General features: G+C 57.9%; 48 protein-coding genes and 2 pseudogenes. 19 read left to right on the plus strand and 31 right to left on the minus strand.

Annotation, left to right across the window (positions count from 1 at the left end; translation table 11 throughout):
- Positions 1–39: 39 nt before the first annotated feature.
- The 6 genes from OKB77_RS15770 to OKB77_RS15795 form a co-directional block, all read right to left on the minus strand.
- Positions 40–492 carry an Rrf2 family transcriptional regulator gene (locus OKB77_RS15770; RefSeq protein ID WP_005339654.1) on the minus strand — a complete coding sequence of 151 codons (453 nt, stop codon included), beginning with the start codon at positions 490–492 and terminating at the stop codon, positions 40–42.
- Positions 493–836: 344 nt separating this feature from the next.
- Positions 837–1,676 (minus strand): PfkB family carbohydrate kinase, encoded by an 840-nt coding sequence (locus tag OKB77_RS15775; protein ID WP_042062429.1) that lies wholly within the window; start codon positions 1,674–1,676, stop codon positions 837–839.
- A gap of 106 nt (positions 1,677–1,782) precedes the next feature.
- Entirely contained in the window at positions 1,783–2,754 is a 972-nt protein-coding gene (locus tag OKB77_RS15780) for a LysR substrate-binding domain-containing protein (RefSeq protein WP_005339651.1), read from the minus strand.
- 183 nt (positions 2,755–2,937) lie between these two features.
- On the minus strand, positions 2,938–3,666 hold the full coding sequence (locus OKB77_RS15785; RefSeq protein WP_144715811.1) for a glutamine amidotransferase-related protein: 729 nt from the start codon (positions 3,664–3,666) through the stop codon (positions 2,938–2,940).
- Positions 3,667–3,749: 83 nt separating this feature from the next.
- Positions 3,750–5,246 (minus strand): CoA-acylating methylmalonate-semialdehyde dehydrogenase, encoded by a 1,497-nt coding sequence (locus OKB77_RS15790; RefSeq protein WP_265776086.1) that lies wholly within the window; start codon positions 5,244–5,246, stop codon positions 3,750–3,752.
- 81 nt (positions 5,247–5,327) lie between these two features.
- The gene (locus OKB77_RS15795; protein WP_265776085.1) at positions 5,328–6,659 is read right to left on the minus strand and encodes an aspartate aminotransferase family protein; all 1,332 of its coding nucleotides are present in this window, start codon (positions 6,657–6,659) and stop codon (positions 5,328–5,330) included.
- Positions 6,660–6,845: 186 nt separating this feature from the next.
- Here OKB77_RS15795 and OKB77_RS15800 point away from each other — a divergent pair, with 186 nt between their 5' ends.
- The 6 genes from OKB77_RS15800 to OKB77_RS15825 all read left to right on the plus strand — a co-directional run bounded on the left by OKB77_RS15800 (position 6,846) and on the right by OKB77_RS15825 (position 13,361).
- The gene (locus OKB77_RS15800; RefSeq protein ID WP_005339643.1) at positions 6,846–7,388 is read left to right on the plus strand and encodes a cupin domain-containing protein; all 543 of its coding nucleotides are present in this window, start codon (positions 6,846–6,848) and stop codon (positions 7,386–7,388) included.
- A gap of 124 nt (positions 7,389–7,512) precedes the next feature.
- Positions 7,513–9,009 (plus strand): aldehyde dehydrogenase, encoded by a 1,497-nt coding sequence (locus OKB77_RS15805; RefSeq protein ID WP_257686833.1) that lies wholly within the window; start codon positions 7,513–7,515, stop codon positions 9,007–9,009.
- A 126-nt stretch (positions 9,010–9,135) separates the two neighbouring features.
- Positions 9,136–9,306: a hypothetical protein gene (locus OKB77_RS15810; RefSeq protein ID WP_005341999.1), complete on the plus strand. Its 171-nt coding sequence runs from the start codon at positions 9,136–9,138 to the stop codon at positions 9,304–9,306.
- 125 nt (positions 9,307–9,431) lie between these two features.
- Positions 9,432–10,328 carry an EamA family transporter RarD gene (rarD, locus tag OKB77_RS15815; RefSeq protein WP_005356175.1) on the plus strand — a complete coding sequence of 299 codons (897 nt, stop codon included), beginning with the start codon at positions 9,432–9,434 and terminating at the stop codon, positions 10,326–10,328.
- A gap of 181 nt (positions 10,329–10,509) precedes the next feature.
- On the plus strand, positions 10,510–12,129 hold the full coding sequence (locus OKB77_RS15820; RefSeq protein ID WP_270817950.1) for a methyl-accepting chemotaxis protein: 1,620 nt from the start codon (positions 10,510–10,512) through the stop codon (positions 12,127–12,129).
- Between the two features lie 122 nt (positions 12,130–12,251).
- Complete coding sequence (locus OKB77_RS15825; RefSeq protein WP_270817951.1) at positions 12,252–13,361, plus strand: YeeE/YedE thiosulfate transporter family protein; 1,110 nt, start codon at positions 12,252–12,254, stop codon at positions 13,359–13,361.
- Between the two features lie 79 nt (positions 13,362–13,440).
- On the opposite strand, the gene ompA is transcribed toward OKB77_RS15825, so the two are convergent.
- The 6 genes from ompA to ilvG all read right to left on the minus strand — a co-directional run bounded on the left by ompA (position 13,441) and on the right by ilvG (position 21,213).
- On the minus strand, positions 13,441–14,535 hold the full coding sequence (ompA, locus tag OKB77_RS15830) for a porin OmpA (RefSeq protein WP_270817952.1): 1,095 nt from the start codon (positions 14,533–14,535) through the stop codon (positions 13,441–13,443).
- Positions 14,536–14,824: 289 nt separating this feature from the next.
- Positions 14,825–16,345, minus strand: a complete 1,521-nt coding sequence (gene ilvA, locus OKB77_RS15835; protein ID WP_042055330.1) for a threonine ammonia-lyase, biosynthetic — start codon at positions 16,343–16,345, stop codon at positions 14,825–14,827.
- Positions 16,346–16,348: 3 nt separating this feature from the next.
- Positions 16,349–18,190: a dihydroxy-acid dehydratase gene (gene ilvD, locus OKB77_RS15840; RefSeq protein WP_270817953.1), complete on the minus strand. Its 1,842-nt coding sequence runs from the start codon at positions 18,188–18,190 to the stop codon at positions 16,349–16,351.
- A gap of 144 nt (positions 18,191–18,334) precedes the next feature.
- The gene (locus OKB77_RS15845; protein ID WP_270817954.1) at positions 18,335–19,279 is read right to left on the minus strand and encodes a branched-chain amino acid transaminase; all 945 of its coding nucleotides are present in this window, start codon (positions 19,277–19,279) and stop codon (positions 18,335–18,337) included.
- Positions 19,280–19,291: 12 nt separating this feature from the next.
- Positions 19,292–19,570: an acetolactate synthase 2 small subunit gene (gene ilvM, locus OKB77_RS15850; protein WP_005342011.1), complete on the minus strand. Its 279-nt coding sequence runs from the start codon at positions 19,568–19,570 to the stop codon at positions 19,292–19,294.
- Complete coding sequence (ilvG, locus tag OKB77_RS15855) at positions 19,567–21,213, minus strand: acetolactate synthase 2 catalytic subunit (protein ID WP_127007181.1); 1,647 nt, start codon at positions 21,211–21,213, stop codon at positions 19,567–19,569. The genes ilvM and ilvG overlap by 4 nt, the downstream gene beginning before the upstream one ends.
- 384 nt (positions 21,214–21,597) lie before the next feature.
- On the opposite strand from ilvG, the pseudogene OKB77_RS15860 reads away from it, so the two are divergent.
- From OKB77_RS15860 to OKB77_RS15885, 6 genes and pseudogenes are all read left to right on the plus strand, one after another.
- A pseudogene (locus OKB77_RS15860) lies at positions 21,598–21,804 on the plus strand (magnesium chelatase domain-containing protein); the annotation flags it as partial.
- A 588-nt stretch (positions 21,805–22,392) separates the two neighbouring features.
- Positions 22,393–24,255 (plus strand): helicase-related protein, encoded by a 1,863-nt coding sequence (locus tag OKB77_RS15865; RefSeq protein ID WP_270817955.1) that lies wholly within the window; start codon positions 22,393–22,395, stop codon positions 24,253–24,255.
- A 140-nt stretch (positions 24,256–24,395) separates the two neighbouring features.
- A complete protein-coding gene (locus OKB77_RS15870; protein ID WP_270817956.1) occupies positions 24,396–25,394 on the plus strand; it encodes a BT4734/BF3469 family protein in 999 nt (332 codons plus the stop codon).
- A 421-nt stretch (positions 25,395–25,815) separates the two neighbouring features.
- Positions 25,816–26,451 (plus strand): recombinase family protein, encoded by a 636-nt coding sequence (locus tag OKB77_RS15875; protein WP_270817957.1) that lies wholly within the window; start codon positions 25,816–25,818, stop codon positions 26,449–26,451.
- Between the two features lie 138 nt (positions 26,452–26,589).
- The gene (locus OKB77_RS15880) at positions 26,590–27,009 is read left to right on the plus strand and encodes a hypothetical protein (RefSeq protein ID WP_270817958.1); all 420 of its coding nucleotides are present in this window, start codon (positions 26,590–26,592) and stop codon (positions 27,007–27,009) included.
- Between the two features lie 13 nt (positions 27,010–27,022).
- Positions 27,023–27,298 (plus strand): hypothetical protein, encoded by a 276-nt coding sequence (locus tag OKB77_RS15885; protein ID WP_270817959.1) that lies wholly within the window; start codon positions 27,023–27,025, stop codon positions 27,296–27,298.
- A 121-nt stretch (positions 27,299–27,419) separates the two neighbouring features.
- Here the strand turns inward: OKB77_RS15885 and OKB77_RS15890 are convergent, their stop codons facing one another.
- Positions 27,420–28,928, minus strand: a complete 1,509-nt coding sequence (locus tag OKB77_RS15890) for a recombinase family protein (RefSeq protein ID WP_270817960.1) — start codon at positions 28,926–28,928, stop codon at positions 27,420–27,422.
- Between the two features lie 34 nt (positions 28,929–28,962).
- Here OKB77_RS15890 and OKB77_RS15895 point away from each other — a divergent pair.
- From OKB77_RS15895 to OKB77_RS15905, 3 genes and pseudogenes are all read left to right on the plus strand, one after another.
- A pseudogene (locus OKB77_RS15895) lies at positions 28,963–30,285 on the plus strand (YifB family Mg chelatase-like AAA ATPase); the annotation flags it as partial.
- 126 nt (positions 30,286–30,411) lie between these two features.
- Positions 30,412–31,311, plus strand: a complete 900-nt coding sequence (locus OKB77_RS15900) for an acyltransferase (RefSeq protein ID WP_005356150.1) — start codon at positions 30,412–30,414, stop codon at positions 31,309–31,311.
- 6 nt (positions 31,312–31,317) lie between these two features.
- Positions 31,318–32,283, plus strand: coding sequence for an acyltransferase (locus tag OKB77_RS15905; protein WP_265776079.1), 966 nt, complete (start codon positions 31,318–31,320; stop codon positions 32,281–32,283).
- Here OKB77_RS15905 and OKB77_RS15910 read toward each other — a convergent pair.
- The gene (locus OKB77_RS15910) at positions 32,208–32,714 is read right to left on the minus strand and encodes a DUF523 domain-containing protein (RefSeq protein WP_265776078.1); all 507 of its coding nucleotides are present in this window, start codon (positions 32,712–32,714) and stop codon (positions 32,208–32,210) included. The two genes, OKB77_RS15905 and OKB77_RS15910, sit on opposite strands and share 76 nt — an antisense overlap.
- Positions 32,711–33,361, minus strand: a complete 651-nt coding sequence (locus OKB77_RS15915) for an NUDIX hydrolase (protein WP_201973365.1) — start codon at positions 33,359–33,361, stop codon at positions 32,711–32,713. Before OKB77_RS15915 ends, OKB77_RS15910 begins: the two co-directional genes overlap by 4 nt.
- Positions 33,362–33,435: 74 nt before the next feature.
- Here OKB77_RS15915 and OKB77_RS15920 point away from each other — a divergent pair, with 74 nt between their 5' ends.
- Positions 33,436–34,071 carry a nicotinamidase gene (locus OKB77_RS15920; protein ID WP_270817961.1) on the plus strand — a complete coding sequence of 212 codons (636 nt, stop codon included), beginning with the start codon at positions 33,436–33,438 and terminating at the stop codon, positions 34,069–34,071.
- A 101-nt stretch (positions 34,072–34,172) separates the two neighbouring features.
- Complete coding sequence (gene pncB / locus OKB77_RS15925) at positions 34,173–35,351, plus strand: nicotinate phosphoribosyltransferase (RefSeq protein ID WP_005339605.1); 1,179 nt, start codon at positions 34,173–34,175, stop codon at positions 35,349–35,351.
- A gap of 71 nt (positions 35,352–35,422) precedes the next feature.
- On the opposite strand, the gene OKB77_RS15930 is transcribed toward pncB, so the two are convergent.
- The 9 genes from OKB77_RS15930 to rph form a co-directional block, all read right to left on the minus strand.
- Positions 35,423–36,031 carry a thiol:disulfide interchange protein DsbA/DsbL gene (locus OKB77_RS15930; protein WP_005339604.1) on the minus strand — a complete coding sequence of 203 codons (609 nt, stop codon included), beginning with the start codon at positions 36,029–36,031 and terminating at the stop codon, positions 35,423–35,425.
- Between the two features lie 137 nt (positions 36,032–36,168).
- Positions 36,169–37,158: a serine/threonine protein kinase gene (locus tag OKB77_RS15935; RefSeq protein ID WP_265776106.1), complete on the minus strand. Its 990-nt coding sequence runs from the start codon at positions 37,156–37,158 to the stop codon at positions 36,169–36,171.
- A 104-nt stretch (positions 37,159–37,262) separates the two neighbouring features.
- Positions 37,263–38,714, minus strand: a complete 1,452-nt coding sequence (ccoG, locus tag OKB77_RS15940) for a cytochrome c oxidase accessory protein CcoG (protein ID WP_164537365.1) — start codon at positions 38,712–38,714, stop codon at positions 37,263–37,265.
- Between the two features lie 155 nt (positions 38,715–38,869).
- Positions 38,870–39,133: a YihD family protein gene (locus tag OKB77_RS15945; protein WP_005339598.1), complete on the minus strand. Its 264-nt coding sequence runs from the start codon at positions 39,131–39,133 to the stop codon at positions 38,870–38,872.
- Between the two features lie 30 nt (positions 39,134–39,163).
- Complete coding sequence (locus tag OKB77_RS15950; RefSeq protein ID WP_265776077.1) at positions 39,164–40,318, minus strand: GGDEF domain-containing protein; 1,155 nt, start codon at positions 40,316–40,318, stop codon at positions 39,164–39,166.
- A 127-nt stretch (positions 40,319–40,445) separates the two neighbouring features.
- Positions 40,446–40,835, minus strand: coding sequence for a Cu(I)-responsive transcriptional regulator (gene cueR / locus OKB77_RS15955; protein WP_005356117.1), 390 nt, complete (start codon positions 40,833–40,835; stop codon positions 40,446–40,448).
- Positions 40,836–43,265, minus strand: a complete 2,430-nt coding sequence (locus OKB77_RS15960) for a heavy metal translocating P-type ATPase (protein ID WP_270817962.1) — start codon at positions 43,263–43,265, stop codon at positions 40,836–40,838. It abuts the gene before it with no gap.
- A gap of 179 nt (positions 43,266–43,444) precedes the next feature.
- The gene (gene pyrE, locus OKB77_RS15965) at positions 43,445–44,098 is read right to left on the minus strand and encodes an orotate phosphoribosyltransferase (protein ID WP_010676102.1); all 654 of its coding nucleotides are present in this window, start codon (positions 44,096–44,098) and stop codon (positions 43,445–43,447) included.
- Between the two features lie 341 nt (positions 44,099–44,439).
- A complete protein-coding gene (gene rph / locus OKB77_RS15970; protein ID WP_005339589.1) occupies positions 44,440–45,156 on the minus strand; it encodes a ribonuclease PH in 717 nt (238 codons plus the stop codon).
- Positions 45,157–45,303: 147 nt separating this feature from the next.
- Here rph and OKB77_RS15975 point away from each other — a divergent pair, with 147 nt between their 5' ends.
- Both OKB77_RS15975 and OKB77_RS15980 read left to right on the plus strand, forming a co-directional pair.
- On the plus strand, positions 45,304–46,167 hold the full coding sequence (locus OKB77_RS15975; protein ID WP_005357447.1) for a YicC/YloC family endoribonuclease: 864 nt from the start codon (positions 45,304–45,306) through the stop codon (positions 46,165–46,167).
- A gap of 184 nt (positions 46,168–46,351) precedes the next feature.
- Positions 46,352–47,614, plus strand: a complete 1,263-nt coding sequence (locus OKB77_RS15980; protein WP_202043286.1) for a tyrosine-type recombinase/integrase — start codon at positions 46,352–46,354, stop codon at positions 47,612–47,614.
- 35 nt (positions 47,615–47,649) lie between these two features.
- On the opposite strand, the gene OKB77_RS15985 is transcribed toward OKB77_RS15980, so the two are convergent.
- The 7 genes from OKB77_RS15985 to OKB77_RS16015 all read right to left on the minus strand — a co-directional run bounded on the left by OKB77_RS15985 (position 47,650) and on the right by OKB77_RS16015 (position 54,457).
- Positions 47,650–47,949 carry a helix-turn-helix transcriptional regulator gene (locus OKB77_RS15985; RefSeq protein ID WP_323581515.1) on the minus strand — a complete coding sequence of 100 codons (300 nt, stop codon included), beginning with the start codon at positions 47,947–47,949 and terminating at the stop codon, positions 47,650–47,652.
- Complete coding sequence (locus OKB77_RS15990) at positions 47,946–49,607, minus strand: DUF927 domain-containing protein (RefSeq protein ID WP_202043287.1); 1,662 nt, start codon at positions 49,605–49,607, stop codon at positions 47,946–47,948. Before OKB77_RS15990 ends, OKB77_RS15985 begins: the two co-directional genes overlap by 4 nt.
- A gap of 12 nt (positions 49,608–49,619) precedes the next feature.
- The gene (locus OKB77_RS15995; RefSeq protein WP_322112437.1) at positions 49,620–49,847 is read right to left on the minus strand and encodes a helix-turn-helix transcriptional regulator; all 228 of its coding nucleotides are present in this window, start codon (positions 49,845–49,847) and stop codon (positions 49,620–49,622) included.
- Positions 49,848–50,070: 223 nt separating this feature from the next.
- On the minus strand, positions 50,071–50,673 hold the full coding sequence (locus OKB77_RS16000) for a hypothetical protein (RefSeq protein ID WP_270817963.1): 603 nt from the start codon (positions 50,671–50,673) through the stop codon (positions 50,071–50,073).
- A gap of 20 nt (positions 50,674–50,693) precedes the next feature.
- A complete protein-coding gene (locus OKB77_RS16005) occupies positions 50,694–51,476 on the minus strand; it encodes a hypothetical protein (RefSeq protein ID WP_270817964.1) in 783 nt (260 codons plus the stop codon).
- Between the two features lie 311 nt (positions 51,477–51,787).
- Positions 51,788–52,774 (minus strand): hypothetical protein, encoded by a 987-nt coding sequence (locus tag OKB77_RS16010; RefSeq protein ID WP_270817965.1) that lies wholly within the window; start codon positions 52,772–52,774, stop codon positions 51,788–51,790.
- 90 nt (positions 52,775–52,864) lie between these two features.
- On the minus strand, positions 52,865–54,457 hold the full coding sequence (locus OKB77_RS16015) for a restriction endonuclease subunit S (protein ID WP_270817966.1): 1,593 nt from the start codon (positions 54,455–54,457) through the stop codon (positions 52,865–52,867).
- Positions 54,458–54,542: the final 85 nt, after the last annotated feature.

Raw genomic sequence — 54,542 nt, forward strand, 5'->3', positions numbered from 1 at the left:
CAGGCCCCTTTCACATCTTGTTCGATATTCCACGCACCGTCAGGCCATGGTCACAATAGTCTCTTGCTCGATACCCAGCAGGTGGCAAAGACGGTTGGGATCGCGCACCGCATCAGCCAGGGTGTACTCACCCAGCACTTCGAGGAAAGCGTTCATGGCGCGGCGCAGAATGCCCTGAATGCGGCAACCACCGGAGAGACGGCAGTTTTCGCGCTTGCAGTCGACCGGACAGAGCACATGCTCCATGTCCATCACCACATCCCGCAAATTGATGGAGACCGCCGATCGACCGAGGCGGATACCGCCATGTTTGCCGCGTACCGTCTCGATGTACCCCTTGATGCCAAGCTGGTGCACAATTTTGACCACGTGGTTGCGAGAGATGCCAAAGGTATCGGCCACTTCGGTAATGGTCGACAGACGATCCCCCGGCTGAACCGCCAGGAAGGTCAGGGTACGCAGGGCGTAGTCGGTAAATCGTGTCAGTTGCATGGTCGCACTTGCCTCTTACTACAAGCCAGGAATCAGGACGACAACGTTGAGCTAAGAGGCAGGAGACAACCGGTTCGCCTCTGTTTGCCAATTGGTTCGCCAGAGGGGGCCTGTCTCTTAATCTGAGTTGCGGAGTGACAGGTTAAGAGCAGCACAACCGGGTGTCGATGAAGATGCACATAAATCGACACTTTCTTTGATTGATCGCAAACTTGCCGGGTTAGCCCGGCGTTTACCCGCTTTATGGCGGGTAAATCTCCCGAACCATCCCCCTCACCAAGCCCATTCGACCAGCAGCCAGATGGCCTGCGAACCGCCCCTCAATCGACAGTCAAGGAGGTGGTTCAGTGGGGCTGTTTCAGCCAATTTTTCAGCGCGACCGAGGGAATGGAGCTCTCTGAGGCGACGGCAAACGCCCCCCAGTCCACCGCGCACTGCAACGCATCCTTGATCGCCATGCCCCGCGCCAGACCGTGGATCAATCCACCAGCGAAAGCATCCCCCGCCCCCGTGGTATCGACCACAGATACTGGCCGGGCGGCAACCCGGATCTGCTCCTCGCCATGAATGGCCACCGCCCCCGCCTTCCCTTCGGTCAATACCAGCCACTCCAACTGCTCCCCCGCCAGCTGGCGGGCATGTTGCCAAGGGTCGCTCACCTCGCCAAGATCGGAGCGGGAGGCCACCAGCACATGGCAGGGACGGCGCGCTTGGCCGCCCTTGGGATACTGGGCCACCACGAAGCTCTTGCCGAGCATCTGGCGCATGTAGCTGATGATGGCGGTGCCGGGATAGTTCACATAGAGGCAATCCACCCCCTCCAGCGGCAGATCGCCGGGCAGATCGGGGCGCCGTGGGCGGCGCAGTATGGTGCGCTCGCCAGTGGAGTCCACCAGGATCAGCAGCTCGCCGGTCTCGCCGCCAAAGCGCTCCACATGGCTGCAATCCAGCCCGTAACCGGCCGCCTGCTCCAGCAGCCAGTCGCCGGTCTCGTCCAGCCCGATACGGGAAGCAATGGTCACCTCGTGACCTGCCCACACCAGCCCGATGCCGGTATTGGCGGCGCCACCGCCGAGCCTGCGCCCCTGATCCACATATTGCAGCCGGGCCCCCGCCACCAGCGGTTCGGAGAGGGAGAGCACATGATCACAGTTGAGATTGGCAAGCAGCAGAATGCGGGACATAGAGACCTCGGACGATGGAGATAGCCCAAAAGAGACAGGCTGAACCCCGAGTAGAGCCCAGCCTGACAGAAGAGACAACCGGCAGCGATCGGGAATCCGATCGGGATCAATAGATGGGCAGTTCCACCCCGGCCAGCAGCTCGTCGATGCGCGCCTGACTCGGCTGCTGCATCACGCTCTGGATCACCTCCTTGGTGAGGTGGGGCGAGAAGGAGCTGATGAAGTCATACATGTAGTTCTGCAGCAAGATGCTCTTGCTGAAACAGATCTGCGCCGGACAGGGCTTGAACAGGTGCTCCAGATTGATGGAGACCAGCCCGGGGCTGTCGGTGTCGTTGGCCACCAGCGAGGAGATGATGCCGATGCCAAAGCCCAGCTCCACGTAGCGTTTGATCACTCCGGCATCCATTACCGTCATGTAGTAACTCGGGGTCAGCCCCGCCGCCTGAAACACCTCGTCCTGCACCTGACGACCGGTGGCGCCGCTCTCGTAACTGAGGATCGGGTAGTGGCAGAGCTGCTCCAACGTCGGCTTCTTCACCTTGGCCAACGGGTGATCCTGCGGCACCACCAGCGAGAGAGTCCAGAGGTAGGCGGGCAGCGCGATCAGCTCCTTGTCGAAGCCAATCTCGTGGGCAACGATGGAAAAATCGGAGTAACCCTTGCTGATCTGCTCCTTGCTCGCCGACATCACCGGATGGAGGTGGAACGAGATCTTGGGGTACTTCTTGGTGAAGTAGGTAACCGATTTGGGCAGCAGATAGCGGGCAATGGTGTGGGTGGTGTGAATATTGAGGGTGCCCACGGTCGGATCCAGATACTCGCGGGATATCGCCTTGATCTTGCTCTCGATGTTGAGCATCGCCTCGGCACACTTGATGATCTCTTCCCCCACCGGCGTAATGCGGTGCAGGTGCTTGCCACGGCGCTCGAAAATCCGCACCCCCAGCTCGCTCTCCAGCAGGCCAATCTGTTTGCTGACCCCCGGCTGACTGGTGAAGAGCGCATCGGAAGCCACCGAGACGTTGAGGTTGTGGTCCCGGATCGCGATCAAATACTTCAATTGCTGTAGTTTCAAGGCGTCACACTCTCACACTGGTTTGGCTCAGACAGGTTTGGCTCAGGCCGGGACGGCAATCAAGCCAGACAAACAGGCCGCCACATGGGCGGCCAGTGTACCATCCGATCCCGACATCTCAGCGCTTGATCCTTCATTTTGCTACAAAATCTAGCATCCGAAGGGGTGGCTGACAAACCGGGTTCAGGCCGCGCCAGCCCGCAGCGGCAGGATCCCCAGAAACTGCAGCAGCCATTGCATCATGGTCGCCGAATCCACCTCCCCCTCCAGCGAGGAGAGGCTGCTCTGGTAGCGCTCGTCGGGCAACAGGCCGCGGCGCCGCTCGATCAGCGCCCGGTTGTACTCCACCGAGAACTCCGGATGCCCCTGAATGGCGACGATGTGATCCCCCTGCAAAAACATGAAGTTGGGACAAAAATCGTTACCCGCCAGTCGGGTTGCCCCCGGCGGCAGCAGGGCCACCTGATCCTGATGGCTGGCCAGAATGCGGATCTGATCCCGCGCCGGCGCCATCCAGGGCTCATCTGCCAACATGGGGTGCACCGCCACCCCCAGCCCCCATCCCTTGGTGGACTTCACCACTTCGCCACCGAGCGCCTGGGCGATCACCTGATGACCGAAGCAGACACCGGCCAGCTTGACGTCGGCATCGTGCGCCTGGCGGATCCATGCCCGCAGAGCCTGAATCCAGGGGATATCGCTATAGGCGTCGTGGCGCGAACCTGTGATGAGCCAGGCATCGCACTCGTGCAGATCCTCCGGCAATTCCCCATCAAGGGCAGACCAGACCCGAAATTCCAGTTCGGGGGCCAGGGCCGCAAAGCCCCTGATAAACATCTCGGAGTAAACGGGGCCAAAACGATCCGCCAGATCGGGATCGAGCCGGTCACAATCGAGAATTCCCAATCGCATCTGTTGTTCCTTTACAGAGTTCGCCCCCGCCAATCATCGACCGGCGAGGGCAAGAGGTTAGGCCATGAGCACGCGCCAGCGCGTCACTTCATGGTCGGCATGGAGAACTCGGCACCACTGCGCAGGCTCTGGGGCCAGCGCGCCGTCACCGTCTTCATCCGGGTATAAAAGCGAACCCCGTCCGGCCCGTGCATGTTGAGCGGCCCGAAGATGGAGCGCTTCCAACCGCCAAAGCTGTGAAACGCCATCGGCACCGGAATGGGAACGTTCACCCCTACCATACCGACCTGCACCCGCGCCGTGAAGTCCCGCGCGGTGTCGCCATCGCAGGTAAAGATGGCGGTGCCGTTGCCGTACTCGTGCTCGTTGATGAGGCGCAGCGCCGTCTCGTAGTCCGGCACCCGTACGATGGAGAGCACAGGGCCGAAGATCTCCTCGCGGTAGATGCGCATCTCGGGGGTTACCTGGTCAAACAGGCAGCCACCGATAAAGTAGCCCTCATCGTGGCTCAGCGTACGACCATCGACCCGCAACGCGGCTCCTTCGGCCACCCCCTGATCCACGTAGCCGCGTACCTTGGCCAGATGCTCCTTGCTGATGAGCGGCCCCATTTCGTTCTCCGGGCTCTGGCCCAGCCCCGGGCCCACCCGCAGTTTTTCCACCAACGGCGTCAGCTTGGCCACCAACGCATCAGCGGTCTCGTCACCCACTACCACGGCTACCGAGATCGCCATGCAGCGCTCGCCCGCTGCCCCATAAGCAGCCCCCATCAGGGCGGAGACCGCCTGATCGAGATCCGCATCCGGCATCACCACCATGTGGTTCTTGGCGCCGCCCAGCGCCTGTACCCGTTTGCCGTGGGCCGAAGCGGTAGCATAGATGTACTGGGCGATGGGGGTGGAGCCGACAAACGACACGGCTCCGACCCGCGGATCGGTCAGCAGCACTTCCACCACCTCCTTGTCACCGTTCACCACGTTGAGCACGCCGTCCGGCAGGCCGGCCTCCTTAAGCAGCTCGGCCATCCGCAGCGAGAGGGAGGGATCCTTCTCGGAGGGTTTGAGGATAAAGGTGTTACCGCAGGCGATGGCGACCGGAAACATCCAGAGTGGCACCATGGCCGGGAAGTTGAACGGGGTGATACCGGCGCAAACCCCCACCGGCTGCATCATGGAGTAGCTGTCTACCCCGCGACCGACGTTGAGGGAGTGCTCCCCCTTGAGCAGATGGGGAATGCCGCAGGCAAACTCCACCACCTCCAGCCCGCGGGTCAACTCGCCCTGCGCATCGGAGAAGACCTTGCCATGCTCGCGGCTGATGAGCTGGGCCAACTCGTCCCTGTGCTGCTCCATCAACTCCTTGAAGCGGAAAAAGACCCGGGCCCGCACCAGCGGCGGGGTTTGTGACCAGTCGGCAAAGGCGCGCTCGGCGATGGCGATCGCCTCCTGACACTCGGCGGCGCTGGACAGCCCGACGCTCCCCTGCTGCTTGCCGCAGGCGGGATTGAAGATGGCCCCCTGGCGCTCGCTGCGACTCTCCTGCGGCTGGCCGTTGATGAAGTTGCTGACCCTGTATGTCATGTATCCTCCGTGATAACTGATGCGGTAAATGCGCTGAGCAAATCAACGCAAGGCCCCGCCAGTGCGGGGCCATCAAATCGGTTAAGGTTGTGCCTGCAGGGCATCCTGCAGCAGGGTGAAGAGATCGTCGATCTGGCTGCGCTCGATGATGAGGGGCGGCGACAGGGCGATGATGTCGCCAGTCACCCGGATCAGTGCCCCCTTCTCGAAGCAGCGCACGAACACCTCATAGGCGCGCTTGCCCGGTGCATCCGGCATCGATTCCAGCTCGATACCCGCCACCAGCCCGTAGTTGCGTACATCCTTCACATGCTTGCAGCCCTTCAGCGAATGGGCCGCCTCCTCCCAGTAGCCCGCCAGATCGGCGGCGCGGCTGAGCAGGTTCTCGTTGCGATAGATCTCGAGGGTCGCGAGACCCGCAGCAGCAGCCACCGGATGGCCGGAGTAGGTGTAGCCGTGGAACAGCTCGATAGCCCCCTTGCTTGCCGCCATCATGTCGTCATAAATGTGCTTCTGCACCAGCACCGCGCCCATGGGGATAGCGCCGTTGGTGAGCCCCTTGGCGCAAGTGATCATGTCGGGGATGACGTCGAACTCCTGTGCTGCGAAGGGGGAGCCGAGGCGACCGAAACCGGTGATCACCTCGTCAAAAATCAGCAGGATGCCGTGCTTGGTGCAGATCTCCCGCAGCCGCTTGAGGTAGCCTTTGGGGGGCATCAGCACGCCGGTACTGCCAGCGATGGGCTCGACGATCACCGCCGCGATATTGCTGGCATCGTGCAGGAAGACGATCTTCTCCAGCTCGTCGGCCAGCGCTACATCCTCCTCGGGCAGCCCTTTGGTGAAGGCATTCTTGGCGATGTTGAGGGTATGGGGCAGATGATCCACCCCGGTCAGCAAGGAGCCGAACCACTTGCGGTTACCGGGGATCCCCCCCACCGAGATGCCGCCAAAGCCGACCCCGTGATAGCCACGCTCGCGGCCAATCAGCCGGGTGCGGGTGCCCTGACCGCGAGCCCGCTGCCAGGCCAGCGCGATTTTGAGCGCGGTATCGACCGACTCGGAACCCGAGTTGGTGTAGAAGACATGGCCAAAGCCCTTGGGAGCGATCTCCACCAGCTTGTTGGCCAGCTCGAACGGCAGGGGGTGGCCCATCTGGAATGTGGGAGCAAAATCGAGGTGGGAAATCTGCTGGGAAACCGCCTCGGCAATCTCGCGCCGACCATGGCCCGCGTTGCAACACCAGAGTCCGGCTGTGCCATCCAGTATCTTGCGGCCATCCTCTGAGTGATAATACATCCCCTCTGCCGACTTCAGGATGCGCGGCGCCGCCTTGAACTGCTGGTTGGCGGTGAACGGCATCCAGAAGGCGGACATGTCGGAGGGCGTATTGATGTCGCTGATCGGTTTCATGGTCACCTCATCCTTAAGGTGTTTAGCAACTGTCGGCCAATGCCTATTAAATTAAACACCTGAATCCATAAAAAAGGGCCCGTTATCGCCCTGTCTGGTGCCACCCCTAGCTAGACGCATCAGCAGGGTGGTATAAGATATTTAACACAATTTTAATAATAGTAAACAGTCAAGGAGTGTCTATAGATGGATATCGGTCACCGCCTCAAGGCGGTTCGCACCAAGGCAGCCCTCTCCCAGCGCGAGCTGGCCAAGCGCTCCGGTGTGACCAACGGATTTATCTCCCAGATCGAGAAAAATCAGGTGAGCCCCTCTGTCGCCTCCCTGCGCAAGGTGCTGGAAGGGATCCCCATGTCGCTGGCCAGCTTCTTCACCGAAGAGACTGAAATGGGCACCGAAGTGATCTTCCGCGCCGCCGATATGCCGGATCTCGGCACCCATCCCATCAGCTACCGGCTGGTCGGGCACAGCCGCGCCAACCGCGCCATCGGCATGTTGCAGGAGGTGCTGCCACCGGGCGCCGACACCGGCGACGACATGCTGAGTCACGAGGGTGAAGAGTGCGGCATCGTCATCAAGGGCGAAGTTGAAGTGACCGTGGGCGAGCAGATCTACCTGCTGGGCGCCGGGGATGGCTACTACTTCGACAGCCGCACCCCCCACCGTTTTCGCAATAGCGGCGAGCAGGAGTGCGTGCTGATCTCGGCCAACACCCCCGCCAGTTTCTGACATTCAGACGCGCATCGGCAGGGGCGCAATGTTTAATGAATTGTTACAAGATGGATTTACAAGCGGCAGGATGTTTAGCATATTGATACGCGGAAACTGACTTTTGCCGGTTCAAGGAGTGAACATGAGTGACCTGACCCTGGCCCAGTGGCAACACAAGGCCGCCCACCTGACCCTGCCCTCGCAAGCCTTTATCAACGGCAGCTATCGGGATGCCGTCAATGGCGCCACCTTCGATTGCATCAACCCGGCCAACGGCAAGCTGCTGACCAAGGTGGCAGCCTGCGATGCCGCCGATGCCGAACTGGCGGTACAGGCTGCCCGTGACGCCTTCAACGACAAGCGTTGGAGCGGCCTGCCGCCGAAACAGCGCAAACAGATCATGCAGCGTTTCGCCGAGCTGATGCGCCTCAACAAGGTGGAGCTGGCGCTGCTGGAGTCGCTGGATATGGGCAAACCCATCGGCGATGCCATGGGCTATGACGCCCCCGCCGCCGCCAACTGCATCGCCTGGAACGCCGAAGCGATCGACAAGATCTACGACCAGGTCGCCCCGGTCGAGGAGTCCGCCCTGGCACTGGTGACCCGCGAAGCGCTCGGAGTGGTTGCCGCCATCGTGCCCTGGAACTTCCCGCTGGTGATGGCCTGCTGGAAGCTGGGCCCGGCGCTCGCTACCGGCAACTCGGTCATTCTCAAGCCTTCCGAGAAATCCCCCCTGACCGCCCTGCGTATCGCCGGTCTGGCCAAGGAGGCGGGTATTCCGGACGGCGTGTTCAATGTGCTGCCGGGCTTTGGCCATACCGTGGGTGAGGCGCTGGCCATGCATATGGATGTGGATTGCATCACCTTCACTGGCTCCACCAAGATCGGCAAACATCTGGTGCAGTGCTCCGGCAAGTCCAACCTCAAGCGCGCCTTTATGGAGTGCGGCGGCAAGAGCCCCAACATCATACTGGCGGATGCGCCGGATCTGGACGCAGCGGCCAAGAGCGCCGCTGGCGCCATCTTCTACAACCAGGGCGAGGTATGTACCGCCGCCTCTCGGCTGCTGGTGCAAAACAGCATCAAACCGCAATTTATGGAGCGACTGCTGGCCCATGCCCGCGAGTGGATCTCGGCCAACCCGCTCGACCCTGCGACCCGCATCGGCGCCATGGTGGATCACATCCAGATGGAGCAGGTGCTGCGCTATATCGAGATTGGCAAGCAGGAGGGGGCCAAGCTGCTGCTGGGCGGCAACCGCACCAATATGGAGAGTGGCGGCTTCTATATCGAACCCACTATTTTCGACGACGTGACCCCGCAGATGCGCATCTTCCGCGAGGAGATCTTCGGCCCTGTGCTGGCGGTGACCGGCTTCGATACGCTGGAAGAGGCCATTGCGCTCGGCAACGACACCGACTATGGGCTGGCGGCGGCGATCTGGACGGCGGATCTCAACAAGGCGGTGAAAGGCTCCCGCGCCCTGCGCGCCGGTACAGTGTTCGTCAACAACTGGGACGGTGGTGACATGACCATGCCGTTTGGCGGCTTCAAACAGTCCGGCAACGGTCGCGACAAGTCACTTCATGCGCTGGAGAAGTACACCGAGCTGAAAAGCACCTGGATTCAGCTGGAATAACACGACAAAGCAGCACTATCAGATCAAAAAGGGGGAGAAATCCCCCTTTTGCATTTTTGGCCTTCCATCACCGGGCTCAATCCTTATAATGATAAAAAAGCCAACATGTTAAATATAAAGACAAAAATGCTATTTTTTCTGGGAAGCGTACTTTTTCTGGTGATCGGTTTGCCCCTGCTGTTCTTCGTGCTGGGGCACGGCGAGGCCTACGTGACCTGGGGCCCCTGGATCTCCGCCATCGCCCTGATGTTGTGGCTGTTGATGGACGTCGACAAGATCCGCCGTGGTAAAGGCTGACCGGCCAGCCACACTCCTCCTTTCCCTCAAACGTCGTTTATTCGCTTCTTTCCCCGCAAAAGGATCGCTACACTGATTTTTTGCGATGTTTTCCCGCATCCAACACTTCAGTAAAGGTCATCCGCATGCCGCAACAGATCCAGCGTCAGGGCGTCATCTACGCCCTGTGCGCCTATACCCTTTGGGGCATAGCCCCTATCTATTTCAAGACCATCTCTGCCGTCCCGGCCGCCGAGATCCTGACCCACCGGATGATCTGGTCCTGCGTGCTGCTGATGGTACTCACCCTGGCAGGCCGTCAGTGGCACAAGGTGCAGGCGGTGCTGCGCCAGCCAAAAGTGTTGCTCACCCTGGCGTTTACCTCGGTCACCGTCGGCGGCAACTGGCTGCTGTTTATCTGGGCCATCAACAACGGTCACATGCTGGATGCCAGCCTCGGCTACTACATCAACCCGCTGTTCAACGTGCTGTTGGGAATGGTGTTTCTGAGCGAGAAGCTGCGCCGCCTGCAGTGGTGGGCGGTGGCGCTGGCCTTTGCCGGGGTGGCGATCCAGCTTATCGCCTTTGGCTCCTTGCCCTGGATTGCGCTGGTGCTGGCGTCGAGCTTTGCCATCTATGGGCTGGTGCGCAAAAAACTGGCCCTCGATGCCCTCACCGGTCTGCTGATCGAAACCATGATCATGCTGCCGCCAGCGGCCATCTATCTGTGGGGCTTTGCCGACAGCCCCACCAGCCATCTCACCCAGAACGACTGGCATCTCAACCTGCTGCTGATCGCCGCAGGCGCCGTCACCACGGCCCCCCTGCTCTGCTTCACTGCCGCCGCGACCAGGCTCAAGCTCTCCACCCTGGGCTTCTTCCAGTACATAGGCCCCAGCCTGATGTTCATCCTCGCCGTTACCCTCTATGGGGAAGCACTGGCGATGGACAAACTGCTCACCTTTGCCTGCATCTGGAGCGCGCTGGTGCTGTTCAGTCTGGATGGGCTGCGCAGCGGCAAAGCCGCGCCAAGCCGGACCTGACACCGCCTCACCACCAGCGACCCCGGCTCATCAGCCGGGGTTCTTTTTCATGGCACCAGAGGCCTTCAGACTGAGACTTCCCCTTCTCCAGAGCCGACTGACCATCAACAGACCACACTCGAGTCGCACCATCCCGCCAGAGAGCTATGCTATCCATGGAACGGAGCCGAATGGAGGCATCATGCTCAAGCACATTCACGACAGATCCCTGCTTTTTGGTCAGGTTCTGGGGATCATGGTCATTATCACGCTGATCTCCATCAGCTTTTTCGGGCTTTATTCGGTCCGGAGCGCAGCCGATCAGATGGGACAGGGGAAGGATGTGGTCGCCGATATCCTGCCACCTCCGCTCTACCTCATCGAATCCCAACTGCAGGTCTATACCCTGCTCCATGCCAAACCGGAGGAGCGGGAGGCCCTGCTGCAAACCCTCGCCCGACTGCAGCAAGAGTTCGAGAGCCGTAACCGCTTCTGGCAAGAGAGCAGCCTGAACGAGCCCCTCAGGGAGCTGCTGCTGGGGGAGCAAAAAGTGCAGGGGGAGCTGTTCTGGCAGTTGCTCAACGACAAGTTTGTCCCCGCCATCAAGGTGGGGGACCTGGCGCAGGCGGGCGCGATTGCGGCGCGCCTGCACACCCTCTATAACGCCCACCGGCTAGGGGTGGACGCCACCGTCATCCGCGGTAACGAGTATGCCGCCGAGCAAATGGCCCATCTCGCCAACACCACTCGACTCTGCTACGGCCTGCTGTTGTGCGCCGCACTGCTGGGGGCCGGGCTCATCTTCTGGCTGGGACGCCCCACCCAACAGCGACTGCTGGCCGCTGGCAAGGCCACCGCCGCCATCGCCGAAGGGGAGTTGAACCGCCCCATGCCAGAGCCGGGCCTCGATGCCATCGGCGAGCTGATCCGCCAGATCGGGGCCATGCGTGACCAGCTGGCAACCCTGGTGGAGTCGCTGCAGCGCAGCGCCAGTACGCTGGATGATCGCGCCACCAGCCTGACCGCCATGGCACAACGGCACACCGATGACAGTCAGGCACAGGTCGGGGCGGCCCACCATATCGAACAGGCCATCGAACAGCTCACCCACTCCATTGAACAGGCGGGTAGCCAGCTGCATCAGGTGGGGGAGCAAACCCTGCAGTCAGCAGAGCGGGCACAAGAGGCGACACTCGCCATCCACACCGTGGAACAGGTGATCGGGGAGCAAGTCACGGGCGTGAAGCAGGTCTCCCATACCATTTCGGATCTGGCTGGCCTCTCGCAGCAGATTGCCGGGCTGGCGGGCGCCATTCACGATATTGCGGAGCAGACCAATCTGCTGGCGCTGAACGCCGCCATTGAAGCGGCGCGGGCAGGCGAACAGGGACGCGGTTTTGCCGTGGTGGCCGATGAAGTACGCTCGCTGGCGACCCGCACCGGCAGCGCCACCACCGAGATCAACACCATCATCGGCAAGATCCAGGATGTCAGTCTGCGCGCCGCCAGCGAGATGGATACCGAGCTGGCCCGGGTCGAACAGGCGGTCACTCACACGATGACAGCGCGCCAGAGCGTCGCCCGGATCGCGCAGAGCTGCGAGGAGATCAACCAGCGCATCGCTCAGGTCGATCAGTTGATGAGCGATGAGAGCCGGCTGGTACAAGGGATCCACCATCAGGTCGGCGAGATGTCGCGGTTGGCGGCCGAGGCCAACCAGAGCGCCAGTCAGGCCGCCGAAGAGGCGACCATGGTCGCCCAGCACGCCCGCATCCTGACTAGGCAGACTCACCACTTCCATCTCGACACCACCCGCCATTGATCCCCGGCGCTGACGGGAGTCAGCGCTCCCCTTTTTCTCTGCACTGGTTAAATGGGTAGCATTAGACTCCATGAGGGAATAGGATCCGCCCCTCTGAAAACCAACTGCAAGGATCAACTGACATGACTCGAAAATGGTCGCTCCCCATCGTGGTAATCGCGGGGGGAGCGTTACTCTGGCTTGGCAACACCTTTGGTATGAAATGGGCTCTGATGGCCCTGATCGGATTCGGCTTCGGCTTCACCCTCTCCTTCAGTCGATTCGGCATCGTATTCGGTTGGCGCGAAATGCTGACCAAACGCAACAGCTACTACGTGCGGGTTCACCTGCTCACCATCGCCATCGAAATTCTGCTGTTCACCACCTTCCTCTCCTTTAGCCACGCCCTGTTTGGCGATGCCATGGTGGGTAACGTGATGGCTATCGGCATTCCCTTCATCGTCGGAGCCTTCCTGTTCGGCATCGGCATGCAGCTGGCAGGCGTCTGTGCCACCGGCACTCTTTACTGCTGCGGCGAGGGACAACCCCGCTTCTGGCTGGTGCTGATCTGCTACGGCATCGGCACCCTCATCAGCAACCAGTTCCGCCCCGAACTGGAGGCTACCTTCTCCAGCCATGTGGTGCTGGCCAAGGATTTGACCGGCAATATCTGGAGCGGCATGCTGCTCAATCTGGCGCTGGTCGCTGCGCTGTTCCTGCTGTTTCGCAACAGCGAACTCAAGCACACCGGGGAGCTCAAGCCCCTCTTCAGCGGTGGCAACCTGTTCTGGCGCGATGGCCGCTTCACCGTGCTGACCGGCGGCATCATCATAGCTCTGCTCAACTCGTCCGTGGTCGCTCTGCACGGCTCGGCCTGGACCATCACAGGCGCCGTCTATGACATGGCGCTGCGCGGTGCCTCCCTGTTTGGCCTGTTCGAGGGGAACCCCAAGCTGGCCCAGCCACTCTTTATCAACCCCATGGTCGGCATGTTCTGGCTCGGTATTCTGGGGGCAATGCTGGCGCGCAGCCTGAGCGGTGGCGGCAACTTCACCCCGATGCGGATCGGCAACAGTCTGGCCTCCATCATCGGCGGCCTGCTGATGGGGATGGGCGCCATGTACGCCGCCTGCAACCTCGGCGGCTTCTTCGACGGCACCGCCTCTGGCAGCCTGCACGGCTGGGTCTGGATGCTGATGGCCCTGGCGGGCAGCCTCATCGGCATTCGCCTGCGCCCGCTGTTCGGGCTCTGAGGCACGACATCGTAAACACCCCATAAGAAACGGGAGGCCAAGCCTCCCGTTTTTACATTTATTGCTCCCGTCGCTCTGCTTATTGGACAGGCTGGGAAACCCCTTCCAGATGGATTTCTACCCGGCGATCCGGTGCCAGACAGGCGATCAGCTCCTGTTTGGAGCGGCTGGCACAGCTGCTGCCAGTGACCGGATTGGCCTTGCCACGCCCCTCAACCCGTACCTTGTCGGCATACAAGCCTTTGGATACCAGATAGCTGGCCACACTCTGGGCCCGCTTCTCGGATAGTGCCAGGTTGTAGTTGTCGGAACCGATGCGGTCGGTATAACCGATGACAGTTGCGACGCCATCTTTCGGATTGGCCGCCACAATCTGGCTGAACAGGGCATCGAGCGCCTGATTGGCAGCCGGTTTCAGGGTCGCCTTGTTGAACTCGAACAGCACATCGGAACTCAGACTGAAGGTCTTGGGCTCAACCACGGCTACAGGTGCCGGTTCGGCGGCCGTAGCGGGAGCCGGTGCTACGACCTCGCCACCTTGCTGACCGAAGCGATAGAGCATCCCGAACGAGATCAGGCCGTTATCCATCTCGATGCCGGAGCGATCGAGAGAGGCATCTCCCAGCGGCGTGGTGTACTGGTACTCCAGACGGGCAGCCCAGTCACGATCGATGGCGTATTCGGCACCCAGCGCACCAACGAAGGCGGCGCCATGCTTTTTACCGGTCTCGCTGGTATTGGCGAAGCTGATCTCGCTATCCGTCCAGGCATAGGCGCCGCCCAGTCGACCATAAAGATCGAGCACATTTGTTGCCGGGAAGCTGATCTTCATGGTGGCCTGAATCATCTGGCTCTTGGCTTCGGTATTGAGGATATTGGCGCCAGTGCCCGAAGTGGTGTCGTATTTGCCAAGCCAGTCATAACCCAGCTCGAAACCCAGGTTGGGGTTGAGCTGGTAACCGGCGAACAGGCCCAGACCCAGATCATCCGTGTTCTCGCTGGTATTACCCAACGTCTGGGCAATCGACTCGGCATACTGGTTGTGGTCAACGCCATAGTAATTGGACCAACCGGCCTTGCCACCGACATACCAGGTATTGTCCTGAGCGGCGGCCTGCACGGCTCCGGCCGCCAGCAAGCCACTGACCAATACGGCAAGCATGGATTTATTCATATTTTCGCCTCTGCAATAAGTCGTTATGGGCGCCTGAGTGCGCACTTTCCCTGTGTGAAGCCGTCAGGCGGCCTCTCCGTTATTCAGGGTATCCCATCCGAACGCAGCCTCAAATGACCAAGCCATCAGGAGTGTGAGCTTGCCAGCAATATCAGGCGTAAAAATCACCTGTGTACCTATTCACACTGTTTTGCCAGTTAAACCATGACGTTGCGTCGTACGGAGTGGACCTATCCGCACGCAGCAATAGAAAAGGGAGGCATAACGCCTCCCTTGAAGCCTCCCTTGCTCAACTGGCCAGAAACAACCGGTAGGCGGGGTCGTCGCTCACCTCTTTCCAGCCGTAGCCAATCTCGCGCAGGTAGTCGTGGAAGGCGGCCACGTCCTCGTCCGGCAGCTCGAACGCACAGAGCACCCGGCCGTAGTCGGCACCGTGGTTGCGGTAGTGGAACAGGCTGATGTTCCAGCGACAGCCGAGGGTCTCGAGGAAGCGCATCAGGGCACCCGGCTGCTCCGGAAACTTGAAGCTGTAGAGACGTTCGCCGAGGGGGCGGGCCGGGCGGCCGCCAATCATGTAACGCACATGATTCTTGGCCAGCTCGCTCTCGGTCATGTTGACCACCGGGTAGCCGTTGCCGCCGAGCTGATCGATGATCTGGCCCAGCTCTTCGTCACCGCCAGTGAGGCGCACCGAGACGAACAGCGACGCCTGCTCGGCATCGGCGTAGCGGTAGTTGAACTCGGTCACCATACGGGGCCCGAGCTGACGGCAGAAGTCGAGGAAGGCCCCCTTGCGCTCGGGGATGGTCACCGCCAACATGCCCTCGCGCTTCTCGCCGATCTCGCAGCGCTCCGACACGTAGCGCAGGCTGTGGAAGTTGACGTTGGCGCCGGACAGAATGGCCGCCATCCGGCCACCCCTGACTTGCTCCCGCTCGCTGTAAGCCTTGAGTCCTGCCAACGACAGGGCGCCCGACGGCTCGGCAATGGCGCGGCAGTCGTCGAAAATGTCTTTCAGCGCGGCGCAGATCTGGTCGTTGGAGACGGTCACCACCTCGTCCAGATACTGGTTGCAGAGGCGGAAGGTCTCCTCGCCGATGCGCTTGACCGCCACCCCGTCCGCAAACAGCGAGACCCGCTCCAGATTGACCGGCTCGCCGGCCGCCAACGCGGCCTTGAGGCAGGCGGAGCCTTCAGCCTCCACCCCGATCACCTTCACATCCGGCAGCAGTTGCTTGATATAGACCGCCACCCCGGCGGCCAACCCGCCGCCCCCCACCGGCACGAACACGTGGGTGAGGTGGGTATCCTGCTCCAGCAGCTCCTTGCCGATGGTGCCCTGCCCCGCGATCACCTCGACGTCGTCAAACGGCGGGATCAGGGTGTACCCCTCCAGTTCCGCAAGGCGGCGACTCTCGCCATAGGCCTCGTCGAAACTGTTGCCGAACAGCATGACGTTGCCGCCCTGCCGGCGCACTGCGTCGATCTTGATATCCGGCGTGGTCTTGGGCATCACGATGATCGCCTTGATGCCGAGCTTGGCAGCAGACAGGGCGACCCCCTGGGCGTGGTTGCCCGCAGAGGCGGCGATAACGCCGCGCGCCTTCTGCTCCTCGGTGAGGGTGGCAATCTTGTGATAGGCGCCGCGCAGCTTGAAGGAGTGGACCGGTTGCAGATCCTCCCGCTTCAGGCTGACGTGGTTGCCAAGCCGCTCGGAGAGTTTCTTCAGGGTTTGCAAAGGGGTCACCCGCGCCGCCTCATAGACGGGGGAGAGCAACACCTTGCGTAGATAATCCGCCGCAGAGACCATGATTTATTCCCCCAGCATCGAGCGATCGCGCACCGCGCCTTTATCGGCGCTGGTGGCGAACATGGCATAGGCGCGCAGGGCAAAGGAGACCTGACGCTGACGATCGAGCGGCTTCCAGCCACGGGCTTCCACGGCGACGCGGCGGGTAGCAAGCACGCTGTCGGCCACCTCCAGCACCATGCTGCGGGCCGGGATGTTGATGCTGATGATGTCGCCATCCTCCACCAGACCTATGGTGCCGCCGGAAGCGGCCTCCGGCGAGACGTGGCCGATGGAGAGACCCGAAGTTCCGCCGGAGAAGCGACCATCGGTGATCAGGGCACACGCCTTGCCGAGCCCCATGGACTTGAGATAAGTGGTGGGGTAGAGCATCTCCTGCATGCCCGGGCCCCCTTTCGGCCCTTCGTAGCGGATCACCACTACCTCGCCCGCTTTCACGGTGCCATCGAGGATGCCGCTCACCGCGCTCTCCTGACTCTCGAACACCCGGGCCGGGCCACGGAAGGTGAGGTTCTCCTCATCCACCCCGGCAGTCTTGACGATGGCACCGTTGACCGCGAGGTTGCCGGAGAGCACGGCAAGGCCGCCCTCCTGGCTGTAGGCATTTTCCAGCGAGCGGATGCAGCCCTCGGCGCGGTCCAGATCCAGCTCCGGCCAGCGGCAATCCTGACTGAACGCCTTGGTGGTGCGGATCCCGGCCGGGCCAGCGCGGTAGAAGTCCACCACCTCCTGACTCGGCTGGCGGCTGACGTCATACTCATTGAGCTGTTCGACGAGGGAGCAACCCAGCACGGTACGGGTATCCCCATGCACCAGACCCGCTTTCTCCAGCTGGCCCAGAATGGCCACTACGCCACCGGCGCGGTGTACATCTTCCATGTGATATTTCTGGGTGGAGGGCGCCACCTTGCAGAGCTGAGGCACTTTGCGGGACATGCGGTCGATATCAGCCATGGTGAAGTCCACCCCGGCCTCCTGCGCCGCTGCCAGCAGGTGCAGCACGGTATTGGTAGAGCCGCCCATGGCGATATCGAGCGCCATGGCATTCTCGAACGCCGCCTTGGTGGCGATGTTGCGCGGCAGAGCGGTCTCGTCATCCTGCTCATACCAGCGCTTGGCCAAAGTCACGATGCGCTGGCCCGCCAGCTTGAACAGCTGCTCGCGATCGGCGTGGGTTGCCAGCATGGAGCCGTTGCCCGGCTGGGAGAGGCCGAGCGCCTCGGTCAGGCAGTTCATGGAGTTGGCGGTAAACATGCCGGAGCAGGAGCCACAGGTGGGGCAGGCACTGCGCTCCACCTGTTCGCTCTGGGCGTCCGACACCTTGGGATCGGCGCCCTGGATCATGGCATCCACCAGATCCAGCTTGATGATCTGGTCGGAAAGCTTGGTCTTGCCCGCTTCCATCGGGCCGCCGGAGACAAAAATGACCGGGATATTGATACGCAGGGCGGCCATCAGCATCCCCGGGGTGATCTTGTCGCAGTTGGAGATGCAGACCATGGCATCGGCGCAGTGGGCGTTGACCATGTACTCCACCGAATCGGCGATCAGCTCGCGCGATGGCAGGGAGTAGAGCATGCCGCCGTGGCCCATGGCGATGCCGTCATCCACGGCGATGGTGTTGAACTCCTTGGCAACACCACCCGCGGCTTCGATTTCGCGCGCCACCAGCTGGCCCAGATCCTTGAGGTGAACGTGGCCCGGCACGAACTGGGTGAAGGAGTTGACCACGGCGATGATGGGTTTGCCGAAATCCTGATCGGTCATTCCGGTGGCACGCCACAGGGCGCGGGCCCCGGCCATGTTACGTCCGTGGGTGGTGGTGGCGGATCTCAACTTCGGCATTGTCTCTACTCCCTGAATGCCCATATGGGCTCGATGCGTTATGCGGTGATGATACGAGTGGATCTGAATCGACCCTGGTGAAGGCTCCTCTGGGAAACTCTCACCGGAAGCGACTCGGGGAGGCACAGCGCCTCCCCTCTCTCATCAGTCGTTGACGGGCGTCAGCCAGCCCCACTTGTCTTCGGTCTGGCCATTGAACAGGCCGAAGAAGGCATTCTGCAGCTGCTCGGTCACCGGGCCACGGCTGCCAGCGCCCACCTTCATTCGATCGACGGAGCGCACCGGGGTCACCTCGGCGGCGGTGCCGGTCATAAAGATCTCGTCCGCCACATAGAGCGCCTCACGGGGCAGTGCCTGCTCGCGCACCTCGTAACCCAGATCACGGGCCAGCGTCATGATGGTGTCGCGGGTGATGCCGGGCAGGATGGCAGCGGTAGCGGGCGGGGTGAACAGCACGCCATTCTTCACCAGAAACAGGTTCTCCCCCGCCCCTTCACTCAGGTAACCGTTCACATCTAGCGCCAGCCCCTCGGCGAAGCCGTTGCGTTTGGCCTCGCGGCTGATCAGCTGGGATGACAAATAGTTGCCCCCGGCCTTGGCGCCGGTGGGAATGGTGTTGGGGGCGAGCCGGTTCCAGGAGGTGACGCAGACATCCACCCCGTTTTTCAGTCCCTCTTCCCCCAGATAGGCGCCCCACGGCAGGGCCGCCACCATCAGGTCGACCTTGGCATCCAGCGGCGGATGCAGCCCCAGCCCCACGTTGCCGACAAAGGCCAGCGGGCGCAGATAGCCGCTCTTCAGGCCGTTCTCGCGCACCACGGTGCGACAGGCTTCATTCACGTCGGACTCGCTGTAGGGGACGTCCATCCAGTAGATCTTGGCGGAGTCGAACAGGCGGCGGGTGTGCTCCTGCAGACGGAAAATGCAGGTGCCTTTGGGGGTATCGTAGGCACGCACCCCCTCGAACACCGAGGAGCCGTAGTGCAGGGCGTGGCTCATCACGTGCACCTGGGCATCCTGCCAGGGCACCAGTTTGCCGTTGAACCAGATGTATTGCGGGTGAGTGGCTGATTGGGAAGGCTGTGACATTGGCTTGGCTCCTTAAGCTCTGATCCGGGGTTGCTGTTCCAGTGCATCGACCCGGGAGACGTCCACCAGCTTCACCAGCTGGCTCCACAACTGCTGGATGGGACGCACCGACTCGACAGTAACCGTGATCCGCAGCTGTTGGCAATCCTGCTCCATATTAAGGGCGCAGAGATTGAAACCGCGGTGACGCACCACCCGCAGCACCCGCTCCATCACTTCGGGTCTGGGCTGGGCGTGGATATGCAGGGTGTGTTGTGCAAATGCGGGCTGGGCAAGGGTGTGCGGGTTCATGGGCGTTGCTCCATCATCTGGTGGTTGGCGACTCCCGGCGGAACCAGGGGCCAGACGTTTTCTTCCTCTGAAATAGCCACATGCAGCAGGTAGGCACTCTCGCTTGTCAGCAGGCGATCGAGGGCGCCGGCTATCTGCTCCTTGCATGTGATGGTCTCGCCCGGAATGCCGAAAGCGGCAGCCAGGGCGACGAAATCGGGGTTGTCGGAGAGGATGGTCTCGCTATAGCGGCCGTCGAAAAACAGCTCCTGCCACTGGCGCACCATGCCGAGACGCTGATTATCCAGCAGCACCATCTTCACCTTGAGCTGGGCGCGGCGGATGGTGCCAAGCTCCTGCACATTCATCATGAAAGAGCCGTCACCGCTCACCAGCACCACTTCATCCTCCGGGCGCGACATCTTGGCGCCGATGGCGGCGGGCAAACCAAAGCCCATGGTACCCAGACCGGCGCTGGAGAGGTGGTTGCGCGGGCTGGTGAAGCGCATGTGCTGGGCCACCCACATCTGGTGCTGACCCACATCGCAGGCCACCACGCTGCTCTCCGGCAATCTGGCGGAGAGCTGCTTGAGCAGGGCCGGGGCGTAGATGGCCTGACCCGGATGGTCATAGCGAAATGCATACTCGCGGGCCATGTTTGCGCAGTGCTCACGCCAGGGGTCGATGGAGAGGGGCATGGCGAGGCGCGGCAGCACCTGTTTGAGATCCGTGCGGATACCCACCTCGGCGGCGCGGCGCTTGCCGAACTCGGCAGCATCCACATCGAGATGGATCACCTTGGCCTCGGGAGCAAACTCCTCCAGCTTGCCGGTCACCCTGTCATCGAAACGAGCCCCTACCACCAGCAGCAGATCGCACTGCTGCACCGCGTAGTTGGCCGCCTTGGTGCCGTGCATGCCGAGCATGCCGAGGTAAACGGGGCTATCGGGGTCGAGCGCGCCAATCCCCTTGAGGGTGGTGACCGCAGGCATGCCGGTTGCGGCAGCAAAGTCGCGCAACTGCTGCTCGGCATTGGCCATGCCCACTCCACCACCGACGTAGAGCACCGGGCGCTCGGCGGCAGCCAGCAGGGTGCGGGCCGCGGCCAGATCCGAGGGGTTGAGCACCTCCGGCTCTTCCACTGCAAACAGCGGGCTCTGGGCAGGCACCGCGGCCAGTTGCACATCCTTGGGGAGATCGATCAGCACAGGGCCGGGGCGACCTTCGGTGGCGATGGCGAAAGCTTCTGCCAGCACTCGCCCCAGATCGGCGGCATCGGTCACCATAAAGGAGTGCTTGGTACAGGAGAGGGACATGCCGAGCACGTCGACCTCCTGAAACGCATCGGTACCGATGGCGGAACAGGGCACCTGACCGCTGATGGCCACCAGCGGCACCGAATCGAGCAGCGCCTCCGCCAGACCGGTCACCAGATTGGTGGCGCCGGGGCCGGAGGTAGCGATGCAGACCCCCACCTGACCGGAGGCGCGGGCATAGCCCACCGCCGCCATGGCGGCGCCCTGCTCGTGGCGGCAGAGCTGATGGGCCAGACCACCGTCATACAGGGCATCGTAGACCGGCATGATGGCACCGCCCGGGTAACCAAACACCTGGGTCACACCCTGTTTCTTGAGAGCCTGTACCAAAAACTGCGCGCCGTTCATGTGGAAAATCCTGTCCTTTGGTCGAAAAAAAACCCCCGAGCTGTGAGGCTCGGGGGTCGCTTGTTTCGTTCTGTCCGGTGGTGGGTCTATCCCTTGTTCCGTGCAGCTAAACGAGCCCCGAGCGGTGAGATAATAATCACCACTAGGACCACAATAATGCTGACGAAACGGGAGGCCATGTTCATAGTTACAACCGGAAATCCTGTGAAATTGGGGCGGTTTCTACCGCGAATGGCTATTAGAACTAGCACGGTGATTTTTATTGGGCAAGCCTTTTTTCTGTGACAACCCACTGATTTTGGCTATTCCTCAGCCGGAACTCTGGAATAAAAAACCAACAACAAGCAGTTAGTCAGAACATATATCAACTCAAGGACGGGATTTATGTCATTAGCTGTGGTTTATAGCCGTGCCAGCCTCGGGATCGCGGCCCCGCAAGTTACAGTGGAAGTTCACCTCTCCAACGGCCTGCCCGCCTTCAACATGGTCGGCCTGCCGGAAACCTCGGTGAAGGAGTCGCGAGATCGGGTGCGCAGCGCCCTGCTCAACGGCAATTTCGAGTTCCCGAGCAAACACATCACAGTTAACTTACTTTAGTGGGAAAGCATGTGATTTATGCAAATCAAAAAATAAATAAAATATATTATTATTTTTTATTTAAAATTTTTTATACAAAAAAATAATCCACATATCCCGAAGGGATAGGGACTCTCTATAGTAAACACGTCACTCTTCCTCTATAAGTATTATAGTAACAAACTGACGGTTTACAGTGGGCGATGCCCACAACTTTTTTAATAAGTCAAGTTTATAACCCCGTTATCTATGGTAAGATTGTCTTATCTGGTGTCATACAGATTGCTCGAAAAGCTGGCTGCTATTTTTTAGCAGCCTTCTTTTTGCCTGTGATTTATACCACCAGTATTATCAACTATTAAGGTATCATATGAATAGAGAAGAACTTCACACCAAATCCCTTATCGAGAAATACGGAACTACTCTTGCCGCGATTGCACTGAGTACAACAAAGCAAAAGTTAAATCACTTCAGAGTTAAACACGCCATCCGAACCCCATCGAATGGTGCAATCAATGAACGACTTGGGCAGCTAATCAAAGCAGCTAAGTAAATCCTATCAACTTGTGAGCAACTTTATTATGGAGAATAGAGCAATGATTAATGGCATTAGAGAAAATAATAAAACTGGCAGAAGGTCAGCGATTAAGTGACGTAGCAGACCACCTCCCCAAAGAGACTGGCATACACCTCATTCAGGCTGCAACTGGCGTCGGCAAGACCTACCACATGACCACAAGCGCCAACAATAACAACGGTGCCGTGGTGTTCCCCGTCAAGGCAATCCTACAGCAAGAGCGAGCGTCTGCACGACGTGATGGTAGATATAATCTAACTTTTGAGCAGATAGAGAAGCTGGACAAACTCGACCTGAAACGTATTAGAGAGATGCACGTAGACGAATGTCAGATTCTCTACTCAGGTGGATTTCGGGCACCCGTTGAAGCATTGATTGAAACTATCAAAGAAGCATCCAATAACATTCCCGTCTACTTGTACTCAGCAACGTGTAATGTTGACCTTCTGCCCGTAAGACCGACCACTATTACTACTATCGAAGGCTCGTTTAAACGAAATCTGAACGTCGTTCAGATTGAGACTAATAGTGTGATTGCCCAGAACACCAGATACATTGTTGCAACCATTGTTGGTGCAATTTCTAGCGAAGATAAACCCGCTTTGGTATTCGTCAACTCTACTGAAAAGTCGAATGCAATTTGCCGCCATCTAGAGGACAAGGGTATTACGGCCATCGTGATGACCAGCGAGACGATTTCTAAGGATGGTAGCCCCGCGATGATTGCCTACGAAAAGATGATTGAGCACTCATCTGTTGTTGCTGGTGGGTATCAGGTAGTTATTGCTACTAACTGTCTTGCCGAAGGTATCAACTTCAATGACGACTTCCATGTTATTTCCACTCAGTGTGATGCGGGGCTGGTCTTCCAGCAACAAGGGCGAGCCCGTAAGCAGGCAACTCACTGGTTGATTACTGGCGAAGGCACCGATCAACTGGTGATTGAAGGCGACCAACTGATCCACGTCCACGAGGGCGGTAGAAGGACGATCTCGCATTCTGAGAGCGTCTTAGCTGACAAGTGCAAATGGCAGGATCCAGTGTACCGAGACAAGGCGAACCTCTACAGCCTGATGGCTGAGCACAGTCCCCGTGGATACTTTGGAGTGCAGATAATCCACCAGCTGAACGACTACGGGTATCAGTGCGAGGCACTGTCACTAACTGAAGTCGAAGAGCTCAAAGCACTGAAGAACATCTCTCGGAAGGCGCTCCTGAGAGCAATAGAAGAACATGGATTGCCGTACAGTATTGAGCAGTCCGATCACCCGTTAATCGTGAGTCTGACCGCTACACACGACCCTGCGAAGTTTGAGGGGCCTCTAGAATCGGCAATCGAGTGGCATCGAGAGTGGGTAGCCATACAAAACACTGGTGTCCGTGGTGATTGCTGGCAGGTCTACTCAAAGGTTAATGCTCGGGGCAGGAAATGGATGATGGTCACCGTTCGGGATATCACGATGAGAGACACCACCACCGCTGTAGTGGCCGAGTTCAAGAAGCAGCTCACCAGTACACGGATCAGTAGTGAAGTGCTCGAACAGGTGGCTAGTGCTTTCTGGGAACAGTTGATGCCTGCAAGTCGCGAATGGGAATGGCACACCGATGAGCAGAAGCGAATGAGGTTAAACCTGTTCCGGTTCCTGACTGGGTTTGTGATTGATGACCATGGAACGTGGACGTTACCTGACCCTCGTGTTGGATGGGATGTGCCGTTGAGCAGTGCAGAACACAACCGATTCAGGGTTCGGGAAAAGGTAATCACTGGGGCAGGGCACACCACTGAAGCATTCTGTCATGCAACTGGGCACACCAAGAAAACCATTGCTGATACCAAGACGAAGACCATCAAGCAACAGGTCAATGGCCTATCCATGCTAGGTATCTAACCATCCATCTAGCGACTACCAAAAACGTGAAGTTTCTGAGGGAAAACCATTTGCTAAAGACCTTAAGCAAATAAAACTCCCTCAAGTTTTTCACGTTTTTTTGATTGCCATTTAAGAACAATAACTTACGAGATAACACCGTGAAAATCACCTTGAAGAAACATAAACACGCAACTGACCTATCCATCCACGACCTTGAAACGGTCATCAACTGCATTCGTGCTGGTGGACTTGGTTTGGATACGCACATTGAATCCATTCGACAACTCCGAGCAAAGGGCCGCAAGAAGGAAGCAGACGCAATCAAGGGCGAGCTACCTGCAATGCTTATGGGCGAATACGAAGACCTGACTGGTGGTGTGGCCCAAGACAAGGCAATGGCTCACAACGGGATTATGGTCATGGACGTGGATAACATTGGACAAACAGTAGCTGAAGAACTACGTCAGCTGATACTGAACAGCCGAGTAGCATCGTACATCGCATTTACCTTTATCAGTCCGTCTGGTGGTCTGAAGGTGGGACTGATGACTGACTATCGAAAGCAGGAACCTGAATGGTATCAATACTGCTACAAAAAGATTTTCAAACTGTTTGTGAATCTGGGAGCGCCAGAGCAAGAACTTGATAAGTCTACGTGCAACTTCAACCGCCTGACCTACCTCTCTTACGATCCTGATGCCACGTTCAATCCTAAGCCGTCTACGTTGTCTCTGAAGCGATGGCAAGCAGAGTTTGATGCGATAGCAGCGAACGAGCAGCGATTGATGGAGCAGCGCCGTATAGCCTCTCAGAGTGGCTCATACAACGAGCACAGAGCTCGGGCATATTGCGACAAGGCCGTTGATGCAATCATTGCCGGATTGGGTGCAGGTAATCGACACAATGGCGCATTCAAGATCTGTATGACTGCATTCAAATGCGGCCTGACGGTAGAAGATGCCGCAGATTACTTAATGCTTGCCAAGTCACGAGGGCAGTACACCGAGAGCATTAGCCCACGAGCCAAGGCGATTGATGCCTACAAATCGTTTGATGGGATAGTTGATAGTCGGTTCAATGACCTTAGCCTAGATGATGTCCGCACCTGTGCAGCAAAGTCGCTGGCCTCAATACTTGCAAACCATGGATCGGCCTGAGAGCCGCATTCCGCCGTAGAAAAATTCCTATCCACGTACATTTCGCCTACAGACTAGATTCAAACGGTTAACACACTAATCAACTCAACGGGGGGGGCATTCGACCCCCACTTAGGAATCAATCCCGAATCGGTCTAGACCAAATGCAGACCACGTAATCGATCCTAGTTGGGACAGAGGCCCAGCAACTCCCAGACAGCAAGCCTGCTCATCTATTGACCAGAAGTAATCCCTACTGCATACCAAAACTTAAACGATACCTAGCGATTGCCCAGATCCAAGGGCACACACACCCTATCATTAGACTATCCCCAAACGAGAGCCACCAGTCATGTGATAGAAATCTATCATTAGACTATTGATGAGACACATGTGATAGGGTTATCATTTACTTCACAAGATAAAACCTATGTGAGAGACAATGAAGATCCTTGCCTATCTGAGAGCATCCACCTACCACCAAGACGCATCCCGCGCACTTGAAGCCATCAATCAGTTTGCCGCCAGTGTGGGCCATACCATAACGGCAACCTTCATCGAGAACGTATCTGGTGCCACTCTCAATCGCCCTGAGCTAAGCCGTCTACTTGAACAGGCTGAAGCTGGGGACGTTCTGTTAGTCGAACAAATCGACCGTCTGACCCGTCTCACTGCGGAAGACTGGCGAACCCTCAAGCGCACCATTGAAGACAAGAAAATCCATCTAGTGTCCATCGACCTGCCAACAAGTCATCTGGTGCTAACCAGCAACACCGGATTGGTATCTGACATCCTTCACCATGTGAACAACATGCTGTTGGAGATACTGGCAACCACCGCACGGAAGGACTACGAGGATCGGCGTAGACGCGCAGCAGAGGGCATAGAGAAGGCTAAGGCGGCGGGCAAGTTCACTGGGCGTAAGCAGTCGCCGGAGACCGTGGCGAAGTGTGAGAAAGCACTGGGGCTCATTGAGAAGGGCGTGAGCAAGGAAGATGCAGCGAAGGCGGCAGGCGTGGGAGTGGCTACCCTGTACCGGTACATCAAGGCGATTAGCATTAGCCTAAAAATAAGATGAACTTAATATGTACCTATTTGAATTTCGATAAGATAATTGTTTCACTTTAGTTCTTATCATGTGTTGCAATATCCATTGACTTTTATATCACTTTTGATAATAGTAGTACTATCGCATTTTTATTTTTTTGGATTAAACATGATAAAAAAAATAATTCTTCCCTCCCTCGTATTTTTACTTTCTTCGAATGTAATCGCGAATGTTCCCACCGTCTTTCCTGTAGTATCGGCTCTCGATGCCAGTCAATTTGACACCTCTCAGATATCAGAAAAGTCTGAAATGCAACGTCGCAAAAATGCGAAGAATGTCCCCATTGCACAGGCTCAACGATGCATTGCATTTACCTATGGTGCATCCACGCTCGATTACAGTGATCGGCAGGGCTGGATAGACCATCTAAAATACTTTCATGACATGTCTGACTACGCTGTAATGCAAATAAACAAAAAGGCTGAAAGAGACATGAAATCAATCTTAGCGAAAACTAATGTGACTTCGCATGATGTACATCGAACATACTTTCGCGAATGTGGCGGTTATTATAAAATAACAAACTAAGATGAGTGTTACCATGAGCAAACCTAGATTTTTTTATGCTGCCGAAGTGTACAGAACATGGCCAAAACTATTCGTGCTAACGAGCAATGGGGTTTTTTATTGTGAATACTTAGAGAACATGCAAAATAAAACAATCCGAAAAGAAGGTTTTAATTACTATAATTTCTCTCCATTCACTTATAAATGCCATGGTTATCAACCAATAGTTGAAATAGATGAAGATACAGCACTTAAAACAAGATTAGTTCGTCAAGAAAACTGGATTAGTAGATACTTGAAATCTCTTTGAAACCACTTTTAAATTTTGATGAATATACGCGACCATAATAAATGGTCATGGTTTGACAAGGCTCCAGAACTATTGAAACAACTTTGTCAATAACATATCAATAGTTCTGAACCTTAGTCATTCAATATGACTCAACCTCCCATTCTTCCAATCCACTCTTCGATCCAATCGCCGCAATCTCCGCAGTATTGCCAAAGAGATATTGCCAAGGACTCCGCTGACTTTTGCGGAATGCAGCAACCGAAATCAGGTGCCCGTTTCGCTGGTGGATGGCTACATGCCAAGTAGACGATCCCTTATGTGATACCGTTATCCGGTCAACTACCCGCCTCAATGCAACGTTGAACAACTTAGGGTCATCACGTAGGCCATAGAGTGTCTGAATCTCACTATGAGACGTCCTGACAGAATCCTTACGCTGAGCCAGCAGAGCCTTTAACTCTCTCTCCACGGTGCTTGCAGCAGCACTCAGGACACTGACCGAACCATTACCAGACACCAGAGCCTGTGTAATCTCGTCCAATCGTGCCTTCTTGGTATCAATCTCCTGATCCAGTTGGTTTGCCTCACGGCTGATCTTCTTGGAGTCGGATACCTTTAAACGCTTCACAGCCTTAATGACCAATGTATCCAGATCCATCATTGGCGATTTCTGAGCACATGCACCGGACAGCGTTTTAGTGCAAATCCATCCCTTATAACGTTTCCATTCTCCAGCAACCTTGCGCTTACTCACCTTCTTGCTCATAGCCCCACCACAGGCCCCACAGCGCACCAGACCGAACAGATGGTTATGGTGTTCCTGTCCACCAGCTGAGGCCGTGTACGTGCTCTGGAAGGCTTTAAACTCTGTATAGGAGACCAGCGCCGGATAGTAATCATCAACTCCGTCACCATCTCTGAACTGGTAACGACCATAAAGGGCGGGACTACTGAGGATGTTCCGGATCGTAGTATCAGACCAATGGTCAGCCCAGCGTGGTTTGAATTCAGAAGCATTTAGGGCCATGGCAATCTTATGGAACCCTAGGCCATCTGTCCGAAGCTGGATCATCAAACTGACAGCATCAACGCCATCATTGAACTGGTAACCGTCATCATTTCTCTCAAGCCAGTAAGGCAACCGCTTGTTGATTGCCTTACCCTGCTTTGCTTGCTCCCGCTGAGCCTGCTTTGCAGCACTCACCCGTTCGGATTTCTTGACACTTTCCTTGTGTGCTAGATCTGCACTGAGTGCGATCCTAATGACCGATACCAAGTCATTTACGCTGGAACTATCCAGCTCTAAGCCATCTTGAAGAGATACGATGTTCACACCGTGGCGAAGGATTGATTTGATGATCTCTTGTGTCTTATCGATGCCCTGACGGCTCAAGCGGTCGAGGTTTTCAAGGATGATGTAATCACCAGCCTTGATAGTGCCAAGCTCCACCGCTTGCAACATGGCAGCAAGATCCACCCGCTTCTTATCTCGATATGCACTGACACCGAGATCCCTGTATGTCTTATCTGATAGCTCGATCCCACGCTGCTTGCACCAGTCTCGACTGGCTGCAATCTGCCTGTTTAGGCTGTCACCCTCTTGTTGAGCGGCTGTACTGAATCTTATGTATGAGTATGCAATGGTCATGGCACCGCCTTTAGTTCTCTACCAAGAGCAGTATACCACGGTCAATCTGGCCCCCGCCGATCTGCCCAAGGAGGGAGGCCGCTTTGATCTGGCCATCGCCATCGGTATTCTTGCCGCTTCCAAGCAGATACCTGCAAAATATCTGCTCGATCACGAATTTTTAGGGGAATTGGCCCTGACCGGAGAGATCCGCCCTGTGCTCGGGGTGCTGCCCGCCGTGCTCGCCTGCCGGGATGCGGGGCGCACCCTGCTGGTGCCGCGAGAGAACGGCCCCGAAGCCTCTCTCATTCAGGATGCCGAGGTGCGCACCGCCCACCAACTGCTGGCCGTCACCGCCTGGCTGGCAGGCCAATACGAGCTGCCGCTGCCGGATCCCCAAAACGCGGAGAGCCTGCCCGATGTGCCGGACCTGCAGGATGTGATCGGCCAGTCACAGGCCAAGCGGGCACTGGAGATCGCCGCCGCCGGCAGCCACAACCTGCTGTTCATCGGCCCGCCCGGCACCGGCAAGAGCATGTTGGCGAGCCGATTGCCCGGCATTCTGCCGCCGCTCAGCGAGCAAGAGGCGCAGCAGACCGCCGCCATCCACTCCATCGGTGGCCTCACCCCGCGCGCCGGTCACTGGCACCACAGGCCATACCGCACGCCGCACCACAGTGCCTCGGCAGTGGCGCTGGTGGGCGGTGGCAGCCACCCGCGGCCCGGCGAAATTTCGTTGGCCCACAACGGGGTGCTGTTTCTCGACGAGCTGCCCGAGTTCGAGCGCAAGGTGCTCGACTCCCTGCGCGAGCCGCTGGAGACAGGCCACATCACCATCAGCCGGGCCGCCCGTCAGGTGGATTTTCCCGCCCGCTTTCAGCTGGTGGGCGCCATGAACCCCAGCCCCTGCGGCCACTATGGCGACGGCCAGACCCGCTCCAGCCCGGATCAGATCTTGCGCTACCTCGGCAAGCTCTCCGGCCCCTTTCTCGACCGCTTCGATCTGACTGTGGAAGTGCCACTGCTACCCAAGGGGAGCCTGACCGGCAAGGCGGAGCGGGGGGAGTCTAGTCAGCAGATCCGCGATCGGGTACTGGCGGCGCGAGAGCGCATGCTGAGCCGTAACGGCAAGCTCAACAACCTGCTGGATAGCCGTGAGATAGAGAATATTTGCCGCTTATCACCGCAAGATGCCGAATTTTTGGAGAACGCCATCCAGAAGCTGGGGCTCAGCATCCGGGCCTGGCATCGCATCCTGCGGGTGTCACGCACCATCGCCGATCTGGCCGGGCAACCCGCCATCGGCAAGGAGCATCTTATCGAGGCGCTCGGTTATCGCGCCATGGACAGGCTGCTGTCGCGACTGCGCAGCAGCTGACAGAAGGGAAAGGGTGAGTCCAACCCCGTAAAGGCTCTGAATGGTCTCGCAGGCAATCGGCTGATATTATGGCCACAGATCTGACCACTTGATGGCCCTTTATCGACAGCAAGACGGACCCGACTCATGCCCAACAAGCTGACAGAGCGACTGCGCGGCAGTCTCTCCACCCTGCTCTATTTTTTCAACACCCTCTTCTGGTTTGTCCCCATCTTCTCGCTGGGTCTGCTCAAGCTCCTGCTCCCCCTCAAGGGGTGGCGCACCCTCTGCAACTGGCTGCTCGATGGCTGTGCCAGCTGCTGGATCGGTTTCAACAATCTGATCCAGAAAACCATCATCAAAACCCCTTTCGAGGTGGTCGGAGTGGACAAAGGGCGCCGGAATGAGTGGTATATGGTGATTGCCAACCATCAATCCTGGGTCGACATACTGGTATTGCAGCGGGTTTTTAACCAAAAAATCCCCTTCCTGAAGTTTTTCCTCAAGAAAGAGCTTATTTGGGTACCTTTTCTCGGCCTGGCATGGTGGGCGCTCGACTTCCCCTTCATGCGGCGATATTCCAGGAAATTTCTGGAAAAGCATCCCCATCTGAAGGGAAAAGACATAGAAACAACCCGTAAGGCCTGTGCCAGGTTCCGCCACATTCCGGTGAGTGTGATGAACTTCGTCGAAGGCACCCGCTTCACCAAGGGCAAACATCAGAAGCAGGGTTCGCCCTATCGTCACCTGCTCCAACCGAAAGCAGGCGGCATCGCCTTTACCCTGGCAGCCATGGGTGACCAGTTGCATCAACTGGTGGATGTCACCATCGCCTATCCGGACGGCATCCCCAGCTACTGGGACTTCATGTGTGGCCGGGTCGGGCAAATCAAGGTTCAGGTCCGCTATTTGCCGATCGACCGCAAGCTGGTGGGGGATTACTTCAATGACCCCGAGTTCCAACAAGAGTTTCAACAGTGGTTGAACGGGATCTGGCACGAAAAGGACCAGACCCTGAGCCAACTGCTGGCAACCAAGGCGCAGTAAACACTCATGCTATCCCTGCTTCCCGGCCCGCTGGTGCTGATCATCAGCGCGGGCCTGACCATCCTTTTCACCGCCTTGTGCGCCAGTCTGATCCTGCTGGTGTCGCTGGCCAAACTGCTGCTGCCGATCCCGGCCTTTGGTCGCGCCTGCAGTCGCCTCAACAACCGATTCATGCGTCTGTGGCTGGCCTGCAATGCGCTGGTGATCCGCCTCACCACCCGTATTGACTGGCAGGTGGAGGACAATACCAAGCTGCGCAAGGATGGCTGGTATCTCATCATCAGCAACCACATGAGCTGGACCGATATCGTGGTGCTCGGCCACCTGTTCCGGGATAGGCTGCCGGTGCCCAAGTTCTTCATGAAGCACGAGCTCATCTACATCCCGCTGCTGGGGCTCGCCTGCTGGGGGCTCGATATGCCCTTTATGCGCCGCTACTCACGGGAGTTTTTGCTGAAGAACCCGCACCTGCGCGGCAAGGATATCGAGACCACCCGCAACGCCTGCGAGAAGTTTCGCCACATCCCCACTACCGTCATCAACTTCGTGGAAGGAACCCGCTTCACCGAGCAGAAACGGGATGCGGCCCGCTCCCGCTATCGTCACCTGATGCCGCCCAAGGCGGCGGGGCTGGCCTTCACACTGGCCGCCATGGGCGAACAGTTCGACAGCCTGATCAACGTCACCATCCGCTATCCGGACAACGCCGAGACCCCGTTCAAGGACTTCCTGATGGGGCGGGTAAAACGCATTCAGGTGCGGATTGAGGAGCTGCCGGTGAATGAGCAGCTGATAGGAGATTACTTCAACGACAAGCAGTTCAAGCGCGGTTTTCAGGAGTGGCTAAACCAGCGCTGGCAGGAGAAGGACGAGGTGCTGGAGGGGTGGCAGAGCGGTCAGGCGCCGCTGCCGGTTGCCGCCAAATCCGGGGAGGAATCCAAAGAGAGCGCAGAAGCCAACTCGGCCAACTGATCTTCGGAAAAGACAGCAATCCCGTGGCGGCGCAGCAGGGCGGTGGTCTTGCCCTCGCCCGCCACAGAAACACCTTCAAAGCGGCCGTTATAGATACGGCCGCTGCCACATGAGGGGCTCCCCTCTTTCAGAAGGGCGAAGCGAATGCCCTGCGTCTGACAGATTTCCAGCGCCAGCTCGGCGCCACGGTCGAACTCGGCAGTCACATCCAGCCCGCTCGCCGTCACTACCCGCTCGCCCTGCCGTTCGGCAGGGGGGCGTGGGGTCGGCAGACCGCCCGCCACTTCGGGGCAGAAGGCCAGCACCCGCCCCTCGGCACCCAGCTCACTCAGCCAGTCGCTGACGATCCCCTTGCTCTGACCGTCGTAACGCACCGGCTGACCCAGCAAGCAGGCACTCACCAGCACCTTGTGAACGCTGGTCTCACTCATGCTTCCGCTCCATGCATCACCTGATCGAACATCACGCAGCAGGGACTCTCCAGCCGATAGAGAATGGCGGGGCGCTGTTTGCCGGTACGCTTGCGGCCGGTATCAACCAGAATGTCGGCGCGATGGATCCGCTTGCGAAATGCCGCCGTATTCATGGGTGTTTGCAGGATGATTTCGAAGGCGCGCTGCACCTCGGAGAGGGTGAACTCGGGCCCCAGCAGTTGTAGCGGCAGGGTGCTGTAACGGCTCTTGATCCGCAGCCGCTCCAACCCCTTGGCGATGAGCTGGGCATGGTCAAAGGCGAGACTCAGCCCCGGCAGGTTGGCGAGCGGATGCCAGCAACCGTGGATCGCCTCCACTTCCGGATCGACCAGACAGAGATAGACCAGGGTCGTGGACCAGCCGCGGGGATCCCGCTCCAGGTTGCCGAGGGTGCAGACCTGCTCGCTGTAGCAGTGACCGAGCCCCCACTCCGCCAGCAGACGGCGCTGGGCGGCATCCAGATCCCGATCCCGGGTCTCGTCGATGCGCAGCGCCGGCAGTTGCCAGCAGTGGGCAAAGGGGGGGCGATCGCGGGTCTCGAGGAGCAGCTCGAGCCGCTCCTCATGCAACCGCAGCACCACCATATCCAGACTCATTCTCAGCATGCCGATCGCCCTGCTCGCCTTCCATTAATGTTTGGTAGATAATATCACACGAATAGTATGTGCAGGAGCCAATCATGGGAACCGTCGCCAGCCTGGATATTGATGTGCAGAAGGGCTTTACCCCCCTCTGCCCGAACGAACTGCCCGTCGCGGGCGGTGATGATATTGTGGCTGCGCTAAACGCTCAGGCCACCCTCGCCACACTGCGGATCGGCAGCAAAGACTCTCACCCTGCCAATGCCGACTGGGCCGTTTCTGACCCCGCCGGCATGCTGCTGCCGCTGGATCTGCCCAACGCCGACCTCACCTGGCCAGTGCACTGCGTACCGGGCAGCAAGGGCTTCGAGCTGCTCGACGGCCTGCCCGCTCCCATCGACTATGACTTCTTCGTCTGGAAGGGGGTCGAACCGGATCTCCATCCCTACGGCACCTGCTTCCACGACCTGGCTGAACGGCGCAGCACCGGACTCATCGAATTCCTGCAAGCCCGCAAGGTCGATACCGTACTGGTCGGCGGCCTCGCCACCGACTACTGTGTCAAAACCAGCGTGCTGCAACTGCGCCGCGCCGGTTTCCGGGTGATCGTCCATCTCGATGCCTGCCGTGGCATCGCCCCCGCGACGGTTGCCAGCGCCCACACCCAGATGATTGAGGCTGGCGCCGAACTGGCCCAAACCCTGATCGATGTACAACGCCTGCTGGACGCCTGATATGCCACCGATTCTTACCAGCCTGCTCGACACCGACGCCTGCACGTTACATATGCGGCAGGGGAGCTCCATCGTGCTCACCAGTCTGCGAGGAGCCTGATATGCCCCCAATCCTCACCAGCCTGCTCGACACCGATGCCTACAAGCTGCATATGCAGCAGGCGGTGTTCCATCGCTATCCGGATGCCGAGGTGGTGGCCGAGTTTCACAGCCGCAATGAAGAGGATCTGCTGCCCATGATGGGGCAGATCGAGGAGCAACTGCGCCTCGCCGGTTCCCTGCGACTGACCAAGCCAGAGCTCGATTTTCTGGCCGAGCGTCCCTTCTTCACCCCTGACTACCTCGACCACCTGCGCCGCAAGCCGCTCGACGCCTCGCTGCTTAAAGTGTTCGAGCAGGATGGCCGCATCAATGTGCGGGTCGAGGGCCCCTGGCAGGATGTGATCCTGTGGGAGATCCCGGTGCTCGCCATCATCAGCGAGATGCGCAACCGCTTCCGCTACCCCCAGTTCGGCGTCAGCCATGCGCTGGAGCGGCTCGATCAGAAGATCGACAAGCTGGAGAAGGAGCTGAGCAGCGACGAGATGAGCGAGTTCAACCTCATCGACTTCGGCACCCGCCGCCGCTTCTCCCACGCGGTGCAGGATGCGGTGGTGGGTCGCCTCAAGGAGCGGCTGCCGGCGTTTCGCGGCACCAGCAACTACATGCTGGCCCAGAAGTACAAGCTGCCCGCGGTCGGCACCCAGGCCCATGAGTGGTTCCAGGCGCACCAGCAGCTCGGCTTCCCGCTGGAACACAGCCAGCGCGCTGCCCTCACCAGCTGGCTGGACGAGTTCACCGACCATCTCGGCATCGCCCTGACCGACTGCATCACCATGGATGCCTTCCTGAGGGACTTCGACTTCGAGCTGGCCAGCAGCTATCAGGGCTTGCGTCACGACTCCGGCGATCCCGTGGTGTGGGGCGAGAAGGCGATCAGCCACTATCAGCGGCTCGGCATCGATCCTACCGACAAGACCCTGGTCTTCTCCGACGGGCTCAACCTCGACAAGGCGGTGCAGCTATTCCGCCACTTCCGTGGCCGCATCAATACCAGCTTCGGCATCGGCACCAAGCTCACCTGCGATCTGCCCGGTGTCAGCCCGATGAACATCGTCTTCAAGCTGATCGAGTGCAATGGAGGCCCGGTTGCCAAGATCTCCGACAGCCCGGGCAAGACACTCTGCCGGGATGCGGAGTTTATCCGCAACCTCAAACAGGCGTTCCACGTCGGGGTCTGATCTTCCCGAACACCAGAAAACAAAAAGCCCGCCGGTTCGCACCGGCGGGCTTTTTATCGACTCAAGGGGTATCAGTCTTTCTTGGCCAGCAGGAACTGCACCAGCTTGTTGAACTGCTCTTGAGAGGTGATGGATTCAATCTTCACCATGTACTTGCCATTCACCAGGAAGGCCGGTACACCGCGAATGTTGTAGCTCTCGGTGTTGCGATCGAACTGGGAGACCATGCCGGAGACGGCAAAGCTGTCGACGGCACCGTCGAACTCTTCAGCCGGTACGCCATTGTCCACGAAGATCTTCTTCACATCGTCACGGCTCATCGGCGGCTGACGCTGGGTGTGGATCTTGGTAAAGATGGCCGGAGTCAGCTTGGCTTCGGCATTGAGCAGGCTGGCAACGGCATAGGCGCGCTGCATCTCGGGGCCCATCTCGCGGCCGAGGAAGGCAACCGGGTTCTTCTTGAGGGGCACACCCTCTGGCAACCCGGCCTTCAACTGTTCAACGATCGGTTCGAAGGTGGCGCAGTGCGGGCAGTAGTAGGAGAAAAACTCCATCACTTCCGGCTGGGCACTGCCAGTCTGTTTGACTACATCGTAGTTGACGCCTTCCTTGAACTCGGGGGCGGCGTGAACCATGGGGATCATCAGCATGGCAGCAAGGAAAAATAGAACTTTTTTCATGATGTTTCCTGTTAAGGGATCACTGTGAGGCACGCCCGGCGAACCGAAGCAGTGCCAAGCCTATTGTTTCGCCATGCTAACGTCAATGGTTAGGGCCGGAGATCGAGTCCCACTGGCCGCGCAATATCCCTTCCATTTCACCAGTTTGGCATCAGGCTCAGCGGCGGCGCCTTGAGTGCCTCCAGCTGATCGTGCAGTGTCGCTATCTGTTGACGCCAGTAGTGATCGGTATTGAACCAGGGGAAGTGACGGGGGAAGGCAGGATCTTCCCAGCGCCGTGCCAGCCAGGCCATGTAATGAACGATGCGCATCGCCCGCAGCGGCTCGATCAGCGCCAGCTCTCGCGAGTCGAACTCCATAAACTCCTCGTAGCCCGCCAGCAGGGTGTCGAGCTGGATCTGCTGCTCGTGGCGCTCGCCGCTGAGCATCATCCAGAGATCCTGAATCGCGGGGCCGGTGCGGCAATCATCGAGATCGACAAACATGGGGCCATCGCGCCAGAGGATGTTGCCCGGGTGGCAGTCGCCATGCAGGGAGATCTGCGCCACATCGAGGGTCATGGCGTCGCTGACATGCTTGATCAGCTCGTCCAGCACCCCGAAGAATTGCTTCGCCAGCCCGCTTGGCAGCCACTCGCCAGACGCCAGCAGCTGACGCGGTTCGTGCAGCATGCTCTCCACATCGAGCCGCACCCGATGGTGGAACGGCTTGCTGGCGCCGATCTGATGAATACGACCGAGGAAACGCCCTACCCACTCCAGCTGATCGAGGTTATCCACCTCGAACTGGCGGCCACCGACGCTCTGCCAGATGGCAAAGGGGTAACCCTCGTGCTCCAGCAGGGTCTCGCCCGCGAAGGCGAGCGGCGCGGCGACCGGGATCTCCGCCTCGGCGAGACGGGTGGCAAACTCGTGCTCCTCGAGGATCTGGGTCCGGCTCCAGCGGCCGGGACGGTAGAACTTCACCACATAGCGGCGACGATCCTCATCCTGAAACTGGTAGACCCGGTTTTCGTAGCTGTTGAGCTCGATAAGGCCGGAGTCGAGCCGCAGGCCACTGAGATCGAGCGCATCCATGATGAGGTCGGGATTGAGGTCGGAATAGTTGAAACGCATGTCATCCACCATAAAGAAAGGGGCGCCGATGCGCCCCATTCTATCACCACTGCCCGCCATTGCCGTGCTCGCTGGTGACCGGACTGGCATAACGCCCGCCCCGCAGCCACACGCAGTTACAACCGGCTGATAAACTTGCTGCCCTGGCGCAGGTTGCCCTTGCGGTCATCGGGCGCCGCCCCCTCCCGTTTCAGCACGAACTGGATATCCAGCGCCGGCCGTTTCAGGTTGTAGGGATCGACCGCCAGACTGACCGGCAGGGTGTAGATCTCGCCCGCCTTCAGGGTCACTTCACGGGGGCCGAACCACTGATACTCGGGCAAGCCCTCCACATCCAGCTGGTAGGTCTGGGACTGCAGGGTCTTGTTGAGGATCTTGAGGGTGTAGGTGTTCTCGATAAGCCCCTCGCTGTTTTCGCGGAACAGCTGGTTGCGATCCCGCAGGATATCGAGCCCCATCGGCATGATGGACATGGCGTTGTAGACAAAGACTCCCAGCATCACCGCCATCACCAAGCCGTAACCGATCAGCTTGGGCCGCGCCACATGAGTGGAGTCGTTGGCCAGCTTGTGCTCTGTGGTGTAGCTGATGAGCCCTTTCGGGTAACCCATCCGCTCCATGGTCTGGTCGCAGGCATCGACGCAGGCGCCGCAGTTGATGCACTCGTACTGCAGGCCGTCGCGGATATCGATACCGGTCGGGCAGACCTGCACGCAAAGATCGCAGTCGATACAGTCGCCCAGCCCCATCGCCTTGGGATCCGCCTTGCGGGAGCGGGCACCACGGGTCTCGCCACGCTTGGTGTCATAGCCGACGATGAAGGTGTCCTTGTCGAACATGGCGGACTGGAAGCGGGCATAGGGGCACATGTGGATACACATGATGGCACGCATCCAGCCAGCGTTGCCGTAGGTAATGATGGTGAAGAAGATCACCCAGAACAGCACCCATCCGCTGGCCTGCAGGGTGAAGAGGTCCGGCACCAGTTCAGTTACATCCTGGAAGTAGGCGACGAAGGTCAGGCCGGTCACCAGCGAGATCGCCAGCCAGGCCAGATGCTTGGCTCCCTTGCGGGCCAGCTTCTCGCCGCTCCAGGGCGCCTCGTCCAGCTTACGCCGTTTGTTGGCGGGCCCTTCCAGCTTCTCTTCAAACCAGATGAACATGAAGGTCCAGACCGTCTGCGGGCAGAGATAGCCACACCAGACCCGACCGAGGAAGGTGGTAATAAAGAAGAGTCCGAAGGCGGCGATCATGAAGAGCCAGGCCAGCAGGGTCAGATCCTGCGGCCAGATGGTGGCGCCAAAGATATGGAACTGCTGGTGACCGAGATCGAACAGCACCGCCTGTCGCCCGTCGTAACGCAGCCAGGGCAGCAGCACGAACAGCGCCACAAAGAACCAGCCCATGGCCTTGCGCATCCGCTGCCAATACCCTTTCTGGGCCCGCACATAGATGCGGTTGCCCGGGTTGAATCTGTCGTCGCTGGCTTTGAACGTATTGGGGTTGAAGGTCCCGGTTACGCCCTTGTCGGTGACGTCCTTGATATCGATTTTATCGTGGTCGGCCATTGCAAGACATCGCTCCCTTATTTGTTATGGAGCGGATTATATCTTAAACAGCATGCTAATTGTGTGGATTAGATGTATCTAATATTGGGGTTGGATCTCAATTTTCGGCAACAAAAAAGCGCATCACCCCGAGGTGATGCGCTTCCGCTAAAGATTCACTTGATTCCGCGCGCCTTGAGCAGTGCTTCTTTGAAATCGGGCACATGATCCTTGGCCAGACCGGGGATCATCGCCTGCTTGTCGGATTCCCGCATCTTGAGGTGATAGATCAGCATGTCGTCGGTCAGCTCGGACAGAGGCCCTTCAAATCCCGCTTCTTGGGCCAGTTTGGCAACAAACTGCACCAGGCTGAGATCCTGTTCCTTGATCCAGGCAGGCTGCAACAACTCCAGCAGCTCTTCGATACGATGACATTGCATAGACAACCTCTTTAATCTGTCACGTTAAATTCAGGCAACCTTACCCATCAAGGCTACTTCGATTCGATCCCGCCCATTATGCTTGGCCTGATAGAGTGCCGCATCCGCTTTTTGGATCAAATCGGCGATTTTCATGCTGTTGTCCGGTATCAGTGTCGCAACACCAAAACTACATGTGACCCGACCGGAGACCAGTGACTTCTGGTGCGGGATGGCCAGCTCCTTGAGCGCCTGCCGCACATTGTCGGCCACCTGCAATGCCCCCTGCATGCCGGTGCAGGGCAGCAGCAAGGCAAACTCTTCGCCGCCGTAACGGGCCGCCAGATCGTCCTCGCGCCGCTCCACCTCGGCCAGCAGCCCCGCCACCTGTTGCAGGCAGTCATCCCCCAGCTGATGGCCGTAGAGATCGTTGAACTGCTTGAAGTAATCCACATCCACCAGCACCAGCGACAACGGCGCCCGGGCGCGATGGCAGCGCCGCCAGGCCCGCTCCAGAGAGTCGTCGAGATGGGCGCGGTTGGCGATGCCGGTCAAGCCGTCGAGGCGGGAGGTGAGACGCAAATGCTCGGAGACCGCCTTCAGTTCGGCAACCAGTTCGGCGTTCGAGAAGCGGTGGTGGAGCGAGGCGATCTGATCCCGCCGCATCCGGCGCAACAGGGTCGGCAGAAAGACAAAAAGATAGCCCGCCAGCATGCAGGAGACGATCCGCTCCTGCTCGTTGCCATTGCCCAGCTCGAACAGCATCGCCATACCCAGCGGCAGGGCGGAACCATAGAGGGTGCGGCGGCTGCCAAACAGCATGATGGCGCTGCCGGTAAGAATGAGGCTGGAGAGCATCATCATGGCGGCCCGGTAGGTATCGGGCAGCTTGTCCATGTAGAGCAGCACCCCGAGGGCCCAGATGATAGAGGTGATGGTGGCTCCGATAAAGAGCTCCCGCTCCAGCACCAGCAACGGAGTCTGGTGCAGGCGGGCTCGACGCCAGCGCAGGTGCCAGCCCCGACCCAGCAGCCACAGGAAAGTGCCTGCCAGCCAACCGAGCGCTTCGATGGCGGGTAGATAGTCGTGAAACAGCAGACTCCAGCCAAATGCCAACACGCCCAAACAGGGGAGACTGAACGATGCATGGGTATAGAGCTGGGCCATAATGGCCTGCTTAACCTGGCGTGTCACACTCTGGGTCAACTGAGTACTCCTGTACAAGAGCCGAGCAGTCTACCATTACCCCCTGACCCGCAACAATAAAGCGCCGCTTATTAAGAAGTTAATCAATCAATAACGATTTCTTCTGCGCTGGCAGGTGAGTCCTTGCTCACCCCTTCTCCAATTCGTCGAGGATCGGGCACTCGGGATTTTCATCCCCGTGGCAGCAGCAAACCAACCCTTCCAGGGAGGTAAGCATGGCCTGCAACCCGGCGATGCGGGCGCGCAGATCGACGATCTTCTCCTGCGCCAGCTTCTTCACTTGGGCGCTGGTTCTGTGTTCGTCCCGATAGAGCGCCAGCAGTTCCTGACACTCCTCCAGATTGAAGCCGGTCTCCCGCGCCCGCTTGACGAAACGCAGCTCCCGCAGCGCCCCCTCGGTGTAACTGCGATAGCCGTTGTCACTGCGTACCGGGGCTGTGATGAGGCCAATGCTCTCGTAATAACGGATGGTCTTGGCGGTCAGCCCAGTGGCCTTGGCAACCTTGCTGATGTTCATTTATGCCTCCTTACTGATCGGGTTGGATGCTGGCCCGTGCGCCGCTCTGGGCTGCCAGCGTTTCAATAACAGGGAATTGCTCAAAACGGTGATGCTGCTCAGGGCCATGGCCGCCCCCGCCAGCTCGGGGCTCAGGTAGCCCAGTGCCGCCAGCGGAATGCCGATGATATTGAACACGAAGGCCCAGAACAGATTCTGCTGTATGGTGCGCCAGGTCGCCGCCGAGATATCGATGGCATCAGCCACCAGCCGCGGGTCAGATCGCATCAGAGTGATGGAAGCAGTCTCCATCGCCACATCGGAGCCGGAGCCCATAGCGATACCCACATCTGCCGCCGCCAGCGCCGGGGCGTCGTTCACCCCGTCCCCCACCATGGCCACCAGCCCGCGAGTTTGCGCCCGCAACGCCTCCACTTTCTCCACCTTGCCTGCAGGCAGCACGGAGTCGAAGGCACCGTCCAGCCCCAGCTTTGCGGCAATATGGGCCACCGGCGCCGGTGCATCGCCGCTCACCAGCCAGCTGGCGATGCCACGTTGACGCAGGGTGGCGATGGCTTCCGGACTCTCGGGGCGCAGGGTATCGGCCAGTGCCGCGATCCCCGCTACCACGCCGTCGATAGCGACCCAGACCCGGGTAGCCCCATCGGCGGCTTGTTCATCCTGTTGCGGCGGTTCAATGCCGAGCTGGGCCAGCAGGGAACCATTGCCGATGGCGACACTGTGGCCCGCCACCTGGCCGACTATGCCGGCACCGACCCGCACCTCGACCGCGTCGGGCTGGGGCAACACTGCCCCTTTGCCAACTGCCTCGCACATGGCCAGCGCCAGCGGGTGTTCGCTCGCCTGCTGCAGGGCGGCGGCGAGGCGCAGCTGCTCGTCGTTGCCGCTCCAGCTGGCCAGCACCGGCTTGCCCTGAGTGAGCGTGCCGGTCTTGTCGAAGATAAGCGCCTTGATGGCGTGGGCCTTCTGCAGGGTATCCACATCCTTGATCAGAATGCCGTGGCGCGCCGCCACTCCGGTACCGGTGACGATGGCCGCCGGCGTTGCCAGCCCCAGCGCGCAAGGGCAGGCGATCACCAGCACCGCCACAGCCGCCAGCAGCGCCTGACCGAAGTCGTTGCTGATGGCGTACCACACCAGCAGGGTGAACAGGGCGATGGCCATCACCACCGGTACGAACACGGCAGAAACCTTGTCCACCAGTTGCTGCAGCGGCGCCTTGCCCATCTGGGCACTCTCTACCAGCGCGATGATCTTGCTGAGGCTGGAATCCTCCCCCACGGTAGTGGCTTCGATCTCCAGCACACCGGAGCGGTTGATGGCACCGCCCAGCACCTTGTCGCCCACACTGCGCGGCACTGGCAGGCTCTCGCCGGTGAGGATCGACTCGTCCAGCTCGCTGGCGCCGCTCACGATTTTGCCATCCACCGGCACCCGCTCACCCACCAGCACCCGCAGCCGATCGCCGCGCAGCACCTCGTCGATGGCGACGCTCTGCCAGCTCTCGCCACGCCAGATGGTGGCGGTTTCTGGCCGCAGCGCCATCAGTTCGCGAATTGCGGACTGGGTGCTGCGGCGGGCTCTCGCCTCCAGCAGTTTGCCCAACGAAATGAGCGTGATGATGATGGCGCTCGCTTCGAAATAGAGCTTGCCGCTGGCGGCCATCCCCAGCGTCAACAACAGATAGAGGCTGTAGAAGTAGGCGGCGCTGGTGCCGGTGGCCACCAGCACATCCATATTGGCTGCGCGATTCTTGATGGCGAGCCAGGCGCCGCGATAGAAACGGGCACCGATCCAGAACTGCACCGGGGTGGCGAGCACCAGCTCCAGCCAGGCGGGCAGATGCCAGGGGAACAACCCGGCCATGGCCAGCATCCCCACCAGCAGCGGCAACGTCAGCAAAGCCGAGACGATAACCCGGGTTTGCGCCTGACGGGCTGTAGCGGCTTCCTGTGCTTCCCGCTCCAGCAACTGCTGGCGGCGGCCGCTGGCCGAGCCTTGTGCCAGCTGGGCGCCAAAGCCGAGCGCTTCGATCTGCTCGCGCAAAGCGGCCGGCGTCTGCATCCCGGGCACCAGCACGATCCGGGCCTGTTCGATGGAGAAGTTGACCTCGGCCGAGATAACGCCGGGCAGCGCGGCCAGCATCTTGTTCAGTCGAGCCGAACAACCGGCACAAGTCATGCCGGTAATTTGAAACAAAAAGGTCTCGCTGCCGTAGTCGTAACCCTGACTCTTGATGCTGTCGAGCACCGCCGGCAAACGATCAGGGCTGGCCAGCTCGATGGCCGCCTGCTCCAGCGCGAAGTTGACTGTGGCCTCGACCCCTTCAAGCTTGTTGAGGGCGGTCGCGATGCGGCCTGCGCAGTTGGCGCAGCTCATGCCGCTGAGCGGCAACTGCAGATGAATGGGTGATTGAAGATGAGTGGTCATGTTGTTCCTCCCCGGAACCCGTCGGCACAACAAAACGCCGACTGGCAAACCCTAACCTTTACTGCAAGGGTAAGCTCAAGCCACATGATCCACTTTTTGCAGATGAAAAAAACGGCGCCCGTTTGCTGCCAGAGAACAAACGGGCGCCGCATTCAGTTATTGCGCGGTGCGAGCGGAGTTCAGATACCGTACTGGGCGCGATAAGCCTTCATGGCCGCCAGTTGTGCTGCCAGCTCTGGTTGTTCGGCCTGCTTCTCCTCCAGATACTGGATCAAGTCGCTCATCTGGATGATGGCGATGATGTGAGCGCCATAGTCACGCTCCACTTCCTGAATGGCGGAGAGCTCGCCCTTGCCCTTCTCCTGACGGTCCAGCGCGATCAGCACGCCCGCCAGCGAGGCGCCGTTGGCCTGGATCAGATCCATGGATTCGCGGATGGCGGTACCGGCGGTGATGACATCGTCCACCAGCATGATCCGCCCTTTGAGCGGGCTGCCCACCAGATTGCCGCCCTCGCCATGATCCTTGGCCTCCTTGCGGTTGAAGCACCAGGGCACGTCCACATCGTGCTGCTCCACCAGCTGCACGGCGGTGGCTGAGGCGATGGGGATCCCCTTGTAGGCCGGGCCAAACAGCACATCGAACTCGATACCGGCATCCATCAGAGCGGCAGCATAGAAGCGGCCGAGACGGGCCAGATCGCGGCCGCTGTTGAACAGACCGGCGTTGAAGAAGTAGGGGCTTTTACGACCGGATTTCAGGGTAAATTCACCGAATTTGAGGACCTGCTTCTCCAGGGCGAACTCGATAAATTGACGCTGGTAGGCTTTCATTCTGGCTCCTTGCTTGGCTTGTCGTTGTCTTGTGTGGGGGTATAAAAAAACGCGGTCAATGCCGCGTTTGCAGGATCTGTTGACGCTTCGTCACAGCCGCGACGGAGTCGGTTTTTGCGCAGAACTAGGCATGAGATGCGAAGTTTGGTAATCCAAACGAGGCATCGAATAACGACGTTATGCACAAAAACCGCCCCGTCCCTACGGGTTGCGTGGCAAAGGATGCCATGCGTTGTTGCAGGACTTGCCAAGGGAATAACCATTGGCGGCATCCTGCGCCTAGCCTGGCATCCTTTGACACTGCAACGCGACTTGTGCCGAAACATCAACAGGTCCTGGTATCAGGAGAGCGACTGCTTCTGCAGCGCAATGATGTCGGCGATGCCGCCCTTGGCGAGCGCCAGCATCTCCAGCAGCTCCTCATGGGTGAAGGGCTCGGCCTCCGCAGTGCCCTGCACCTCGATGATGCGACCATCTTCGGTCATCACCACGTTCATGTCGGTCTCGGCGGCGGAGTCTTCGATGTACTCCAGATCGCAGATGGCTTCGCCCTGATACATGCCGACGGAGACGGCGGCGATCATCTGCTTGAGCGGGCTCTGCTTGATCATCCCCTTCTCGACCATCCAGTTCAGCGCATCCACCAGCGCCACGCAGGCACCGGTAATGGAGGCGGTACGAGTGCCGCCATCGGCCTGCAGCACATCACAGTCAACTGTGATGGAGTGCTCGCCCAGCGCAGTCAGGTCTACCGCCGCGCGCAGGGAGCGGGCGATCAGACGGGAGATCTCCAGAGTACGGCCACTCTGCTTGCCGGAGGCCGCTTCGCGGTTCATCCGGGAGTGGGTGGAGCGCGGCAGCATGCCGTATTCGGCAGTCACCCAGCCCTGGTTCTTCCCTTTCAGGAAGCGCGGAACGCTGGTGTCGACGCTGGCGGTGCAGAGCACGCGAGTGTTACCGAACTCCACCAGCACTGAGCCTTCTGCATGTTTGGTGAAATTGCGGGTAATGGTAACCGGGCGAAGTTGCGCGGCACTGCGATCGCTTGGACGTGACATGGAACGGACCTCTGGGCTGGCTCAAATTGGCGGGGGATTATAAGTGATCCCGCCCCAAATATCAGCCGCTAAAACCACGGCATCGGCTGACGAGCAGGGCCGGGCTGAGTATACTGGCCGCACACTTCATCAAGCCCGGAACAATCAATGATTCACAGCATGACCGCCTACGCCCGCAAGGAATTCAAGGGCGACTGGGGCACAGCCGTTTGGGAAATTCGTTCGGTCAACCAGCGTTATCTGGAGACCTACATTCGCCTGCCGGAACAACTGCGCAGCCTGGAACCGGTTCTGCGTGAGCGTTTCCGCGCCAAATTGCAGCGCGGCAAGGTGGAGTGCAACCTGCGCTTCGAGGCCGCTCAGGCCGCTGCCAGCCAGCTCCATATCAATGAAGAGCTGGCCAAGCTCATCATCGACAGCGCCAGCTGGGTAATGAAAGAGGCGGGTCAGGGCCAGCTCAATCCGGTCGATGTACTGCGCTGGCCGGGTGTCATGGCTGCCGCCGAGCAGGACATGGACGCGGTCGCCACCGAGCTGCTCGGCGGCTTTGACCAGACCATGGAAGATTTCCTCGCCTCCCGCGCCAGCGAAGGGGCCAACCTCAAGGCGCTGATCGAACAGCGTCTGGCCGGTATTCAGGTGGAAGTGAAGAAGGTGCGCGTCCACCTGCCGCAGATCATCGAGTGGCAGCGCCAGAAGCTCACCGACCGTCTGGCCGAAGCCAAGGTGGAGCTGGATCCGGCCCGCATCGAGCAGGAGATCGTCATGCTGGCCCAGAAGATCGACGTGGCCGAAGAGCTGGATCGTCTGGAGATGCACATCAGCGAGACCAACAAGATCATGAAGAAGGGTGGCGCCTGCGGTCGTCGTCTCGACTTTATGATGCAGGAGTTCAACCGCGAGTCGAACACCCTCGGCTCCAAGTCAATCAATGCCGAAGTGACCCAGTCCGCCGTCGAGCTGAAAGTCCTCATCGAGCAGATGCGCGAGCAGATCCAAAATATTGAATGATGGTTTTCTTTATCCAAGCAGGATAATAAATCTATTAAAATCAAACCCTTTTCTTGTTTTGAAAATCACAACATTCATCCAAACGCATTTTAGTTTGGGTAGTGATGGGTAGTAGATTGGGGAGTTCAATCTCGCTATAGTTTTGCTAGCGAAATTGTACTCCCCAATTTTTTAAGGCAGGAAAATGGGTAAGCTGTACGACAAAACAGTCAAAAAACTGATCAAGGAAAAATCCGCCGTCCGGCATGCCGATGGTAACGGGCTATACCTGATGACCCCTGCTCGCGGTGAAGCTTATTGGATGCTGCGCTACACCACGCCCACGACAAAACTTCGGCGAGAGTACACCATAGGTCAGGTATCTGACTGGTCTCTAGCAGATGCCCGGGACGAAGCGGCCAAGCTGCGGCTGGCCATCAAGCGCGATGGTGTTGACCCGGTTCAGGTTCGCCTCAAGATCAACAGGAACCCGTTCAAGACACTGAACGACCTCTTTGAGGATTATCACCAGTTACGCAAACGCGAAATAACCTCACATGAAAAAGAGCGCAGCCTCTATGAGCGTGAGATCGCCGGGCGCATCGGTCATCTTGAACTAGATACAATCAGGCCGCTGGAAATCAGTGAAATCCTGCGCGATATCACCAACGGATATGGCGGAAAACCACCAAGACCGACCATTTCGAATGATGTGATGCGTATGCTCAAACGTACCTTTGATCATGGTATGAAGCTGGATGTCACTCGCTTTAATCCTGCCAGTCCATTCCGCCCCAGAGATGCAGGTGGGCCAGAGCGGGCCGCCAACTATCCAATGACAGAACCGGAGGTGATCGAGTTTTTCACCAAGCTTCGTGCGATCCCGGCCCAGTTCAGTCGTGAAAACTACCTGGCCTGTGCCCTACTGATCGCTACCTGCACAAGAAAAATGGAGCTGCTGGCTGCGCCATGGAGCGAGTTTGATCTGGAGCAGAAGGTTTGGCATCTCCCCAAAGAGCGCACCAAAAAGCGCAAGTCTATCGACATTCCACTCAGTGAACCTGCCATGTCCTGGCTGAAAGAGCTGAAAATTCGTAGCTGTGGCAGTGAGTGGGTTTTCCCGGCCAGGAGGATCAGCAAGCAGGCTCGAACACCCCATGTCTGCGAAAACACTCTGAATCATGCAATCAAAAAGTTGTTCGAACAGAACTTCTTCTCGTTTGATAAACGACGCGTTCATGACCTGCGCGGTACCGCGAGGACAATGCTCGGCAAAATGGGATTTGATGATGCCCTCGCCAAACGCTGCTTGAACCAGCAAGCGGGGAGTCGTGTTGATGAAATCTACAACCGCCATGCCTACTTTGCAGAGCGCACAGAGGCACACATAAAACTCGGTGAATGGTTGGCCCCCATCGTCAATGGCCCGGTCAACTACACTGGTGCCAAGCTTGATGAAGTCAGTTAATACAAGAGCCCCATAACAGGGGCTCAACTCTACCTCTAGGCAGCCTTGCGTTGCTCAATCCACCAAAGCAGATCAGACAGTCGCCAGGCAACACAATGGATGCTCAGCCTCACCCGCTTTGGCGCCAGCCCCTCCCTCTCCATCTTCCACCACAGCGTTCGAGTAACGCCAGTAATGGCTCGGCGATCCGCTTCTCGAACCAACCGCTCACATTGGCCAGAGCAGTGAAGCACTTGGGCTCTCCTTTCATCATTCGGAGCCGCAAATAGAGATTTATCCATGGTATGACACCTCAAAACAGCGCTGGGAAAAATGGGAAAGTGGGAAACATTCATTCATCGCAGTCCAACTCCTGTATTCCCGCATAAATGCGATCCGGCCACAGGGCAAAGAAGCGATAGAATTTCCCTTGAATCATGATCTTCACTGTCGCCCGTTCCGGTTCATTGGTAGCTAACCACTCTCGCTGCAGCAGCGGCATTACCTCCCGCATGTACTGGCTAGGCAAACCCAATTGCTGCAGAAACTGACTTTTATCGATCAGCCACTGCCTCTCGCCACTAACCTCTCGGGTATATCCCAGCGACGAAACGGTGCGATGTTGATCTAATGCCTGCAATCCCTTCTCCCATTTCGGCAACAGCTCTTTCAAACGCGCTAACACCTGATGCTCTTCCAGGTTCATCACATGGCCTCTGGCAGCCAGCCATTGCTGCCACACTGCTCGTACAGATGCGATGGATTCCTCCTCTTCCCAGGGCACCAGATAATTGCGTGATGCCAACCCCAAGGCCGTTGCAACCAGCGCAAATCGCCTCAGCACTCTGACAACCTGGGAGGACATTTGATTTGTACGCCAGAGATCGGTGAGCCGCTGGGTCTCCCCTGCGACATAGCCAGCCAACTCATCGGAGGATGTCAGCAAATGCAGCCAATCCTTAAACAAGATTCCGTGATATTGGCCTGTCTGAAGCTTTATGTGATCGGCAAACTGCTGTGAGCTCTGAAGGTTGTGCAATTCATCAAATGCACCATACCTGCCAAAGGTCGGAATCTCGATCAATCGGGTCTGCTGACCGGCCAACGGCCTTTTGCCCAACGATGCAAAAATCTCAGACAGGTATATCTCCCCAGAGCTCAATGCCTGTGTGCGCCAATGGGTTGATCTGGCGAGACTACCATTCTCCGTGGCGCGCAGCTTGCTAGCCCCGGATACAAGGTGGTAGATGATGACATCCACGTCCTCAGGCTTAGCCATACCGATCTCATCCAGTGGCAGCAGCATGTCATGCTGTTCGGCGGCCACTGCCGCCAGGCCATTGGCGGTAGCAATCCACCCTCTCACAAACTGATGTCCTGCATAGACTGATGCGGCGACCGCCAACAGGGTCGTTTTCCCTGTGGATGAATGGCCCACCAGATGAAATAAGCCGCTTTCCAAACCCGCGGGATACAGAAGAGGAGCCATCAGGGCCACGCCCACAGCAAAAATCATCATCGGATTACCGATACAGTGTTCACCGATATTTGCCTGCCACTGAGCCAATGAACCTGAACATTGCGGCCTTACGTCACCCAGCTGGCCAGCATAAAAATAGGGTTCCCCAGCCGAACCCACAGACCAATCCGGTGTGACAAATACCCGTTCATGCCACCCTGTGCGTTCCACACAGATACCGGTGGGTGCCTTTGCCATTTCTCGAATCAGATAGAGCTGCAGGCGAGGCCAGCTCTGTGGATATGGTTCCAACCAATAACCCGCATCGACCAGTTTTTCGCGGATTTGTCGCGACTGCTCCCCATAGAGCACTCGGTTGAAAATCACTTCCTGCTGCACCACACCATCCAGATTTCGCCACTGGATCAAGGCGCCAAATCCCCTTTGATATGAGGCGTCCCGTGTTCTGGCCGACACCCGGATCCAACTACCAACACGCAACCATCGGTCCCGGTCCAGGCACTCCAATCCATCATCCGTCAATCGAAACTCCATCCCGCCTCCCTATCACAGCTCAGCCATCCAGCGACGCACGTCGGCGGCTCGGAATCGCACAGCTTTTCCAACTGGATTGGGTTTGATCGGGTGGGGAAAGCGCCCAGCTTTTACATATCGGCGCAATGTCGGCTGAGACAGTCTAGTGACCGCACAAACCTCCTCATAGGTAAGAAGATTGTCGGTCGTGAACTGAAAATGAGCATTCATATGTCCTCCCATAACATCGTGATGTGTCATGAGCGATCATAAGATGCAGACTCGTTCAACCTCGCCTCTGTAACTGCCCGTTTTGGGCACTTACAGCGTTTTCTGGAAAATTTTTCGCATGTGAAATTTAAGATGGAAACAGAAAGGGGGTTGGTAGAGCCAGATGAAATGGAAAAAATTTCACATGTGAAATTTTACCGCCAGTAAAGTCATCAGGCTCCACCAAGTTAGCTATCTCAAACCAACCACAGGCTCAGCGATGGTTCATTGCTTTGATCCAATCGGCCACGCTATCAGGGGCGGCAAGCAGCTGGGCGAGCGGCAGATGATTGGAGCAGATCTCAAGCTGATGACATTTGTCACTTTGCTGCCAGTCAGGTTGATGAGCAGGCCAGCTAACCTGCTTGAGCAGATCCCAGAAGTGGTTATCACTATCCTGCAGGCAACGGTACAGATTCACTTCAACCACTGCGTTACCAGACAATTGCAAAGGATCGGGCTGGCCCTTCGTACTTGCACGCAAGGTTGAGTTTTGACGGAAATCATCATCGATATAGAGGCGAAAAATCAGCGTCTTATCACCTTTCAGAGCCGTATCGCTATTCCTGTCCCGGTAGGCATGACTCGATGCAAACAGTGGCAGATAGTCCCATGCCCAGCTGCTGGAAGGGCGGGTTCCTGAGCGGCAGGGGCGGCTATTTTCGCTGGGCTCCCAATACCAGAACTCGGCGTCCAGCGCCTGACTGGCGATCTGATCGAATAGTGGGAGGATACGCTGATAAAAACCGGCGGCGAGTCGGTGAGCTTGTTGTAGTTGGGTAACCAGCTGGGTGGTCTGTTCAAGATCGTGTTGCATGGCGGCATCCTTAGCCAGAGTCAGTGATTCAAAAAAGAGAAATCGGGGCGAGAGAGGTGCAATGTCCCGGCATAGTCGAGCAGAGCAGCCCAACCAGTAGGCTCAGCCGGTGGGGGAGTTTCCCGCTCTGACATCACTTCGCAATCCAGATCCAGCCGCCCTGCATAGGCAAACAACGGCGCCCATTCAGGCACCACCGGGGCCATGTCAAACAGCTCAAACGCCTGCAGCCACTCATCGCGAATAGCGCGATCCTGACGGCAGGATTCAAACTCGGAGGCAGTTTGCAGATAGCGGCGCAGTGGCTCCCATTCACGCAAGGTCATCTGGACAAAGCGTTCGGGCAGATCGGGGGGAGACAGCGGAGCGACTGGGATATTGCCAAGCGCAACGTAATAGAGCCGGTCTTCATAGTCATCAAACTCGGCTTCGCTGACCACAGCCTTGACCTGGGCCAGCCACTGCTCCCGATACTGGTCGCCCCCGAACGGGGGCTTCACCTCGATAACCACCAGCGCGTCGTCAAAGTGGAGCAGCACATCGGGCTCGACATAACGGCGATCCTGCAGCGATGCCAGTTTTGGCCACAGCTCCAGCCGTTGAAAGGTGGCCGGGTCTAGCGGATTGTCACCGAGTAGAAAGCGCAGTAAGGCTCTCAGTGCGCCGTCCGATAGGTGGGGCAGACGGCCAAAGAAGGTAGCAGTCAGCAGATCTTCGCTGCCTTTGAACAGGTCGCGCCAGCGCAGGGATTCCCCTTCCCGCTCGATACGCCCAGCCTTGCCATGCAGGATTGCATGTAGCATCGCAACTCCTTGTAATATTGATATTTCAAGCAGGCTCTCACATAGCTGAAAAGCCTTCGAGATCCTGCTTCAATACCCACTCGACTACCAGCCTATCCGTCACAAAATGGGGTAAAAATGTTTGACTGAATGAGGGCGCCCCTTTAAGGTTGCCCGCAACATGACCCCGGCCGCTTGGTTGCGTTGCAACTTACGCCGGGGTTGTTGTTTGACGGTTTTTGGCCTGCCAGCGTGGTTTGCTTATTGGCGATATTGCGGCCAGTCCATCATCGGATGGATGGCACGTCAAACCTCAATATCCCCTCACATTGCTAGAGCTTTTCAATCTGGTAGCCCAACTGTGTCATCCCCTGCAGCAACCGTTCGGTATCGGTTCCCCACTGGTTGGAGATGGCGATCTGCTCACCCGATGGCAGCTCAATCAGGTTGCCCTCGCCTACATGCCAGCGATTAAGGTTTTTTTCCGGGATCTGGTCAACCGGCGTTACCTTTCTGGCCAGATCAAGTTGCGCAAGATAGGTAGTGATCTCGGTCAGATCGGCAAGTTGCCGGTCTTTTATCCAATGGCTGAGTACCGCCAGGGCAAAACGGCGTTTGTTGTAAACCTCGCCGTTAAAGCGGTACCTGCTGTAGTCTCTGGTGTTTTGCTGGCTGGCCCGTTGCTCGGCACGCTTTTCACGAAACTGGATCTGATAGGACTCCGCCTCTTCTAACGGGATGATCTGCGTGGCATTGATCAGTACCTCTCCCTGATAGCGGAACGGGGTCAGCCGCACGCAGCGAATATCGATGCCCTTGTCCCGCAGCCACAACACAGAGGTGGTCAGCTCTTTGCCAAAGTCAGCCGACGCCAGAACGATGCGCACCTCGTTGCCGAAATCATCGAGCTGGTTTTCGTCCAGATCGACAAACTCCAGCAAGGTGGTGCGGGCATCGATTTGTAGCTCTTCTTGCTCGATATAGGCCTCAAAGTATTCACAGGCTTTATCAAAGGTCATATTTGCGATCATGGCGGCATAGCGCAGGGCCTGAAGCTCCATATGGGCGCCAACTTCATCACGTTTTAGCTCGATCACCACCAGATTGGCATTACGGTCGATGGCCAACAGATCGATACGGCGGCGGCTATCTTCCCAGTCGGAAAACTCGTCGGCAATCACCAGGCAATCGGGGGCGATGGCAGCGATATTCCGCTTTAACGCCTCCTGCAGATCCTGACGCTCTTGCAGCCCTTCGGCAGCAAAGGTGGTTTGGGTTAACGGGGTCAGCTGTTGATTGGCGATATGAAAGAGGGTCATGGTAAATCGATCTGTTATAGGGTTTGGGGAAAGAGGAATCGATAACGTAAAGCAGGATGCAGGGCGCCATTGCGGACGCCCTGCCAACATTCAGGCAAGGGCTCCTTCCGCCAGCGACTCGGCCAAGGCAAGTTGGGTCTGCTGATTGGTTTGCAGGCGGGATTTAAGTTGATCGCAGAGGGTCATCAGTTCATCGACTTTGGCGACGATGCGATGCTGCTCTGTTATCGATGGTAGTGGTAATACAATCGAAGATATATGGCCTTGATTGACCGTTTTTTGCCCTGCAGTACTGATAAAAAGATCCGCGATCTTAGAACGAACAATATTGCTAGAACCAAGTAGAGATAGATATCGAGTATTAAACACCTCTACCAAGAAGCGCATTCTGATAAAGTGATCACAGTAAATAGCATCATAACTTTCATCACAACCAATAAACCTACCCACGATATCAGAGCTACCATTCACACGGATTATTAATGTATCACCTTTCTCTAATAAGTATTTATCTATCGATTTAGAATCGATAGATAATTCTCTTGTGTCAGAAAGGGATACTTTCCAATCTTTAATATCAGCCAGTCGTAATACTGTGATAGGGATACCTCCACTATCACCACGACTAGAGGCTCCGTTTTGAAACTGTGGCATCAGCGCACCTAATCTGCACCACACCCATCCCTTCGGCAGTTCAAACGGCTTTTCGTTTTCACTAATCTCAGGTAGTGGTTTCTCTTTTTTTATTTTCTTCTCTTTGACCAACTGCGCTTTTTTGGCGGCGATACGCTCCAGCAGGGCGGAGGCGGGTTCATCGCTCGGGTCTTGCGGCACCAGCTTGCCCATCACTGCCAGTTGCAGGATGGTCTGTTTCAAGGCGTCGATGCTGACCTCGGTAGTAAAGAGGGTATCGAAGTGAGCGCTTAGCCGCGTCCAGTTTTGGGCCAGCTCATCGGCGTCGGTGCTGTCTGTCAGGGTCGCCAACAGGGCCTCCACCAGGGTCTGGTGCGCCGCCAGTTGCGCCTCGCTTTGCTGCTCCAACTGGTCGCAGATGGCCATTAACTCATCAACTTTAGCGACAATGCGGTGTTGTTCTGCAAGCGGGGGAATAGCAATTACAGATTCTGCAATTTGCCCTCCAGATAAGTGATCTACAGTGGTATATGCTTTTACCCCTTGAAGAGATATCAGTCGCAATTGTAATGATTCAGCTATGAATCTTTTTGCAGTTTTTTCAAAAAAGAAAATTAACCGTGTTACTCGTTGATTTAATAATGCCTCTGAGCCGGACCAAAGAGCAACACGAAAATTGCCATCCATACTGATAAGATATTCACCACTCATCACAACAAACTCTGGCTTGTACTCACCATTGTAATAAGTACCAGAAAAGACCTGCCCAACATCTCTAATTCTGATTAGCGGAATGCCTTCCCCATGCTCATTAAAACCATTTGATTTGAATGCGAAACCTGCTTGTGGAAATGCTATATCTGATAGCCGACACCACTCCCACCCATCAGGTAATTCAAACAGCTTCTCTTCCTCACCTATTTCCGGCAAGGCTTTAGACTTTTTAATTTTCTTCTCTTTGACCAGCCGCGTTTTTTCGGTGGCAATCCGTTCCAGCAGCACGGAGGCGGGTTCATCGCTGGGGTCTTGCGGTACCAATTTGCCGCGCACAGCCAACTCCAGGGCGGGATCATACCCTGAGATTTAATGGAACTTTCTGATTTTTCAGCGATCTGATCGGGTGTTCTCATCTTAT

Origin of the sequence: Aeromonas sp. Y318-3, assembly GCF_027706185.1 — a bacterium.
Classification (GTDB): Bacteria; Pseudomonadota; Gammaproteobacteria; order Enterobacterales; family Aeromonadaceae; genus Aeromonas; species Aeromonas veronii.

Excerpts from the sequence above, each read along its gene's own strand:
- cueR (WP_005356117.1), bottom strand. The coding sequence starts at position 40,835 with ATGAACATCAGCAAGGTTGCCAAGGCCACTGGGCTGACCGCCAAGACC.
- OKB77_RS15865 (WP_270817955.1), top strand. The coding sequence starts at position 22,393 with ATGGCATTAGAGAAAATAATAAAACTGGCAGAAGGTCAGCGATTAAGT.
- OKB77_RS15775 (WP_042062429.1), bottom strand. The coding sequence starts at position 1,676 with ATGTCCCGCATTCTGCTGCTTGCCAATCTCAACTGTGATCATGTGCTC.
- ompA (WP_270817952.1), bottom strand. The coding sequence starts at position 14,535 with ATGAATAAATCCATGCTTGCCGTATTGGTCAGTGGCTTGCTGGCGGCC.
- OKB77_RS15985 (WP_323581515.1), bottom strand. The coding sequence starts at position 47,949 with ATGAATGTTTCCCACTTTCCCATTTTTCCCAGCGCTGTTTTGAGGTGT.
- OKB77_RS15795 (WP_265776085.1), bottom strand. The coding sequence starts at position 6,659 with ATGAAACCGATCAGCGACATCAATACGCCCTCCGACATGTCCGCCTTC.
- rarD (WP_005356175.1), top strand. The coding sequence starts at position 9,432 with ATGCCGCAACAGATCCAGCGTCAGGGCGTCATCTACGCCCTGTGCGCC.
- OKB77_RS15825 (WP_270817951.1), top strand. The coding sequence starts at position 12,252 with ATGACTCGAAAATGGTCGCTCCCCATCGTGGTAATCGCGGGGGGAGCG.
- OKB77_RS15885 (WP_270817959.1), top strand. The coding sequence starts at position 27,023 with ATGAGCAAACCTAGATTTTTTTATGCTGCCGAAGTGTACAGAACATGG.
- ilvM (WP_005342011.1), bottom strand. The coding sequence starts at position 19,570 with ATGAACCCGCACACCCTTGCCCAGCCCGCATTTGCACAACACACCCTG.
- OKB77_RS16000 (WP_270817963.1), bottom strand. The coding sequence starts at position 50,673 with ATGCAACACGATCTTGAACAGACCACCCAGCTGGTTACCCAACTACAA.
- rph (WP_005339589.1), bottom strand. The coding sequence starts at position 45,156 with ATGTCACGTCCAAGCGATCGCAGTGCCGCGCAACTTCGCCCGGTTACC.
- OKB77_RS15790 (WP_265776086.1), bottom strand. The coding sequence starts at position 5,246 with ATGACATACAGGGTCAGCAACTTCATCAACGGCCAGCCGCAGGAGAGT.
- OKB77_RS15900 (WP_005356150.1), top strand. The coding sequence starts at position 30,412 with ATGCCCAACAAGCTGACAGAGCGACTGCGCGGCAGTCTCTCCACCCTG.
- OKB77_RS15990 (WP_202043287.1), bottom strand. The coding sequence starts at position 49,607 with ATGGAGTTTCGATTGACGGATGATGGATTGGAGTGCCTGGACCGGGAC.
- ilvD (WP_270817953.1), bottom strand. The coding sequence starts at position 18,190 with ATGCCGAAGTTGAGATCCGCCACCACCACCCACGGACGTAACATGGCC.
- ilvG (WP_127007181.1), bottom strand. The coding sequence starts at position 21,213 with ATGAACGGCGCGCAGTTTTTGGTACAGGCTCTCAAGAAACAGGGTGTG.
- OKB77_RS15800 (WP_005339643.1), top strand. The coding sequence starts at position 6,846 with ATGGATATCGGTCACCGCCTCAAGGCGGTTCGCACCAAGGCAGCCCTC.
- OKB77_RS15810 (WP_005341999.1), top strand. The coding sequence starts at position 9,136 with ATGCTATTTTTTCTGGGAAGCGTACTTTTTCTGGTGATCGGTTTGCCC.
- OKB77_RS15915 (WP_201973365.1), bottom strand. The coding sequence starts at position 33,361 with ATGCTGAGAATGAGTCTGGATATGGTGGTGCTGCGGTTGCATGAGGAG.
- OKB77_RS15845 (WP_270817954.1), bottom strand. The coding sequence starts at position 19,279 with ATGTCACAGCCTTCCCAATCAGCCACTCACCCGCAATACATCTGGTTC.
- OKB77_RS15945 (WP_005339598.1), bottom strand. The coding sequence starts at position 39,133 with ATGCAATGTCATCGTATCGAAGAGCTGCTGGAGTTGTTGCAGCCTGCC.
- OKB77_RS15890 (WP_270817960.1), bottom strand. The coding sequence starts at position 28,928 with ATGACCATTGCATACTCATACATAAGATTCAGTACAGCCGCTCAACAA.
- OKB77_RS15960 (WP_270817962.1), bottom strand. The coding sequence starts at position 43,265 with ATGACCACTCATCTTCAATCACCCATTCATCTGCAGTTGCCGCTCAGC.
- OKB77_RS16010 (WP_270817965.1), bottom strand. The coding sequence starts at position 52,774 with ATGACCCTCTTTCATATCGCCAATCAACAGCTGACCCCGTTAACCCAA.
- pyrE (WP_010676102.1), bottom strand. The coding sequence starts at position 44,098 with ATGAAAGCCTACCAGCGTCAATTTATCGAGTTCGCCCTGGAGAAGCAG.
- OKB77_RS15805 (WP_257686833.1), top strand. The coding sequence starts at position 7,513 with ATGAGTGACCTGACCCTGGCCCAGTGGCAACACAAGGCCGCCCACCTG.
- OKB77_RS15975 (WP_005357447.1), top strand. The coding sequence starts at position 45,304 with ATGATTCACAGCATGACCGCCTACGCCCGCAAGGAATTCAAGGGCGAC.
- OKB77_RS15910 (WP_265776078.1), bottom strand. The coding sequence starts at position 32,714 with ATGAGTGAGACCAGCGTTCACAAGGTGCTGGTGAGTGCCTGCTTGCTG.
- ccoG (WP_164537365.1), bottom strand. The coding sequence starts at position 38,714 with ATGGCCGACCACGATAAAATCGATATCAAGGACGTCACCGACAAGGGC.
- OKB77_RS16005 (WP_270817964.1), bottom strand. The coding sequence starts at position 51,476 with ATGCTACATGCAATCCTGCATGGCAAGGCTGGGCGTATCGAGCGGGAA.
- OKB77_RS15935 (WP_265776106.1), bottom strand. The coding sequence starts at position 37,158 with ATGGTGGATGACATGCGTTTCAACTATTCCGACCTCAATCCCGACCTC.
- OKB77_RS15905 (WP_265776079.1), top strand. The coding sequence starts at position 31,318 with ATGCTATCCCTGCTTCCCGGCCCGCTGGTGCTGATCATCAGCGCGGGC.
- OKB77_RS15785 (WP_144715811.1), bottom strand. The coding sequence starts at position 3,666 with ATGCGATTGGGAATTCTCGATTGTGACCGGCTCGATCCCGATCTGGCG.
- OKB77_RS15930 (WP_005339604.1), bottom strand. The coding sequence starts at position 36,031 with ATGAAAAAAGTTCTATTTTTCCTTGCTGCCATGCTGATGATCCCCATG.
- OKB77_RS15875 (WP_270817957.1), top strand. The coding sequence starts at position 25,816 with ATGAAGATCCTTGCCTATCTGAGAGCATCCACCTACCACCAAGACGCA.
- OKB77_RS15980 (WP_202043286.1), top strand. The coding sequence starts at position 46,352 with ATGGGTAAGCTGTACGACAAAACAGTCAAAAAACTGATCAAGGAAAAA.
- OKB77_RS15820 (WP_270817950.1), top strand. The coding sequence starts at position 10,510 with ATGCTCAAGCACATTCACGACAGATCCCTGCTTTTTGGTCAGGTTCTG.
- pncB (WP_005339605.1), top strand. The coding sequence starts at position 34,173 with ATGCCCCCAATCCTCACCAGCCTGCTCGACACCGATGCCTACAAGCTG.
- OKB77_RS15880 (WP_270817958.1), top strand. The coding sequence starts at position 26,590 with ATGATAAAAAAAATAATTCTTCCCTCCCTCGTATTTTTACTTTCTTCG.
- ilvA (WP_042055330.1), bottom strand. The coding sequence starts at position 16,345 with ATGGTCTCTGCGGCGGATTATCTACGCAAGGTGTTGCTCTCCCCCGTC.
- OKB77_RS15770 (WP_005339654.1), bottom strand. The coding sequence starts at position 492 with ATGCAACTGACACGATTTACCGACTACGCCCTGCGTACCCTGACCTTC.
- OKB77_RS15995 (WP_322112437.1), bottom strand. The coding sequence starts at position 49,847 with ATGACACATCACGATGTTATGGGAGGACATATGAATGCTCATTTTCAG.
- OKB77_RS15920 (WP_270817961.1), top strand. The coding sequence starts at position 33,436 with ATGGGAACCGTCGCCAGCCTGGATATTGATGTGCAGAAGGGCTTTACC.